This is a genomic window from Candidatus Poriferisodalis sp., from assembly GCF_965203655.1.
In the GTDB taxonomy this organism is placed as follows: domain Bacteria; phylum Actinomycetota; class Acidimicrobiia; order Acidimicrobiales; family Poriferisodalaceae; genus Poriferisodalis.
Genome location: NZ_CBDBDD010000009.1, coordinates 516,125 through 572,742 on the forward strand (window position 1 = coordinate 516,125; position 56,618 = coordinate 572,742).

The following is a 56,618-nucleotide window of genomic DNA, read 5'->3' on the forward strand; positions in this document are numbered from 1 at the left end:
TCGGTGCCGCTGGGCCGAATGCAGATGCGCACCGTTGCCTCCGCTCCTGAACCGGGTGCGTCGGCCGCCGCCGGACCAAGCTCGAATTCGACGAGGTCAGCGGGGTGGGACGTGTCACGGTCGAGCCAATCGGTGAAGTTCGTCACTGGGCGGCCGGTGATGGCGGGGACCGAAGCGCCCCGCAACGTTGACATCGCAGCAGAGATCTCTTCGGAGCTGAGGTGCAGTGACGCTGCACCGGTGACATGCAATCCGACCTCTGCGGACAGCTCATCGAGCCGTTCGAGCGGGCTGATCCCACGAGCGGCCAACGAGCTGGCCAACCGTGCGAATTCCACTGCTGCCGAGATGCCGTCTTTGTCCAGCACGGCGTCGGTGACCGAGTAGCCGAGCGCTTCTTCGTAGCCGAACACCCACCGGGCGCCGGGGTGGGTCAACCGGGGCTCCATGATCCACTTGAAGCCGGTCAGGGTGCGGTGGTGGGCCACACCACGGGCAGTGCACAGGGCTTCGACCATCCGGCCTGACACCACCGACGACGCCGAGATGAGCGTCTTCCCAGCTCGACCGCGGTCATGCAGGCCGATCAGCCAATCGCACAGCAGCACACCCAGTTCATCGCCGCTCAGCCGGTGCCACGCGCCGTCCCGGTCACGCACGGCGACCGCCAGGCGATCTGCGTCGGGGTCATTGGCCAGGACGAGATCGACATCGTGATCGTCGGCGAGGGCCATCGCATCGTCGAGGGTGCCCTGCTCCTCGGGATTGGGGAACGGCAGCTCCGGAAATGTGCCGTCGGGATGCCGCTGGTGCTCCACATAGATCGGCGGCGGCAGACCGGCGGTGGCAAACGCATGGGCCAAGGTCTGCGAGCCGACCCCGCACAGGGCGGTGTACACGATCGGCGGCACATCGTTCGGATCGACCGGCTGACCGTTCGCGTCGAAGACGGGGCGGCGGACGGCTGCCCCGACGTAGGAGGCGATCACCGATCGCACCTCGAGGCTTTCGACCTCGTGCCGAGCGGCTAGGTCGCCGTCGTCGGGAAGCGACAACAGATCCATGCGAGCTTCAATGCGCTGGTCCAGCGGTGGCCGGATTTGGGTGCCGTCCTCCCAGTACACCTTGAGGCCGTTGTCGTCGCGGTGGTTGTGACTGGCGGTGATCATCAGTCCCGTCCCGGCGGAGCGGGCGAGCACTTGGTGCGCGAGCAGGGGTGTGGGAGCTGGGCTGTCGATGATGGCGGTGGGAATCCCCATGGCGGCGAGCAGCCGGGCCGCATCAAACGCCATGTCGCCGGAGCCGGGCCGGGCGTCGAACCCGACTACCGCGCCACGGCTGGTGAGGCCGCTGGCGATCAGCTCGGTGCCGACGGCTCGTGCCGCAATGCGGGCCATCACGCGGTTCATCCGCGCCGGCCCCGGTCCTGCAGGTGCCCGCATTCCTGCAGTGCCGAAGCGCAGCACGCTCCCGAAGTGCTTCTCCACCCATTCGGGGCGGAGCCGCTCGGCTTCGATGGCCCGGCGCGTGGCGGGGTCGGGGTCGACGTTCAGCCAGGAATCCAGCAGCTCTGCGGGAATCGTCATGTCGTCACTCGGCGTCGTCCATATCGGTCTGCGGCCTCGCCGGGCAGTGGGAGCGCCAGTATGTTCGGCCCGGCATGCTGTTCCCGACGTTCGTCTTCGGAGCGTTCTTCGTCATCGTCTTCGTCGTGAACTGGCTGACCCGGCCGCATCCGGCGCTGTGGAAGCCGCTGATGCTCACCGCCAGCATCGTGTTCTACGGCTGGTGGAGCTGGCGCTTCGTGTTCCTGCTGCTGGCGACCATCGTCATCAACTGGGTCGTCGGGCACTTCGCCGCAGCTGCGCTGCGGGAATCAAGCCCGGCCGCAGCTGCGCTGCGGGCATCAGAACAGGGGGCTACGAACTCCGACCACCGGAGACGCTGGTGGATCCGGGCTGGTGTGGCAGCCAATCTCGGCATTCTCGGCGTCTTCAAGTACTGGGACTTCTTCGCTGTCGAGATGTCGAACCTGCTCGACAGCCTCGGCATCTCAGGAGCGCTGCCGGTGCTGGAGTACACGTTGCCGGTCGGCATCTCCTTCTACACGTTCCAGGCGATGAGCTACATCATCGACATCGGCCGGGGCCGAGTCCGCGAGATGGCACCGCTGGACTTCGCTGTCTACCTGTCGTTCTTCCCCCAGTTGGTGGCAGGCCCGATCGTGCGGGCCGCGGAGATGGCCCCGCAGCTCGCCGCCCGTCCCGACCCCCGCTACGTGCCGGCGGCCGAGGCATTCGGCCTCATTCTGAATGGCCTGTTCAAGAAGGTCGTCATCTCAAGCTTCCTCGCAAGCGAGATTGTGGACGGCGTCTTCGCCGATCCCTCAGCGCACAGCGGTCTGGAAGTCGTGCTGGCTGTGTACGCCTACGCCGTCCAGATCTACGCCGACTTCTCGGGCTACACCGACATCGCGATCGGCGTGGCGTTGCTGCTGGGCTTTCGCTTCCCGCAGAACTTTGACAACCCGTACCGAGCTGTCTCCCTGCAGGACTTCTGGCGGCGTTGGCACATGACGCTGTCGCGGTGGCTGCGCGACTACCTGTACGTGCCGCTGGGAGGCAACCGGCGCGGCCGCGCCAACACCTACCGCAATCTCATGATTGTCATGTTGCTCGGCGGCCTCTGGCACGGCAGCACATGGAACTTCGTGATCTGGGGCGGCATCCACGGCGTCGTTCTGGCGGTCGAGCGGCTGCTGCGCGAGCACCGCGAGCGCACCGGAATGAGCCCGCTGCTGCCGTCGGGCATCGGCGAGACGGTGCGCTGGCTGGTCACGTTCCACGTGGTGTGCCTGGCGTGGGTGTTCTTCCGCTCCGAGTCGCTGTCGGCGGCAATGGAGATGCTCGGTGCCGTTGCCAACTTCGGCAACTACGCCGGAACTGCGACACCGCTCGTCATCGCGGTGACGTTCGGAGCACTGGCCTTCCAATTCATGCCTTCGGACTGGTTCGAACAGCTCCGCGATGGTTTTGCCAGCCTGGGCTGGGTGAGCCAGGGCGCTGTGGTGGGGCTGTCCCTGGTGGCAATAGACGTGCTTGGCCCGACGGGCGTGGCCCCGTTCATCTACTTCCAGTTCTGAGTCATGCCGGCCTCACACGTTCCTGCTGATCAGCGATCCGGACCCTCTGGGGACCAGCCGCGGCTCGACGCGACGGACCGCCGTCGCGGTGTGGCTGCCGGCAGGGTGCTTGCGGCCGGTGCGTTCGGGCTGGTGCTGGCGATCGCACTCAACGCCCAGCAGCTGTTGCGCGAGGCTTCCCAGAAGCCGTTCGGCTGGGAGCGCGATGGGTCGGTCGCGGTCTGGGAGCCTGTCGAAAGTGCATCGAGTGCCGTGGGGCTTCACCTGCCCCGTCTGTGGGCGGACGAGGCCCTGGGCCGCACCGTGACGGACCCGGGTGGCACGCAGGCCGGGTCAGACAGTGTCACCGCTGAGACTCCGGCACCGGCCGACCCCGGGGCAGCTGGGGGAATCGTGGTCGCCGAGACCGGCGCCGACGGGGACGCAACCGGCGCCCCAGCAACCACTCCAGACACCGTGGCCGTGATCGACGCCACTGGTGAGCCGACACAGGCGGCCGTCCCCACACCGGACAATCCGCTGCGCCTTGCCGTGATCGGCGATTCGATGGTCAGGTTCTTCGGCGACACGATGGTCTCGCTGGCCAACCAGACCGGTGTCATCGATGCCGCGACCGAGCACCAGCTCTCCAGCGGCCTCACCCGCCCCGACTTCTATGACTGGCCGGCGCGGATTGTCGAGGTCATGACAACCGACGATCCCGATGCGGTGGTGTTGATGTACGGCGGCAACGACGCGCAGGCGCTCGTCGTGGACGGCCAGATTGCCCGCCCATTCTCGGACGGCTGGGTGCGCGAGTACTCAGCTCGCGTCGGGCACATGATGGATCTGGTCACGACAGACCCCGATCGCATCCTCATCTGGGTCGGGCAGCCGATCATGCGCGACCCCGACTTTGACCACAAGATGGTTGAGCTGAACAAGATCTATGCGGCCGAGGCGGCCACGCGTGAACGTGTCCGTTACGTCGACACACGGAACCTCTTCCGCGGGCCCGACGGCGGTTTCAGCCGCTACGTGATCGACGAGGCGGGTCAGCGCACCGATGTGCGCCTCACCGACGGGGTCCACCTCAGCACGATCGGCGGGCAGTGGCTGTCGCAGCTCCTGCTCGACGAGCTCGGCGAGATGGTCGACTTGAGCTCGGGCGCCGCATCGTGAACTGACGCTGCGGCTCAGCGGCAGATCGCCTTGAACTCGAGACCGGAATCAGCCAGTCGTTCGAGGGCCATGTCGAGACCGCGGACGGTTGTCGAGCGATGCCCGCCGCCGTCGTGCAGCAGGATCACGGCGCCCGGCTTCGAACGGTTGACGAGGCCGTTTGCGATCGTCCTCGCCGACGGTCCTAGCCAGTCTCGCGGGCTGTACGACCAGCTGATCAGCTTCAGGCCGAAGTCGGCAGCCCACTGCTGGGTATATGTGCCGACGGCCCAATACGGCGGTCGAAGGCAGGGCGTGGCGAGCGGTCCCAAGACATCCTGCGTGCGCCCGATGGAGCGGTCGAAGGCCGCCTGCGACACGCGGGCGAGCGACTCGTGCTGCCAGGAGTGGTTGGCCAGAGTGTGGCCCTCATGTGCGATCCGCTGGATCAGCAGCGGGTACTTCTCCGCCAAGTACCCCACCACGAAGAACGTCGCTTGAACACCGTGACGCGCCAGCACGTCGAGCACCTGCGGCGTATAGGTCGGATGCGGACCGTCATCGAAGGTCAGGTAGACGACTGGGCCGTCGTCGGGCACGGGTGGCGGAGAGATCGGGGTCCCCGACCAGAAGCCGTTGAGGTCACGAGTCGCAATCCGCTCGCTGAGTTCGGCCCCGAAGACCTCGATCGAGAGCCGGTAGCTCGCCCTCTCGATGAGCGAGGAGGCGACAGTGATGCTCCAAGCTCCGCCCGCAGGCATGCGGCTCGCGAACCGTTGGGTCTCTTCGGCGATGGGCACCAGCACGATGTCGTCGAGACGAGCTTCCAGCCAGACGCCAGCTGGCGCGTCGAGCGTCGCCACCACGACATCGCCCTCGGCGGCGTGAACGAGGAAGGGATGCCGTTCGCGCAGCCCGATTCGATCCGACATTGCGGTACCGATGCCGTCGAGCTCAAACCGGGCGGGCGTGGGCAACCGGGCGATCTGCAGCGATGGCACGTTGCGGACCGGTTCGACGCGGACAGCGGTGACTGCGTCACCGGCGTCATCCATGCTGACGGTCAAGGTCGTTCGCCTCGTGATGACCGTCGGCTGCTCATACGGTGAGCGATCAAAGAGCGATATCTCGATGTCGCCGCCCTGGATGTCGACCGTCTCGACGATGATGCGCTGACCGAGCTCGATCAGATCTCCCAGACGGAAGGCTCCGCCTACGTCGACAGCGGGGACCAGCCAGTTAGTTGGCGGCAAGCCTGATGTCTCCTCGATGACATGCAGGACGTAATCATCAATGCCGTCGTCGTCCAGGTCGCCCCTCGCAGTCTCTGGCTGCAGCGAGAATGCGCGATCCGGGAACGACGCGGCGAGCGAGATCTCAACGGCAGTCGCGATCTGTTCCTCTTCATGCATCTTGGCGTCGGTCTGATTGGATTCCGAATCAGGCTCACCGGGCGGTGGATCGTCGGCCTCCTCGTCTGCAGCGTCGGTGCCGTCCAATGCTCCGCTCGAGGGGGACACTGTGGCGGGCTGTGTCGTCGCTGGAGCCGCGGTCGGCGCAGCACCTGCCGAAGTGGACGGCGGATCATCTGAAGTCGTGGCCGGCGGCGCGACAGCGGTCTCGATGACATAGGGCGCTGCGGTAGTCGGTGCTGCGTCGCTCGGGGGTTGGTTGTCGCATGCGCTGCTCAGCAGCGCAAACAGGATCAGGACGATGATCGACGTGCGCCCGCGAAATCGATCCATTGCCACTGATCATGACCGATGCAGCAGCGTGCGATGAGTCGATTGAGTGCCGCCCGGCCAGCAGCGCGCGGCAGGGCCTAGCCGCGGCCGCAGTTGGGGCGCTTGCCGTGGTTGGCCTTGCTGCGGCGCGCCCGGAGCTTCCGCTTCTTGGTGCGCTTCGACATAGGCGTTGCAGGCTACCGAGGCAGTGCCGGCATCCGGTCGTATCGCCTTTGTCTTCCGCTCTTGTTCGCTGCGCTCACGGGCCGCTCGGGCCCTGGGCTCAGCCGACGGCGCCCACCTCATGCAGCTTCTCGATGTCGTCGGCGTCGAATCCCCAGTCGGCGAGCACCTCGTCGGTGTTCTCGCCGGGGGCTGCGGGCGGCCGGGCGACCTCGCCGGGGGTGCGGCTGAAGCGGGGCGCGGGTGCCGGCTGCATGACGCCCTCGACCTCCACGAAACTGCCCCGGGCGACGTTGTGGGGATGATGCGGCGCTTCGGACAGGTCCAGCACCGGTGCGTAGCACACGTCGGAGCCGGCCATGATCTCGTCCCACTCGTCGCGGGTCTTGGTCTTGATGACCTCTGCCAAGCGCGCCCGCTTGTCCGCCCATGCGTCCCGGTCGTTGCGGTCCACGGTGGGAGCGTCGGCTAGGCCGGTCTTTTCGAGCAGCTCGTCGTGGAACTTGCCCTCGATGGACCCCACTGACACGAACTTGCCGTCCGATGTCTCGTACACGCCGTAGTAGTAGGCGCCGCCGTCGAGGAAGTTGGATTCGCGCTCGTCCGTCCAGCCGCCCGAGCCGTAGATGCCGTAGATCGCCGCCATCAGCGACGCCGCACCTTCGGTCATGGCTGCGTCTACCACCTGGCCCTCGCCCGAAGCGCGCGCTTCGAGCAGCGCCGCGCACACGCCGAACGCCAAGTACATGCCGCCGCCGCCGAAGTCGCCCACCAGGTTGAGCGGCGGGCTCGGTGCCTCCGAGGGGCCGATGGCATGCAGCGCACCGGTGAGGGCGATGTAGTTGATGTCGTGGCCGGCCGCGTGCGAGAGCGGGCCTTCCTGGCCCCATCCGGTCATGCGCCCGTACACCAGCTTGGGGTTGCGCGCGAGGCAGTCGTCGGGCCCTAGGCCCAGCCGTTCGGTCACGCCGGGGCGGAAGCCCTCGATCAGCGCGTCGGCTTGGGAGACCAGCTTCAGCACGGTCTCGACGCCGTCGGGCGACTTGAGGTCAACTGCCACCGAGCGGCGGCCGCGGTTGAGCACGTTGAACTTGCGCCCCCGATCGATGCCCAAGTCCTCGGGAGCCATGCGGTCGATGCGAACGACGTCGGCGCCGAGGTCGGCGAGCAGCATCGCGCAGAACGGTCCAGGGCCGATGCCGGCCAACTCGATCACCTTGAGTCCTTGCAACGGTCCCATGGGTTCCTCCCCGTCAATGGATGCCTCGGGCGCGTACCCGAGGGGGCGAAGTCTTGCACGCGGCGCTCGGTACCGCCCGGGAGGGCCGTCAGCACCCGGCGGTGCACTCATTAGCCTCGCCCGGCGATGGAGCGCTTTGGGTTCGTGGGCCTGCCCAACGCGGGGAAATCGTCGCTGTTCAATTCGCTTGCCGGCGGCGGGGCACTGGCGGCACCGTATGCCTTTGCCACCACCGATCCGAATGTCGGCGTGGCTCGGGTGCCCGACGCCCGGCTCGATGCGCTTGCCGAGATGAGTGCCAGCCGCAAGGTGGTGCCCACCACCACGGAGTTCATCGACATCGGCGGACTCGTGGAGGGCGCCAGCAAGGGCGAGGGATTGGGCAACCGGTTCCTGGCGGGCATCCGCGAGGTGGATGCGATCGTGTTTGTGCTGCGCGCCTTCGGCGATCCCGACGTGCCCGGCCCCGCCGACCCGCTCGAACACTTGCGCATCGTCGAGACCGAGCTGACACTGGCTGATCTGGAGTCGGTGGAATCCCGGATCGACCGCCGGCGCAAAGCGGCGCGCAGCCAGCCGTCTGACACAGCACTCGCCGACGAGGTAGCGGCACTCGACGCCGCGCTCGAACACTTGGCGGCGGGAACGCCGCTGTACCGGGCGTGGCCGCTCGGCGCAGTGTCCGATGGGCCTGACGAATATCCGCACCGCGCCGCGCTGCGGAGCCACTTCCTGCTGACCGACAAGCCGGTCATGGCAGTGCTCAACCTCGGCGAGGACCAGCTCGATGCGGCGGCGGAGCTGGCAGAGCCCATCGAGGCCGAGCTGCCGGGTGCAACGGTGCTGCCGCTGTGCGTGCAGCTCGAAGCTGAAGCTGCACAGCTCGCGGGTGCCGAACGAGCCGAACTGCTCGAAGGACTCGGTCTCGGGGAGGGCGCGCTGGAGCGCTTCGTGGCTGCTGCGCACGGCCTGTTGGGCCTGCACACGTTCCTCACCACGGGCGAGAAGGAATCCCGGGCCTGGACGTTCCGGGCCGGATGGCGGGCGCCGCAGTGCGCTGGACGCATCCACACCGACTTCGAACGCGGCTTCATCCGAGCCGAGGTGATCGACTGGGCCGAACTGCTGGATTTAGGCTCATGGTCTGCCGCGCGGGACGCCGGCCGCCTGCGAGTCGAGGGGAAGGACTATCCGATGCGCGATGGCGACGTCGTGGAGTTCCGCTTCAACGTGTAGCCATGCCCTGGCTGGCCTGCGGGGAACGAGTGGTGGCAAGCCTTGAGGTTGCTCGTACCCGCTCTGAACGCCGGCGTGGCCTGCTCGGGCGAGACGACCTGACCGGGGCGCTGCTGATCGAGCGGTGCCGTTGTGTGCACACCATCGGGATGAGATTCGCCATCGACGTGGCGTACCTCGATGCGCATCGTCGCGTGATCGACATCGTGACGATGCCGCCCGGGCGGATCGGCCGTCCCCGCTTGGCCGCCCGTTCGGTCATCGAATCCCGCGCCGGCGCATGCGAACGCTGGGGCTTGGCCGTGGGCGACACTCTCGATGTCCGGCTCGACGCATGAGCGAGACGGAGAATCGGCTGTGGCTGGTTGCCACGCCTATCGGCAACCTTGCTGACATCGCCCCGCGGGCGGTCGAGGTGCTGGCGACGGTGTCGTTCGTGGCCTGCGAGGACACCCGCCGCACCGGCCTGCTGCTGCAGCGGCTGGGTGTCGGACCGCGGCCGCTGGTGGTGATGCACGAGCACAACGAGGCCGCCATCGCCGCAGAGATCGTGCAACGCCTGACGGCGGGGGAGACCGCCGCGTACATCACGGACGCGGGCATGCCAGCCGTTTCCGATCCCGGGCAGCGGCTGGTCGCGGCGGCAGCAGCAGCAGGCATCGGCGTCAGCGCCGTTCCAGGGCCGTCGGCACCGGTGACGGCGTTGGCTGTCTCAGGTCTGCCGACGGATCGCTGGGTCATGGAAGGGTTCCTGCCCCGCAAGGGAAAGGCCCGCAATCGACGACTCGACGAGATCGCCGCCGAACAGCGAACCGTCGTCCTGCTGGAATCACCCAAGCGCCTCGGCGCCACGCTCGAAGACCTGGCCGAAGCCTGCGGCGCCGACCGTCAGGCAGTCGTCGTCCGCGAACTCACCAAGCTCCACGAAGAGGTGGTACGCGGCACGGTCGCCGAGTTGGCGGCTCAGTTCGCCGAACCGCCCAAGGGAGAGATCGTCGTAGTTCTCAGCCCTGCGACCTCCCACCCCCCATCTGACGAGCAGATTCGAGCCGATCTCCACCGAGAACTCGCAGCCGGCGCCAGCCCCCGCGACGCAGCAACCACCGTGGCGAATCGACTCGGTATCGGCCGCAACCGCACCTACCCCATCTCCACGACGCTGGCCCAGTCCCCCGACACGTAAGAGCCTGCACGGCAGAGGCACAGATCACATAGCGGTGAAGTGGGCGCCGGAATTCAACGGGCGGTCGCGCTGCTCCTCACTACCCTGCTGACGTGGCCTCCTACTACGTCACGACGCCGATCTACTACGTCAACGACGCCCCCCACATCGGGCACGCGTACACGACGATCACCGCTGACGCGATCGCTCGCTGGAATCGTCTGTGCGGCGACGACGTCATGTTCCTGACCGGCACCGACGAGCACGGCCTCAAGGTCCAGCGGGCCGCAGAGCAGAACGGCTGCACTCCCATCGAGTGGGCCGACCGCACCGTCGTGCGCTTCCGGGAGGCGTGGCAGCAGCTCGATATCGCCAACGACGACTTCATCCGCACCAGCGAGCCCCGCCATCACCACTCTGTCCAGCAACTGCTGCAGGCCTGCTACGACAACGGCGACATCACCCTGCAGACCTACGAGGGCCTGTACTGCGTGAGCTGCGAGGCCTACTACACCGAGGACGACCTCGACGACGGCATGTGCCCCATCCACCGCCGACCGGTCGAGCACGTCTCAGAGGAGAACTACTTCTTCTCGCTCAGCCGCTACGAGAAGCCCCTGCTGGACTGGTACGAAGCGCATCCAGACTTCGTCGTCCCGGCGACCAAGCGCAACGAGGCGCTGGGGTTCATCCGCAGCGGGCTGCAGGACTTCTCGATCAGCCGTACGTCGCTGGACTGGGGCATCCCCATCCCGTGGGACCCGAGACATGTCACCTATGTCTGGTTCGACGCGCTCACCAACTACATCACCGCTGCTGGTTACGCCAGCGACGACGCCCAGTTCGCGCATCGCTGGCCGGGTGTGCACCTGATCGGCAAGGACATCCTCCGCTTCCATTGCGTGTACTGGCCGGCGATGCTGATGAGCGGTGGCGTGCTGCCGCCCCGCCGGGTCCACGTGCACGGCTTCTTGCTCGTCGGCGGCGAGAAGATGGCGAAGTCGGCGCTCAACCAGATCGCCCCCGGCGACCTGGTGGACGACTTCGGCAGCGACGGCGTGCGGCACCACTTCCTGCACGATCAGCCCTTCGGCCCCGACGGGGACTTCTCTTATGAGGGGATGGTTGCCCGCTACAACGCCGACCTGGCCAACAATCTGGGCAACCTCATGAGCCGGGTCGCCACCGTGGTCAGCCGCAAGTGCGACGGCATCGGGCCCGCGCCCCGTCCCGACAGCCCGCTGACCGGCGCGGTAGCCGAGAGCGTTGCCGAGACCGCCGATGCCTGGAAGCGTCTGGCGCCCTCGGAAGCCCTGGACGCGACGTGGCGGATCATCCGCGAGACCAACGCGATGCTTGAGGCCGCCGAGCCGTGGAAGGCCGATCCGGGCCCCGAGACCGACGCCGTGCTGGGCGATGCACTCGAGGCGCTGCGCATCGTGGCAGTGCTCGCATCGGTGGCCACGCCGAGGGGCTGCGACGAGGTGTGGCGGCGCATCGGCATGGAGGGCTCGGTTGCGGATCAGCGACTGCCTGAAGCTGCGACCTGGGGCGGCTACCCCGGCGGCCTGCCGGTGTCGACCGGCGAGCCCCTGTATCCCCGCCTGAAGTGACCTCGCAGCGATGAACTCAGCACCGCAACCCGAGATCTGGGTGGACAGTCATTGTCATCTTTGGAATGGGGGAGCCGAGCTGGTCGCCGAGGCCCACCAGGACGGCGTGGCGTGGATTGTCGACATCGGCACTGACGTCGAACACAGCATTGCTGCGCTGGAGCGGGCTCGCACCCTGCCCGGTGTGGCGGCAACGATCGGGCTGCATCCTCACGACGCAGACGAAGGCCCGGCTGCCCTTGATGCCCTCGAGCAGCTGATTGCCGCGGGCGAGACCCCGGTCGCGATCGGCGAATGCGGGCTCGACTACTACTACGAGCACTCCGATCGTGGCGCCCAGCGCGCGGCATTCGCCGCCCAGATCGCCATGGCGCACCGCTATGAGCTGGCCCTGGTGATTCACAGCCGGGATGCCTGGGAAGACACCTTCGACGTGCTCGATGCAGAGGGCGTGCCCCCCGGCACGGTGTTCCACTGCTTCACCGGCGGGCCCGATGAGGCGCGTGCAGCGCTTGACCGGGGCGCCTCGGTGTCATTCAGCGGGATCGTGTCATTCCGCAACGCAGCCGAGATACGCGATGCCGCAGCGCTCGTTCCCGCCGACCGCTACCTGGTCGAGACCGACGCGCCCTACCTGGCGCCGGTGCCCAAGCGGGGCAAGCAGAACCGGCCGAGCTGGGTGCGCTTCGTGGGCGAGGCGGTCGCGGCGGCACGCGGCGTCCCGGCGAGCCAGGTTGCGGCGGAGACGACTACCAACGCCGTGCGCATCTTCGGACTGGGTGAGCCCGAAGCTTCATGACCGGCCGGCTGCTGACCCTGCCCGCCACCAAGGAGCTGCTGGAACGAGCAGGCACCGCACCCCGCCGCAGCCTCGGTCAGAACTTTGTGGTCGATCCGAACACGGTCCGCCGCATCGCACGGCTTGCGGACATCGGCCCGGGCGACCGCGTCGTTGAGATCGGCGCAGGGCTGGGTTCGTTGACGCTGGCGTTGGCTGAGACCGGTGCCCAAGTGGTGGCAGTGGAGACCGACGGTCACCTCGTGCCGCTGCTGCGGGAGATGACCGATCCGTGCGGTGAGGCGGTGAAGGTGGTGCACGCGGATGCCCGGAGCTTGGACTGGGACGCGCTGCTGGAGGGCGCTGGCTGGCACCTCGTGGCCAACCTTCCCTACAACCTCGCCACGTCGCTGGTTCTCACCGTGCTCGATGACGTACCGGCCGTAGCCGACCTGCTGGTGATGTGCCAGCGGGAGGCAGCAGAGCGGCTGGCGGCATCTCCCGGGGGCGGTTCCTACGGGGCCGTCTCGGTGCGTGTCGCCACCCACGCGTGCGCCGAGCTCGCTGGTGCAGTGCCCGACACCGTGTTCTATCCCCGCCCCGAGGTGGACTCTGCGCTGGTGCGGATCACACGGCGGGCACCACCGATCGAACCAGTCCTGCGAGACGAGATCGACCGCTTGGTCACGACCGCGTTCGCGCGCCGCCGCCAGATGCTCCGCCGCACGTTGCGAGATGCCGTCGGTGACGCCGACCGCATGCTCGAAGCAGCCGGCGTGGATCCGACCGACCGCCCCGAACGGCTCGGACTCGACCAGTGGGTCAGGCTTGCCGAGGTCTCTCTCGCAGCTCGGGCGAGGGGCTGAGTCCGCTTTGGCGACCGGGGAATCTGCACGCACCGAGCCGGTGCGGTTGCTGGCGCCAGCCAAGCTGACGCTGTCGCTGCGCATCACCGGCACCCGGTCCGACGGCTATCACTCCATCGACGCCGAGATGGTGACGCTCAACCTGTGTGACGAGATCATCGTGCACCCCAGCTCGCAGCCCTCGGTCGCGATCGTGCCGACGCCCGTCGCGCGCGGGGGAGCCGTCACTGCTGCCGACTGGGACATCCCCACTGACGGGTCGAATCTGGTGATGCGGGCGCTGGAGCTTGCCGGCAGGACGGCCCATGTCGAGATCCGCAAGCGAATCCCGCCCGGTGCCGGCCTCGGCGGGGGATCGGCCGACGCAGCCGCAGTGCTCCGTTGGGCGAATCGGATGACTGCCGCGGAGACTGCTGACGGGGCAGCCACCGGCTCGCAGCTTCACGCGCAAGCCCCCACGTATGTCACCCCGCAGCAGGCGGCAACGCTGGGTGCAGACGTCGCGTTCTGCCTCGTTGGCGGGCGCGCTCGCGTCACCGGAATCGGCGAGATCGTCGATTCGCTCCCGTTCCGGGAGCAGTCCTTCGTGCTGTGGACACCGCCGATCGGGGTCGATACCGCGGCGGTGTACCGGACATGGGACGCGCTCAGCGTTCCAGCGGGCGAGCAGTCCAACGACCTCGAGCCAGCAGCATTGGCGCTCTACCCCGAGCTCGCAGCGTGGCGCGACGAGTTAGAGGCAGCCACCGGGCGCATGTCCCAGCTCGCAGGCAGCGGCGGCACCTGGTTCGTCCCCGCCCCCTACCCGATGCAACCCGACGTGGTCCCGCACGAGGGCGTCAGCGCCGCGCTGGCCCGAACGATCGGCCGCCTGTAGACGAGAAATGCTGGAGAATCAGCGGTTTCGTCGCTGATAGCGCGTGCGCCGCAGCATCTTGCGGTGCTTCTTCTTGCGCATCCGCTTGCGGCGCTTTTTGACCAGCGATCCCATCGGACGGTGAACGCTATCGCCTCGGCGGCGGTGCAGCACGAGTGCCGCAGCGGCGAAAGCTGACAGTTCTGGGCAGCATCGGAGTCTGGCGCAATCGGGCGCCCCCAAAACGCTGCGGGTCGCTGGTGGCGAGGTCGCTACCCTCGATCCCGAACCACGCCGGCCGCAGCGGCGTGCGCGATCGGGGATCGTTCAATTGGTAGGACATCGGGTTTTGGTCCCGGCAATGGAGGTTCGAGTCCTCCTCCCCGAACCCTGCTGTCGCTTGCTGGCCGCGGATCTGCGCCGATGAGCGCGCGCTGCGCTGCCATCGTGCTGGCAGCAGGCGCTGGCACCCGGATGTCGTCGGACCTGCCCAAGCCGCTGCACCCAGTGGCTGGCCGCGCCATGGTTCTGCGCCTGCTCGACACGCTTGCTGCAGCCGATGCAGGCCCGGTCATCGTGGTCATCGGGCACGAGGCGGACCGGGTGCGCAAGGAGGTTCGCTCAGGCGCGCCCCAGCCGGAACGGCTGATCTTCGCCACCCAACCGCAACAGCTCGGCACGGGCGACGCTGCCCGCGTGGGGCTCGACGCCCTCGGCGAGGTGCCGGAGGCGAGCGATGTGCTGGTGCTGCCAGGCGACACACCGCTGCTGCGGCCCGAGACCCTCACCCGGATCGTTGCCATCCGGCGCCGCGACGGTGCCGCGGCCAGCCTGCTGACCGCCCGCCTCGACGATCCGACCGGCTACGGGCGCATCGTGCGCAGCGACAGCGGGATCACCATCGTCGAGCAGCGCGATGCCTCACCGGCGGAATCTCAGATCGACGAGATCAACGCCGGCGTGTACTGCTTCGACCTAGCCCAGCTCCGTCACGTGCTCCCGCAGCTTCGCCCGACCAATGCCGCATCGGAGTACTACCTCACCGATGCCATCGACCTGCTGGCGCGCAGCGGCCAGAGCATCGCTGCGATGACCCTGAACGATCCCTCTGAGGCCATGGGCGTGAATGATGCCGCTCAGCTCGCTGCCTGCGAAGCCGTCTTGGCCGCTCGCCCCTCACCGTCCTGAAGCCGGGGCGCCCCATGACGGCCTCGACACAGCCCGGACTCCGGGGGTCGCAGGGTGCCGTCGGGTAGTCTCGAAGTGCCGTCGGATTGCAAAATATGCCGCCTGAACCCACCGCCAAGCCGCCTGCGCGAGGGAAAGGCGCGACAGTGTCGAGCGCGTCGCCACCTGGACTGTCTCGAAAGGAATACGCGATGGAGCTGGTCACCAAGAAGCGCCTGCATCTGTTCAGCGGCCGGGCGAATCCTGAATTGGCCCAGGAGATCGCTGCACAGCTGGGCGTGGAGCTAGGTGACCCAGGCTTGGTCGACTTCGCCAACGGCGAGATCAAGTGCAAGTTCGCCGAGTCCATTCGCGGCGGGGACGTCTTCGTCATCCAGAGTCACGCCGCCAGCGAGACCATGAGCATCAACGACGCAATCATGGAGCAGCTGATCATGGTGGACGCCGCGCGACGTGCATCGGCCAAGCGGATCACCGCAGTTGCGCCGCTGTACGGCTACGCACGCCAAGATCGCAAGGCGGCCGGCCGCGAGCCGATCACTGCCCGCCTGCTGGCCGACCTGTTCACTGTGGCCGGGGCCGAGCGGCTGGTGTCGATCGATCTGCACAGCGGCCAGATCCAAGGGTTCTTTGACGGACCGGTGGATCATCTCACCGCTGCGCCGGTGCTCATCAAGTACCTGTCCAACGTCATGGGACCCGATTCGGTCATCGTCTCGCCTGACACGGGCCGGGTGAAGGTGGCCGAGCGCTACGCAACCCGGCTGGGCTGCGACGTGGCATCCATCTACAAGCGACGCGCCACCGAGGACACCAACTCCTCTGAGGCGCTCGGGATCATGGGCGAGGTGGCGGGACGTACCTGCGTGATCATCGACGACATGATCGACACTGCCGGCACCATCTGCTCGGCCACCGAGACGCTGATCGCTCAAGGCGCTGCCGACGTGATGTGTGCCAGCACACACGCCGTGTTCTCCGGGCCCGCCGTCGATCGGCTGAAGAACTCCTCGCTGAGCCAAGTCATCGTCACCAATACGGTGCCGATTCCCAGCTCGAAGCAGTTCGACAAGCTCATGGTGCTCAGCGTCGCCGAGGTGTTCGCCGACGCGCTCGAATCGGTGTTCGAGGACGCGTCAGTGTCGGAAATCTTCGACGGCCAGAACCTCTTCTGAGACCCGTAGGCTTGCCTGCCGCTCAACGTGCAGGCGCTCGACCGGTGAGGGAATCGCGATGGAACAGCTGAAGCTCGTCGCCCACAGCCGCACGCGCACTGGCTCGGGCCCGTCGCGGCGCCTGCGAGCTGACGACAAGATCCCTGCGGTCATGTACGGCCACGGCACCGAACCGGTGCTGCTCACGTTGGATCGCCTGCGGTTCCGGGCCGCGCTGAACGCAGCCGGGCCGAACGCGATCATCACGCTCGAAGTCGAGGGCAAGAACCATCTCACCATCGTCAAGGACATGCAGCGCGACACCATCGCGAACCGCGTGACACACGTCGACTTCATGCTCGTCTCCCTCGATGAGCGCCTCGTCGTCGATGTGCCGGTGCGGCTCGTTGGCGACCCTGTGGTCGCGGGCCGGCAGGGCGCTGTCACCCAGCAGCAGCTGATGTCCCTGCACGTCGAATCGCCCGCTGGTGCCATTCCTCCCGCCCTGGATGTCGACGTGTCGGAGCTGTCACTCGAGACTCCGGTCCGCGTCAGCGACATGACGCTTCCCGAGGGCATGGTGAGCCTGCTCGACGGCGACACGCTCGTGGTGATCGCTCAGCGAACCCGGGCCGCTGTTGCAGCCGAGCAGCTCGGCGAGGACGGCGAAACCCTCGAAGACGACGAGGAAGTCGACGCCGAAGACGCCCAAGACGAGGACTGACCGCCCCGGTGTCCATCTTCCGCCGGGCGGCCGCGCGGCGGGGCACAGCCGCAGACTGGCTCGTGGTGGGTCTGGGCAATCCCCCCGAGCGCTTCGCCGGCAGCCGCCACAACGCGGGCGCAGCAGTGGTGGAGCGCTGGGCGGCGGCATTGGGCTGCGAGCTGGCCGCGGCTCGGCGGGAATACGCCCGGGTGGGCACCGCACTGGTGAGTGGCCAGCGCATCGCACTCGCCTGCCCGACCACCTTCATGAACGAGAGCGGGCGCAGCGTGGGTGTGCTGGTGAAGCGTCAGGGCATCGTCGAGCCGGCCCAACTCGTCGTGGTGCACGACGAGCTCGACCTCGAACCAGGTCAGGTCCGCCTCAAGGCAGGCGGAGGGATCGCCGGTCACAACGGGCTGGCCTCGATCGCCGCCCAGCTCGGCACGCAGGACTTCGTGCGGATGCGCATCGGCATCGGCAAACCGCCGCATCCCGATGCCGGCAAGAAGTGGGTATTGCAGCGGCCCAGCCGTCACGAGGAACCGCTCGTGGATGCGGCCCTCGACCAAGCGGTGTCAGGGCTGGAGGTGCTGGTGCGTGACGGTATCGAGGCGGCGATGAACGTCACCAATGCCCGTCGGCGCGGTCGGGGCCGCTCATCGCCGTGAGCCCAGCCCCAACGGCGCCCCTGCTTGCGCTGACCGAACGTCTCAACCGTGACCCGGGCTTCATTTCGATGCTCGGAAGATCGTCGGGCTCGATCGCCGTCGCAGAGGGGGCCCGTCCATTCGTCGCAGCCGGCTTGGCGACGCAGGGCGCGCGCGCACCAATTCTCGTCGTGACAGCGACGGCCCACGAGGCCGAGCGCTGGACCGACGACCTCGCGACGTGGCTGGGCGCCGATCGGGTGGCGCTGTTCGCCGCGTGGGAGACCCTGCCATTTGAACGAGTGAGCCCGGCGACCGAGACGATGGGTCGCCGGTTGGCGGTGCTGGCGGCACTGCAATCGCCGTCGTCGCAGGGTCCCGGCCTGCCCGAGGTCATCGTGGCCCCGATCCGGTCGCTGCTCCAGCGGCTCAGCCCTGCGGCCTGCGCCGGCGGGATGACCGCATTGGAGGTGGCCAAGGGCGGCCGATGCGACCTCACCGAGCTGGTGGCCCAACTGGTGGCGTGGGGATACCGGCGGGAGCACCAGGTGGAGCACCGGGGCGAGTTCGCCGTGCGCGGCGGGATCGTGGATGTCTTCTGCCCGACAGCGGACGCACCGGTGCGCATCGACCTGTGGGGCGACGAGGTGGATCGCCTGACGGAGTTCTCGGTGTCCGATCAGCGCTCGGTTGCCGACCTCGACCAGACGCGCCTGCTGCCGGCGCGCGAATTGCGTCCCGATGCTGCAATGCGTCGCCGAGCGCGTGAGCTGGCGATCAGCGAACCATGGTGCCGTGAGCACATGGAACGTCTCGCCCGCGGCGAGCTGTTCGACGGGATGGAGTCCTGGCTTCCGTGGCTCGCGGACGAGGAGATCGTGCTTCCGGACCTGCTCGGTTCGGGCGCGTTGGTGCTGCTGAACGAGCCACGGCGGCTGGCTGACCGCGCGGCCGACATCGCTGCGGAGACCGATGACCTGACTCGCTCGCTTGCCGTGACGTGGGGTCTGCGCAACTTCGACAGCACCGATCTGCGCGATGACGAAGGTCAGCACGATGGCGAGGGGGCTCATCAATCAGATCCCCCTCTCGGCGGGCTCCCCCGGCTCCACGTCCCGTTCGACCGGCTGCTCTCACGCTTTGACGGAGCGGTCTGGTCGATCGACTCGACGGCGGCCCCGACCGCCGCCGGTGACCCCGGTTCCAGCATCGCCACTGAACTGTGGACACCCGCAGCCGGCGACCCCACACGGCTGGTGGCGCAGCTCCGTCGCCTCGTGACTGGCACTGAGCGGCCCAGCCCAGGAGCGGAGCGACCCATAGTCATAGTGGCCGCAGAAGGCGAAGGCTCCGCCGCACGTCTCGCCGATGCGCTCCGTGCCGAGGAGGTACCCCTCCGCCTGCACCGCGACCGCGCGGCGTTCGCTCCCCAGCCCGGCGGGCAGGTCGTGGTCGCCCCGCTTGAGAGCGGCTTCATCGCGCCTGCCGCCGGTGTCGCTGTGCTGCCCGAAGCCGAGTTCACCGGCCGTAGCCGCGTCCACCGGGCCGCTCGCCGGCGAACCGCTCTCACGCCGACGTTCGAGGATCTCGGCATCGGCGACTTTGTCGTCCATCATCATCACGGCATCGCTCGCTACGCGGGGCTGGTTCGCCGGGCATTCGGCGACGACGAGCGCGACTACCTCGAGTTGGAGTTCCGCGGCACCGACCGGCTGTACCTGCCCACCGAGCAGATCGACTTCATCCGTCCCTACATAGGCGGCGAGACCCCGCGCCTCAGCCGCATGGGCGGCAGCGACTTCCAGCGGCAGAAGGCCAAGGTGCGCGCTGCCGTTTCCGAGATCGCCCAGGAGCTGGTGGTGCTGTACCAGCGGCGCATCACCACCGCGGGCAACGCATTCGATCCTTACGCAGGGGGCATGGCAGATCTGGCCGACAGCTTCGCCTACACGCCCACGCCGGATCAGCGTCGCACCATTGACGAAGTTCTGGCCGACATGGCCGAGCCTGTCCCGATGGACCGCCTCGTGTGCGGCGATGTCGGCTTCGGCAAGACGGAGGTGGCCGTGCGCGCGGCCTTCTGCGCGGTCACCGCCGGCAAGCAGGCTGCGGTATTGGTGCCGACAACGCTGCTCGCCCAGCAGCACCACCAGACGTTCGCCGAGCGTTACGCCGACCACGCAGTACGCGTCGAGGTGCTCAGCCGGTTCCTCACGCCCGCAGAGCAGCGCTCCGTGATCGCCGGGCTGGCCGACGGTACCACCGATGTCGTCATTGGCACGCATCGCCTGCTGTCAGGCGACGTTAAGTTCAAGAACCTGGGCCTCTTGGTCGTCGACGAGGAGCAACGCTTCGGCGTCAGCCACAAGGAGTCCATCAAGCACTTGCGCGCCGAGGTGGACGTGCTCACGCTGACCGCCACGCCCATTCCCCGCACGCTCGAGATGGCGCTCACCGGCATCCGGGACCTGTCGCTGCTGCAGACACCCCCCGCCGAGCGCCAGCCGATTCTCACCCACGTCGGTCCGTACGACGAACGCGCAGTCAGCGAGGCGATCCGGCGTGAGCTGCTGCGCGAGGGCCAGGTGTTCTTCGTGCACAACCGGGTCGCGGACATCGACCGTGTGGCAGCGGAGCTGGCTGCGCTGGTGCCGGAAGCACGAATTGCGGTGGCGCACGGACAGATGGACGAGGGCACGCTCGAGCAGGTCGTGATCGACTTCTGGGAGGGCAACTACGACGTGCTGGTGTGCACGACGATCATCGAGTCGGGCATAGACATGCCGAGCGTCAACACCTTGGTGGTGGATCGTGCCGATCTGCTCGGCTTGGGGCAGCTGCACCAGATCCGCGGCCGGGTGGGCCGCTCGGGCCAGCGTGCGTATGCGTACCTGTTCCACCCCGAGGGCCGGTCGCTGAGCGAGGAGGCCTACGAGCGCCTCCGGACAATCGGAGAGTCGACCGAGCTGGGCTCGGGTTACCGCATCGCCATGCGAGACCTGCAGCTGCGCGGCGCCGGAAACCTGCTGAGCGGAGTGCAGTCCGGCCACGTCGCCGCGGTCGGCTACGACCTCTACTGCGAGCTGGTCAGCGAGGCTGTCGCCGAGTTGAGCGGTGAGACGCTAGAACAGCCGGCCGAGATCGTCATCGACCTTCCGCTCGTAGCGCATCTGCCTGATGACTACGTGGCCGACGCGACCGGACGCTTGGAGGCCTACCGCAGGCTCGGCGCGGTGACCGAACTGGTCGAAGTGGCCGACGTCGAAGCCGAGTGGATCGATCGCTACGGTCCAGTGCCTGCCGAAGCTCAATCGTTGCTGCACATCGCGCTGTTGCGCGCGGAGTGCCACCGGCTGGGCATGCGAACTTTGGCATTCGCACCCGGCCACGACGGCGGGAGGGTGCGACTGGGACCGCTGGAGCTGACTGCCAGCGAGGAGCTCCGCATGAAGCGCATCTGTGCGGGCACGCCCTTTACGGCGGCCCGCTACAAGGCCGACTCGAACGAGGTGCAGCTGTCGGTGCGGGCGCTCAGGCCGGCCACGGTCGGGCAGCTCTTCGAGTTCTGCCAGCAGCTGCGGCCCCCTTCATGATGAGGGGCGTCAGCACCGCCGACGCGGCAACCACCTAGCCTGCCCCCAGTGCGTGCCGAGCGAAGTTCCATGTCTCGACGAATTCTGCTGTTGGCACTGCTGGTGTTCGGGGCGTTCGCGTGCAGCGACGACGGCAGCGTCGTCACGATCCACACCGAGGTTCTCCAGGAGGACTTCGAAGCGGTCGACGCCGATGATGACGGCGTCGTGACGCGTGATGCTCTCGATGCGGCCGAGCGCGATGCCGAGCTTGCGGCCGCACAAGAGGCCCTCGAAGCGGAACGAGCGGAACGAGCGGCCCAGCTCGCAGAACAAGAGGCTCTCGCCAGGGCGGTGTACGAGGACGGCAGCGCTGTTGCGGCGAGTTTCCCCGGCGGGCAGCTCTCGGTGGCCCAGGTCCGCGCCAGCCTGGCCGCTTCGCCGATGTCGCAGATGGACGATCCACAAGACCCGACCCACGAGGAGTTCATTTCCCGGCTGACTTCGATGCTGCAGCTGCGGCTGGCTGCCGTCGCACTCGACGAGCTCGGATTTCCAGTCGACATCGACGCGTCCGATGAGGACATCAATGCACAGATGCAAGCCCATCTTGAGGGCCCGTTCGAAGAATTCGCTCAGCAGCGCAGCGTCGCCGAGGACCCCAGCATCGAACGCTTGGCGACACCTCACTGCGTGAGTGCCTTGGTGCTGACCAACGAGGCCGACGCCAGCGCGGCCGCCGAGCGTGTGCGCGCGGGAGAGTCGGTGGGAGACGTCGCGGCAGATGTCAACCTGCCTGGGCTCACCGAGGCCGACGGCTCCATCGAATGCGGTCGGCCCTTCGACCTCTTTGGCGCCGGCGAGGTGTCGCTCGCCCTGCTCGAGATCGAGCCTGGCGAAGTGACCGAGCCGATCTTGCTGCCTTCCGCAGCAAGTCCGACCGGCGAGCTCTGGGTGGTGATGCATCTCGACGACCTGCAGCACGACCAGGCCGACCTGTCCGCGATCGGACCGTTCGCCGGCCGTGTGCTGACCGGGATCATGATCGGCTATGAGGTGACCGTGACCCCAGAGCTCGGTACTTGGGATCCCAGCAGTCTCGCGGTGTCCCTGCCGTACGTTCCCTGACCGGTCCCCGAGAGAGTCGTGATGGACGCTGACGCAGACCTCGGCGAACGGATGGTCTCGCTGCATGAGGTGATCGCGAGACTGCGGCGCGAGTGCCCCTGGGACCGGGTCCAGACGCATTCGTCGCTGGCGCCCTATGCCGTGGACGAAGTGTCGGAGCTGGTCGAGGCGCTGCAGGCGGCTGACGATGCACGCGTGGCCGACCCGCGCGAGATGGCGACCGCCATTGAGGACTTGGTCGAAGAGTTGGGCGACGTGCTGCTGCAAGTGCTGATGAACGCTGCAATCGGGGAGGAAGCAGGGACCTTCACGCTGGCCGAAGTGCTGGCGACCGTCGAGGCCAAGATGCTGCGCCGCCATCCTCACGTCTTCGAGCGAGACCCCGAGGCGCCTGAGCCCAGTGATGCCGAACTGTCGGTGCAGTGGGAGGCGATCAAGGCGGCCGAGCGGGAGGCCCGCGCGAATCGCATAGCAGCGCGAGAAGCTCAATCAGGCTGAAGGCCACGTTTCGGCGCGCTGGCACTGCCTGCGTCGACCTTCGGTACTGTGGCATTGCGTGACAGCGCACGCGTCGACGCAGATCGTTCAGGTGGCCGGCCGCGAGGTTCTGGACTCGCGGGGGAATCCCACAGTCGAAGCCGAGGTGCATACCGCTGGCGGCGCCGTCGGCCGGGCGATCGTGCCCTCGGGCGCCTCGACAGGTCAGTTCGAAGCCGTCGAACTGCGCGACGGCACCGACCGCTACGACGGCAAGAGCGTGGCGGTTGCGGTCTCCCATGTGGACGGCGAGATCGCCGGTGCGCTCGTGGGACTCGACGCTGTCGAACAGCGGGCCGTCGACCAAGCGCTCATCGAGCTCGACGCCACCATGAACAAGGCGCGACTCGGGGCAAACGCCATGCTGGCGGCCTCGCTGGCGACCGCCCATGCGGCGGCAGCCACGATCGGCGTTTCCCTGTACCGACACGTGGGCGGCGCCAATGCGCACGTGCTTCCCACGCCGATGATGAACGTGATCAACGGAGGGTCCCACGCTGACAACAACGTGGACCTGCAGGAATTCATGATCGTCCCGGTCGGCGCGGCGTCGTTCTCCGAAGCCCTGCGGTGGGGCACCGAGACCTATCACGCGCTGCAGCGAGTCCTGCGCACGCGCGGTTTGTCGACGGCCGTCGGCGACGAGGGCGGCTTCGCACCCGACTTGGAATCCAACGAGGCCGCGCTGGCGCTGCTGGTCGAGGCAATCGGCGAAGCAGGCTTTGAGGCGGGCGCCGACATGGCACTCGCGCTCGACGTCGCATCCACCGAGTTCTACGACGAGGGCATCTACCGTCTCGCCAGCGAAGGTCGCGAGCTCGATGCCGTCGCCTTCGCGGGATACCTGGCCGATCTGTGCGAGCGCTACCCGATCTGCTCAGTCGAGGACGGCATGGCCGAGGACGACTGGGAGGGATGGTCGCGGCTGTCGGGGGGGCTTGGTGAGCGGGTGCAGCTGGTAGGCGATGACCTCTTCGTGACCAACATCGAACGGCTGGCGCGGGGCATCTCCGCGGGAGTCGCCAACAGCATCCTCGTCAAGGTCAATCAGATCGGCACGCTCAGCGAGACGCTGGATGCCGTCGAGCTCGCGGCCAGCGCCGGCTACACCGCGGTGATGTCGCACCGTTCGGGCGAGACCGAGGACACCACCATCGCTGACTTGGCAGTCGCGACCAACTGCGGCCAGATCAAGACGGGTGCTCCGGCGCGCTCAGATCGGGTCGCCAAGTACAACCAGCTGCTGCGCATCGAAGAAGAGCTCGGCTCCGCGGCGGCCTTCCGGGGCGGCGATTCTCTCGCATCTGGAAGATGAACGCCCCCCCGGACACAGCAGTCGGGCTCCGCCGCCCGCGCTCAGGGCGGCGGGTGATGACCATGCTTGTCGGCCTTGTCATCGTGGTGGGCGCGGTGGGACTCCTGGCGGTGCTGCTCTTTCCCTGGCAGTCGCTCAACTCCCAGCGCAACAACATCACCCACGCGGAAGAAACGCTGGCACGGTTGCGAGCTGAGACATCCCACCTTTCAGAACAAGTTGCCGATGCCAAAGATCCCGTGGTTGTGGAACGGATCGCACGTGAACAGCTCTCGCTCGTGCGTGAAGGGGACACCTTGTACCGGCTGAACGTGGACCCTGCCGACGTGGTCAAACTGCCTCCGGCTTGGCCGCTGCCCGGCGTGGCTCACTTGCTCAGCGACTGAGTCCCTGCAGGCATCAATCCGTCATGATCCGGAGCGCGCGCCCGATAATGGCCTCGCGGTGCGCATCGGGATCCACGCCGCTCTGCTCGAGCGAGAGACGGATCGTGCCCACGGCTGCCGCCGCCCGGACGCGTTCGGTGACGTCTTGCGAGGATCGCGTGAGCCAGGCGAAGAGATCTCTGGCTTGGGCTCGTAGGCGCTGACCGACCGCACTCTTCTGGACGTCGACATCGTCGGCAACGAGACGGAACACGACGATGTCACGCGCCAGCAGGTCGAAGTAGTCGTCAAGAACTTCCCGCAGTGCATCCGGTGTCGGTTCCAGCTCGGCCATGCGGACGATGATTGCTTCGCCATCCCGTTCCATCGGGGCCAGAACGCCGGCAAGCACGTCCTCCTTGCCCGTGAAGTGGTAGTAGAGCGCTGCGGGCGTCAGGTTGAGTCCCGAGGTGAGTTGCCGGACGGACGTGCCCCGGTATCCCTGCCGCGAGAACAGCTCTCGAGCGCGCCGCAGGATGAGATCCCGCGTGTCCGGGGGCGCAGCCTCGCCCTCGCTCTCCGACGGGCCGCTGGGACCCGCGACGGCCTCGGAGGTCGCCACATCGCCAAGCTACTGCTGCCGTTCCGCGCCCTGTGTCCCCGTGTCGGCGCGTTGCCGCCGCATGGTGCATGATGGTGGCCGCTCGGCCCATGGGCCGAGCGGCCGACGAGACGGGAGAGGTCACAGTGGAGATCAGCGTCACGGTGAACGGCGAGACTCGCAGCGGCGATGTCGAGCCGCGCACGCTGCTCGTGTACTGGCTGCGGGATGACCTGCGGCTGACAGGAACCAACGTGGGCTGCGACACGTCCTCGTGCGGCGCCTGCACGGTTCACGTGAACGGCGAATCTGTGAAGTCGTGCACCATGCTGGCGGTGCAGGCCGATGGCGAGGACATCGGTACGATCGAGGGTCTGGCGCCATCGGATGACGAGCTGCACCCCATGCAGGAGGCCTTCCGGCAGAACCACGGCCTGCAGTGCGGCTACTGCACGCCGGGCATGGTCATGGCAGCGGTATCGCTGCTTGAGGAGAACCCCAGTCCGACCGAGCGAGAAGTGCGCCTCGGACTCGAAGGGAACCTGTGCCGTTGCACGGGGTATCACAACATCGTCAAGTCGGTGCTGGCCTGCGCGGCCGGCGAGACCTCGGCCTGAGAGGAGCACTGCAATGATCCCTGCAGCATTCGACTACGTACGGGCTGGCTCCGCCTCCGAGGCCATCGCGCTGCTCGGCGAGCACGGCGACGAAGCCAAGCTGCTGGCGGGCGGCCATTCGCTGCTGCCGATGATGAAGCTGCGACTGGCAGTGCCCAGTGTGGTCGTCGACATCGGCCGCGTGACCGACCTCAGCTACATCAACGATGGCGGCGACCACATCGCCATCGGTGCGCTGACCCGGCATCGTGCGCTCGAGACGAGCGATCTGCTGGCCGCCGAGTGCCCCCTACTCGGGCACGTGGCGGGCGAGGTGGGCGATCCTCAAGTCCGCCACCGCGGCACGATCGGTGGCTCGCTGGCGCACTCGGACCCCGCGTCGGATCTTCCAGCTGCCGTTCTGGCGCTGGGAGGCACGCTCGTGGCACAAGGACCGGGCGGCAGCCGCGAGATCGCGGCCGGTGACTTCTTCACCGGCTACTTCGAATCGGCGCTGGCCGACGACGAGATGCTCACCGAGATCCGGGTCCCGAAGGCCCCTGGCGCCGGCTGGAACTACCAGAAGTTCAACCGGCGGGCGCAGGACTGGGCCATTGTCGGCGCAGCCGCGGTAACGGTGAACGGCGGCACGAACGTGGCGCTGGTGAACATGGGCTCAGTGCCGCTTCGGGCCAGCGCTACCGAGGCGGCGCTGGCAGGCGGGGCGTCGGCCGCCGAGGCCGCCGAGCAGGCCGCTGAAGGCACAGATGCCCCCACTGACCTGAACGCCACGCCTGACTACCGCAACCACCTTGCCCGGGTGCTCACTCGGCGGGCGCTTGAGGCAGCCGGCGTTTCGTAGCGCCGCAGCTCAGTTCTAGAGCAGCTCAGTCCAAGAGACCGGTGGCTTGGCCACCGTCGATCAGCAGGCCCGTGCCGGTGATGAACTTCGCCTGCTCGCTGCACAGGAACGCCACCGCTGCGCCGAAGTCGTCGCAATCGCCGCAGACGTTCATCGGGTTGCTCTTGGCGGCTTGCTCCTGATCCATCATCTTGGCGACGCGGTCGCTCCAGTGGGTGCCGGGCTGAGCTGAATTCACCGTCACGCCTGTCGGGGCCAATTCCCGGGCGCTGAGCTTGAGGAAGCTGGTGAGTCCGGCCCGTGCCACCGAGCTGGCGAACAGGAACGGGATCGGCTGCTTCACGCCCACGCTGGTGATGGCGCATACCCGGCCCCAGCCCCGCTCACGCATCGGCGGGATGGCCACCCGGCACATCTCGATCATCGCCTTGCAGTTCATGTCGAAGGCCATCTGGTAGGCGTCGATCTCGGTGTTGTCGAACATGCCCGGCGGGGGACCTCCGGCGTTGGTGACCAGGATGTCCACCGAACCCAGGCCTTCGATGGCTTGCTCCACGAAGCTGCGTCCGTCGGCCGGGTCGCTCAAGTCGGCGGTGATGGTCAGCACTTCGCCGTCGATCTGTGCCGCTGCGGCCGCCAGGCGATCCGGATCCCGGCCGCAGATGGCCACACGCACGCCGTCGGCGGCCAGCGCCTTTGCCGAGCCGAGTCCCAGCCCTGCCGAACCGGCAGCTACCGCGGCCGTCCGTCCTGCAATTCCCAAGTCCATGGCCCGTCCCCTGTCTCGCCGGGCTGGATTGGCCAGCCCATCTGTGATCGCCCGGAACCGTAGCCAACGGTTGACCGCCCCTGCGCACCCCTCGTGAGCCGTAGCATCCAAGCGTGAGCGTTACCGCTGTGGCGCCGACGCATGACGAGCTCGTGGCCCAGATGACAGGCGGCATGGCACGGCCCGATCTGCCTGTCTTCGAAGGCTCAGAGCGCCTGCGTCCCGACGGCCGGCCCATGCCGGCATTTCGTGCGCAGTTGCGGCGCATCCCCAACTTCATCAACGCGATCGAGGTTCTTGCGACGCTGGCGGCGCCGGTGGCCGTCATCGCAGCCGTTGTGGCCATCGGCCATCCGCTCGCTGTGGTCGCCGCCGTGCCCGTCATCGGCACGCTGCAGCTCCGGTGGTTCATCCTCCATCACGAGGCGGCGCACCGGCTGCTGTTCTCGAACCGCTGGCTCAACGACCGCATCGGCATCAATCTGCTGGGCTGGCTGCCGCTGGGCACCGGCTCGCACTTCTACCGCCGGGGCCACGCAAACCATCACCGCGACGAGTTCGGTCCCAAAGAGCCCGATTTCCTGCTCTATTCCTTCTACCCGATCCCAGCAAGATCGCTGGGCCGGAAGCTGATGCGCGACCTCGTGGGCGTCTCGGCGTGGCGCATCACCAAACCTCGCTTTACCGGGCTCGTGAAGCTGAAACATGTGCCGCTCAGCCTGCGTTTCTTCGCCGGGCAGGCAATTGTGTTCGGCCTGTTCTGGTTGGCCGGACAGCCGTGGCTGTACCTGCTGCTGTGGGTGCTGCCGTGGTTCACCTGGTACCAGCTCATCAACCGATTGCGGGCGATTGCCGAGCACGGCGGCATGACCCGCACCGACGACCGGCGCAATACGACGCACCACATCCGCCAGAGCTGGCTGGCGCGCGTGCTGTTCGTGCCGTACCACGTCGGATATCACCTGGCTCACCACGTCGATTCAGGCGTTCCCGCCCGCAATCTCAAGCGACTGCAGCGGGCGCTGGAAGAGGATGGCTACCTGCCGCCCGAGGCCGCATGGCCCACCTACCGATCGCTGTGGCGTGCCCTCGCCGCAGGTTCGGCGACAGCCGCTTAGCGCCGACGCTGCTTTACCCGCGTCGTCAACCCGACGGACGGGCGCCGCTGTCGAATACGTTTCGGGGCCATGTCGCGACTGAAGTCAGTTCAACTCGGTTCGAACTGTGGCCTGCAGGTGTCCGAGCTCTGCCTGGGAACCATGAACTACGGCATTCCCGGTCGTGGCCACCAGGGCGACTGGACGCTCGGCGTCTCCGAAGCTCGACCCATCTTCGAGGCGGCCATCGAGCGCGGGTTGTACTACGTCGACTGCGCCGACATCTACGGCGTCGGCGCGGCAGAGGAAGTGGTGGGCCAGCTGCTGCGTGAACTCCTGCCTCGCGAGCAGTACGTGCTGACCACCAAGATCTCCATCCCGATGGGCCGCAACCCCAACGAAGGCGGCCTGAGCCGCAAGCACGTAATGGAAGGCATCGACGCCTCGCTGCGCCGCCTCGGCCTCGACTATGTGGACCAGCTGATCATTCACCGGCACCCCCACGGAGTGCCGCGAGGAGCGCCGACGCCGATCACCGAGACGCTCGAGGCGCTGCACGATGTCGTGCAGGCAGGCAAGGCGCTGTACCTCGGCGCCTCGTCCATGTTCGCCTGGCAGTTCGCCGAGCTGCAGCTCACCGCCGAGATGCGGGGCTGGACCAAGTTCGTCTCGATGCAGAACCACTACAACCTCATCTACCGAGAGGAAGAGCGCGAGATGAACCCCTACTGCATCAGCACCGGGGTGGCGCTGACCCCGTGGTCGCCCCTGGCGCGGGGGATCCTCGCAGGCTCGTATCAGGGCGGCATCGGCGCCGGCACGACGGATCGCTCCCAGGGCCAGGACCGCGACCGCACCGAGAGCCTGTACCGGGGCGAGCGCGACTTCGACATCGCCGCCCGGGTATCAGAGGTGGCCGATCGTCTCGATGTGCGCCCGGCTCAGGTGGCGCTGGCGTGGCTCGTCAACAAGGCCGAGATCACCGCACCCGTCGTGGGGGTGTCCAAGATCAGCCAGCTTGACCAGCTCGTCGAGGCCACCACCATCGAGCTCAGCGCGGACGATACTGCCTACCTCGAAGAGCTCTACCAGCCCGTCGAGAATCTGTTGTCGATCGGTACCAGTTGAGAGCCTCACACCCGTCGGGCCTCCGGATGCACCCGCATCCGCGACTTGAGCAATCCTCATGCCTTTTTCTCGTTTCGTGAGAGATACTGGGCAACAGTGCAGAGGCACCTCTGGCAGGGGAGGTTCGGAAAACAGCGATGGCGTACTTCGATCTGGGCTCGTATCGATGGCCGGTCACGACCCGAGACGCCGAAGCCCAGCTCTGGTTCGACCGAGGCATGGCGTGGTGCTACGGCTTCAACCACGAAGAGGCAATCGCCTGTTTCGAGCGCGCACTGCTGCACGACATCCACTTCGCTATGGCTCACTGGGGCATCGCGTATGCGATCGGGCCGAATTACAACAAGGCGTGGACAGAGTTCGATGACGCTGATCTGCGCGTCTCGCTGGCGCGTGCGCGCTCGGAGGTCGCAGCTGCTCTCGATGCCGCGGGGGGCACTAGCGACCTTGAACAAGCGCTGATCGGTGCACTCGCGCACCGCTACCCGACCGATCCCGAAGCACCCGACACCGATGACTTCGGGCAATGGAACGACGCCTACGCGGACGCCATGCGCGAGGTCTATCGGTCCTGCCGCGACGACCTCGATGTCTGCGCGCTGTTCGCCGAGGCGATCATGAACCGGACTCCGTGGGAGCTGTGGGACCTCGATACCGGCCAGCCGGCTGCGGGTGCGGGGACGCTCGAGGCCGTCGATGTGCTCGAGACCGCCTTTGAGCGGCTTGACCAGATGGGCGCCAACAGCCATCTGGGCCTGCTGCACATGTACGTGCACCTCATGGAGATGTCGCCGCATCCCGAACGGGCGCTGGCTGCCGGTGATCGGCTGGTCGATCTGGCGCCCGACGCTGGGCACCTCGTCCACATGCCCACCCACATCGACGTGCTGTGCGGTCACTACCACAACGTCGTGACGCGCAATTCGGCCGCGATCGTCGCCGATCGGAAGTACCTGGACTTCAAGGGCCCGATGAACTTCTATTCGGCGTACCGCTGCCACGACTACCACTTCAAGGTGTACGGGGCGATGCTGGCGGGCCAGTACGCCCCCGCTCTGGAAGCGGCAGAAGAGATGAACCGCACGCTGCCCGAGGAGCTGCTGCGTACCGGTTCGCCGCCGATGGCCGATTGGCTGGAAGGATTCGTGGCCATCAAGCAGCACGTGTATGTGCGCTTCGGCAAGTGGGATGAGATCCTCGCCCAGCACTTGCCCTTCGACCAGCAGTTCTATTGCGTCACCACGGCGATGATGCGCTATGCGCGGACGGTCGCATATGCCTCGACCAACCGGATCGACGACGCACTGGCAGAACGCGAGGCGTTCGTAGCTGCCAAGGCTCATGTCCTGCCCAGCCGGACGCTGTTCAACAACACCGGCCTCGACATCCTCGCCGTCGCCGAAGCGATGCTGAACGGCGAGGTCGAGTACCGGCGCGGCAACTACAACGTGGCCTTCGACCATCTCCGCCGAGCGGTCGAGCTGGACGACAACCTGCCCTACGACGAGCCCTGGGGCTGGATGCAGCCGACCCGCCACGCATTGGCTGCGCTGCTGTCAGAACAGGGTCAGTTCGAAGAGGCGGAGACGCTCTATCGATCCGATTTGGGCCTGGACAACCAGCTGCGCCGTCCCTGCCAGCACCCCGACAACGTCTGGAGCCTGCACGGATTGCACGAATGTCTCACGCGGCGAGGGGAAACAGTGGAGGCACCGCTCATCCGCCAACGGCTGGATCTGGCGGTCGCCCGCGCTGACGTGCCCATCACCGCGGCGTGCTTCTGCCGGCTGGAGGTCACCGCGCCCGCGTGAGCCTTACGCCGTAGCCTTGGCCTTCGTGTTCACGGCGCCTACCTGCACAGCAGACGTCTCGGCGGCGTTGACCGAGCACGGCTACCTGCCCGACGAGGGTCTCTCCACGGTGGTGTACCTCTCGGTCACGATGGGCCGGCCGCTGTTTCTCGAAGGAGACGCGGGCGTCGGCAAGACCGAGCTGGCCAAGGTGCTCGCAGCGTGGACCGGCGGTGACTTCATCCGCCTGCAGTGCTACGAGGGCATCGATGCCGCCCAGGCGCTCTACGAATGGGACTACACCCGCCAACTCCTGCACCTGCGCACCGCAGAAGCTGCAGGGCGCGCAGCCGTCGACGCCGAGGCCATCGAGGACGAGCTGTACTCGGAGCGCTTCCTGATCCGTCGGCCGCTGCTGCGAGCCATCGATCATGACGACGCCACCCCGGCGGTGCTGCTCGTGGACGAGGTGGACCGGGCCGACGACGAGTTCGAGGCGTTCTTGCTCGAGGTGCTGTCGGATTTCACCGTCACGGTGCCCGAATTGGGCACGATCACCGCCACCCGGCCGCCGTTCGTGGTCGTCACCTCCAACCGGACCCGCGATGTGCACGACGCCTTGAAGCGGCGCTGCCTGTATCACTGGGTGTCGCATCCCTCGGTCGACCGCGAGGTCGAGATCGTGAAGCTCAAGCTGCCTGACGTGGATGGCTCGCTTGCCCGCCAAGTCGCAGTCGCCGTGTCGGCGATGCGCGAGATGCGCCTCTACAAGCCGCCGGGCGTAGCCGAGACCATCGACTGGGCAACTGCCCTCGGTCGCCTCGGTGCTGCCGAGCTCGACTCCCCGATGCTCGAAGCCACGCTGGGCACGGTGCTCAAGTACCGCGAGGACCAGCAGCGGGTCACCTCGGTGGGCATGGAGATGATCATGGCTGCTGTGGCCGAGGCCTGAGCGGCCCCGATCTCCACGCCGCCATGGCAGCCAACGGCACCGAACTCAGCAATCGGGAATCCGGCGTCGAGCGGCCCGCAACCGAAGAACATGTGAACGAGCCGGAGCGCCTGGCGTCGGCCTTCTCGTCGGTCCTCCGTGGGGCGGGCTTGGTGGTCACCATCCGCCGGGTGATGGCCTTCACCGAAGCGTTGCGATTGCTCGGGGTTGGTGGCCGTGACGACGTGTACTGGGCGGGCCGGGCGACCCTGGTGGGCAGTCCGGCCGACATCAGCACCTACGACCGTGCGTTCGCCGTGTTCTGGGAAGGGCGTGAGCCCAGCGGGATGGTCGTCGAGCTGCCGCCGATCTCGGTGACGCTGGCCACCGACAGCGACGACGACAGCGGGGCAGCGCCTCCGGCTGACGAAGGGGAGCCCGACACCGGCCCAACGCTGCGAGTCCGCTACAGCGATGTGGAGACGCTGCGCCACAAGGACTTCGCCGACTGCAGCGACACCGAGCTGAGCGAGCTGCACACGCTGATGGGGGAGCTGCGCTTCCAGGCCGTGACGCGCCGCTCCCGCCGCGGCGTGCGGGCCAAGCGGATTTCCCGTCGCCCCGACCTGCGCCGCACCATCCGGCGGGCCTTGCGCACCGGCGGGGAGGCCATCCGGCGGGAGTTCCTCACAAGCGACCGCAAGCCTCGCCGCCTCGTGCTGTTGCTCGACGTGTCGGGCTCCATGGAGCCCTACGCCCGCGCGCTCGTGCGTTTCGCCCATGCTGCGGTCGTGGGGCGAACGAGGGTGGAGGCATTCACCATCGGCACTCGGCTCACCCGGGTGACGCGTGAGCTGTCGTCGCGGGATCCCGATGCCGGGCTGCGGGCCGCCGCTGATTCCGTGCAGGACTGGTCGGGCGGCACCCGTCTGGGCGCGACCTTGCACGAGTTCAACGATCGGTGGGGTGTGCGAGGCCACGCCCGCGGCGCAATCGTGGTGATCTGCTCGGACGGCTGGGACCGCGGCACCCCCGACGAGCTGGCCGAGCAGATGGCGCGCCTGCACCTGGTTACCCACCGGCTGGTGTGGGTCAACCCGCTCAAGCACACGCCGGGCTATGCGCCCCTGGCCCGCGGCATGGCGGCAGCATTGCCGCACGTCGACGAGTTCATCGAAGGCCATTCCTTCGATTCGCTCGAACACCTGGCTGCTGCCATCGCGGCGTGAGCTGGGCCGAACCCAGCGATCACCCGACGCACGACCTTCCAATACCGCAACAATGTCAACAGGGAGACTGGGCTCATGGACGAGATCTTGGATGACATTGACCGGTGGCGGGCAGTGGGCCAGCGAGTGGCCGTCGCCCGGGTGGTGGACATCGAAGGCTCGGGGCCACGCGACCCCGGCGCTGCGATGGCCGTGAACGAAGAGGGCGAAGTGGCCGGCTCGGTCTCGGGCGGCTGTGTCGAGGGCGCCGTGGTCGGCGAGGCCCTTGAGCTGCTGGGCGGACGACGGGGCCCGGGCATCACCACCTTCGGCTACAGCGACGACGAGGCATTCGCCGTCGGGCTGACCTGCGGCGGCACGATCCACCTGTTCGTGGAGGAACTCGACTGGTGAGCGAGGCTGCGGGCATCTACGAGGCGTTCCGGGACGCCATCCGGGCCGAGGAGCCCGTCGCGCTCGCCACGATCATCGACGGCCCAGATGCGGGCGCGAAATTGCTGCTACAGCCGGATGCACCGACGCTGGGCACGCTGGGCGATCCCGACTTGGATCGGGTGGTGGAGCGTGATGCCCTTGGGATGCTGGATGCGGGCATCAGCGAGGTGCGTCACTACGGCCAGCACGGCGAGGCCCGCCAGATGGACCTCAGCGTGTTCGTGGAGTGTCACGCTCGGCGTCCCCACATGGTGATCTTCGGCGCCGTCGACTTCACCCGGGCGCTGGCCTCCCAAGCCAAGCTGCTCGGCTACCGGGTGACCGTCTGTGACGCCCGAGAGGTGTTCGCCACGAAGCGCCGTTTCCCGATGGCCGACGACGTGGTGGTGGACTGGCCCAATCGCCTGCTGGATCGCATCGGCGACGAGCTGGGTCCGCGCGACGCCGTCTGCGTGCTCACCCACGACCACAAGTTCGACGTGCCCGCCATCGTGGGCGCCCTGCCCACCCGTGTCGGCTACCTCGGCGCGATGGGTTCCCGCACCACCCACGAGAAACGAACCGAGCGTCTGCGCGAGGCAGGCGTGAGCGACGAGGAACTCGAGCGAGTCATGGCCCCCATCGGCCTCGACATCGGAGGCCGCACCCCCGAAGAAACCGCAGTGTCGATCATGGCCGAGATCATCGCCGCCCACACCGGCCGCCAAGCCCCCCGCCTCAAAGACGGCAAGGGCCGCATCCACTAGCCCCGAGGCCCAGCGGCGCGAGGGATGGGCAGGGGCGGGGGTGCCCACGCGCAGTTTGCAGCGCCACAGCACGACCACCGTGCAGCGGGCGGCGCTGCACTGTTTGAGCATGGGTGCCCCCGCCCCTGCCCATCCCGGGCCCAGAATCAAGCACCAGCGGCCCGGTAGCGTCAGCACAATGGACTTCACGCAAAACGAGGACCACGAGGCGATCCGCGAGGGCGTGCGGCGCGTCTGCGCCGACTTCCCCGACGAGTACTGGCGCGAGCGCGACGAGCAGCACGAGTTTCCGTGGGATTTCTACAACGCCATGGCCGAGGGCGGCTGGGTCGGCATCGCCATCCCGGAGGAGTACGGCGGCGGCGGCCAAGGCATCACCGAGGCGTCGATCGTGCTCGAGGAGGTGGCGGCCAGCGGTGCCGCCATGAACGGCTGCTCGGCCCTGCACCTGTCGATCTTCGGCATGGAGCCGGTGCGCAAGTACGGCTCGGAGGCGCTGGCCAAGGAGATCCTGCCGGGCGTCGCCGATGGCTCCATCCACGCCGCGTTCGGCGTCACCGAGCCCGACGCCGGCACAGACACCACGTCGATCCGCACCCGGGCAGAGCGTGACGGCGACGAGTACGTGATCACGGGGGCCAAGGTGTGGACCACCAAGGCGCCGTTCTGCGACGTCTGCCTGCTGCTCGTGCGCACGACGCCCAAGGAGCTGTGTGACGGCCCGACACAGGGCATGACCCTGCTGCTCGTCGATCTGCAGGATCCCGCAGTCGACATCACCCCGATCCCCAAGGTAGGCCGCAACGCGGTGGTCTCGTGCGAGGTGCGCTACGACGGCCTGCGCGTGCCAGTGGACCGCCGTGTCGGCGAGGAGGGTGAGGGGTTCCGCTACATCCTCGACGGCCTCAATCCCGAACGGATCCTGATCTCTGCTGAAGCACTGGGGATCGGCCGGGTCGCACTGCGCCGCGCCGCCGAGTACGCCAAGAGCCGGGTCATCTTCGGGCGTCCGATCGGCCAGAACCAGGGCATCGCCTTCCCCTTGGCCGACAGCCACGCCCGCCTGCATGCCGCTGAACTGGTGGTGCGCGACGCCTCGTGGCGCTACGACAACGGCCTGAGCTGCGGTGAGCAAGCCAACCTGGCCAAGTACTTGGCATCGGAGGCGGCGTTCGAGTGCGCCGACCGGGCCATGCAGACACATGGCGGCTTCGGCTATGCCAAGGAGTACGACGTGGAGCGCTACTGGCGCGAGGCGAGGCTGATGAAGATCGCCCCGGTTAGTCAGGAGATGGTCCTGAACTTCGTGTCGTCCAAGGTGCTCGGCCTGCCACGTTCGTACTAGCCAGGCTCAGCGCCGGGGCCCGAGCGGCCCGTGAGCGCAGCGAACTGGAGCGGGAAACAACTGGTGACGTAACGGGAAGGTTCCTCGATGAGCGCATTCGTGGAGGATCGGCGGCCAGTGTCCACGGCGGGAGTGCTGTTGGCAGCGGGGGCCGGAACCCGTTTTGCAGGTCCGCAGCACAAGCTGCTGGCAGTCATCGACGGCCGGAGCGTGGTCAGCCGGGCTCTGGAGTCGCTGGTCGGGGCGTCGCTCGACGCTGTGGCCGTGGTCACCGGGGCGGTGGATGTCTCCGAGGCGCTCGCGGCGGTGAGCGGCGAGATCGCCCTGATCCCCAATGCTCGCTGGGAATCGGGGATTGCGTCGTCTGTCCGGTGTGCCGCCTCGTGGGCGGCGCAGCAAGGCCATGGCGCGATCGTGGTGGGCCTTGCCGACCAGCCGTTCGTGACGTCGGCGGCGTGGCAGAGCGTCGCTGCCGCCGCGGCCCCCATCGCCGTCGGCACCTACGGAGACCGGCGGGGAAACCCGGTCAGGCTGGCACGCGAGGTGTGGCCGCTGTTGCCGTGCGGCGGCGACGAAGGCGGCCGGACGCTGATGCGGCGATTTCCGGAAATCGTGGTACCGGTAGCCTGCGAAGGGCGACCTGACGACATCGACACCGTGGAGGATCTGCGCCGATGGAGCTGAAGAACGAATTCCGCGTCGACATCCCTACGGAGCAGGCGTGGAACACGCTGACCGATGTCGAGTTCATCGCGCCCTGCATGCCGGGAGCCCAGCTGACCGAGATCGACGGTGACGAATTCAAGGGCGGTGTGAAGGTCAAGGTGGGCCCGATCACGGCCCAGTACAAGGGCACGGCAAAGTTCGTCGAGCTTGACGAGGCCAATCGCCGCATCGTGCTCGAGGCCACCGGCCGCGACTCCCGGGGTGCCGGCAACGCCGCCGCCGAGGTGATCGCGGAGATGACCCCCGACGGCGACGGCACCGTCGTGGCGATCACGACCGACCTGAAGGTGACCGGCAAGGTCGCGCAGTTCGGGCGCGGTGTGATGGCGGACGTGACCGAGAAGCTCATCGGCCAATTCGTGGACTCGCTCTCGGAGAAGCTGTCAGAGGTCGGTGCACCCGGCGACGACGAAGCCGACGCCTCCCCGACGGAATCTTCTGAAGACTCGGCAGAGGCTGCTGCCGAGGACGGCCCGCGCCAAGTCGACATGGACGAGCCCGAGCCAGTGGATCTGCTCGAGACGGCAGGCCGCCCGATGCTCAAGCGCCTCCTGGCGCCCTTGGCGGTCGTGGTGCTCTTCTTCCTCAATCGCCGCAGGCGTCGGCGCCGCCGTCAAGGCTGAGGAACCACCTGGGCGTTCCCATCCGGGTGGTGCTTGTCCGCTGCGCTCCCAGCGCACCCCCCACGCTCCCTCAGGCGGAGGCTGTCGCTGAGTTGCTCGGGCGCGCGCCGCAGTGCGCGTACCACGTGGCGGTCGCGCACGACGATGGGCGTCCCGTCGTGATCGCCAATGCACCGCTGCTCGACGACGGTCGTCCGATGCCCACCCGCTACTGGCTGGTGGACGCGGACCTGCGCCGGCGGGTGTCCCAGCTCGAAGGTCGCGGCGGCGTCCGCGCGGCCGAGGAGGCTGTCGACGCTGAGTGCCTCGCGGCGACACACCGTCGCTATGCCGCCGAGCGTGACGCGCTCGTGCCTCCGCACCACCGCGGACCGCGCCCCTCTGGGGGCGTCGGCGGCACGGCGCAGGGCGTGAAGTGCTTGCATGCGCACGTGGCGTACCGGCTGGCTGGCGGCGAGGACCCCGTCGGCGACTGGGTCTTGGACGAGCTGGGCATGCAGGGATGCGGCTCGTGACCGCCGCAGCGCCGACCGGACCGGTTGCGGTGGTGGACTGCGGCACCAACTCAACCCGGCTGCTCATCGACGACGGGGAGGGACTCGGCCTGCGCATGCTGCGGATCACCCGGCTGGGGCGCGGTGTCGACGCAGGCGGTTCGCTGGCTGACGACGCGATCGGCCGCGTTGTCGGAGTGCTGGGGGAATACCGCGAGGTCATCGAGGATCGCCAGGTGAGCGCCGTCCGGGCAGTCGCCACGAGCGCGGCGCGCGACGCCGCCAATGGCGCCGAGTTCCTTCAGCGAGCAAGCGACGCGCTCGGCACCGATGTCGAGCTGCTCGACGGGGACAGCGAGGCGAACTACGCCTTCGCCGGTGCGACCACGGGCTTGGGCGGTGAGTCCGGAACTGCCGCGCTCGTGCTCGACATCGGCGGCGGCTCGACCGAGTTCGCCTACGGAATGCCCGGACCGGGCGCCCGCCCGGCGGATGCCCTGTCTGTCGACATGGGATCGGTGCGCTGGACTGAGCGTTTCCTTGCGATGGATCCGCCACGCCCCGAAGAGCTGAGTTCGGCCATCTCGGTCGCCCGCTTGCACCTCGACGACATCGACCGTGAGCACCCCGTCATCGCTCGGGGCGCACCGGCAGCGCAGCTTGTGGGCGTTGCGGGCACCATCACCACGGTCGCAGCGGTGGAGATCGGCCTCGACCCCTACGATCCCGAGGTCATCGACGGGTTCGTGCTGACGCGGGCCGCAGCAGAGGATGTCTTCCGCACGCTGGCCACCGAACGGCTCGCCGACCGCGTCCACAATCCGGGCCTGCATGTCGACCGTGCGCCCGTGATCGTGGGCGGCTGCTGCATCCTCGTTGCGGTCATGCGCCACTGGGGGATCGATGAATGCCTGGTACGCGAGCGCGACCTGCTCGATGGCATCGCGGCCGAGCTTCGTGAGGCGCAGGCCAGTCCAGCGGCCGAGCTTCGCGGAGGTGCCGATGCCGCTCGGTGAGCGTCGGCGGCGCGCCAGTACTGTGCGGGGCGTGAGTCGCCTGCGCACCGAGCGGCTTGAGCTGCGCCCGCTCGTGCCTTCGGACTTCGCCCAATGGAACGAGGTTCGCGAGCGGTGCCGTGTCTGGCTGGCGAAGTGGGAGCCCCGCCCGCCGGCGAGCGCGCCCGATCCCTCGCGTGACCCGCAGGCGTTCTCGAATCGCTGCCGGATGCGCGAGCGCGAGCGATCGCTGGGCACTGCCTTCGATTTCGGCCTCTGGCACGAGGGCTGGTTCTGCGGCGAGATCAACATCTCCCACGTGGCGCGCGGCGCGTTCCAGAGCGCCCATGTGGGCTACTGGATCGACGAACGACTTGCGGGCCGGGGCTTGGTCGCCGAAGGGCTGATGGCTGTGTTCGAGTTCGCGTTCTCTCAGGTCGGCCTGCACCGTGTCCAGATCTCGATCATGCCCCGCAACTCCGCCAGCCTGCGGGTGGTCGACAAGCTCGGGCTGCGCTCGGAAGGCACTGCGCAGGGCTACATCCAGATTGCCGGCGTCTGGGAGGACCATGTTCGCTTCGGCATCACGCTGGAGGAATGGAACGCCCGCCGCGACGAGATGGCTGCGCGACTGCATGACGCCCGCAACCACGGTGTGACTCAGTCCTCCGCGTCCGACAGCCACTCCTGACCGGGACTGCAGTCGGCAGCAATCGGGCACCAGCGGCATGGGGGTCCGGGCACCCGGCGGGGTTCGTGCCCGCCTGCTCGCAACGTGATGAGCCGGCCGATGCCGTCCACGGTCCGGCGCAACGCGCTGTCGAGCACCTCAGCGGTGATTGTCTCGTGCTCGATGCGCCCTTCAGCCACGTAGAACGAACCCACGCCGAGCGGCGGCACGCCGATCGACAGCGTCTCGACCAGCGCGTAGAAGCGCAGGTCTTCAGGATCGGTCGGCATCCTGGAACCGGTCTTGAGATCGATGATGACCTTGCCGGCTCGCTGGTTCCCCTCCGTGTCGCCGACGGGGGCAGGTGAACCCAGCGTGAGGTCGTACTTGCCGTTGAGCACGAATGCGCCGCCGCAGAGTTGCACCCGAGCCCGGACTTCCGCCGCAGGTCGCCACGAGCGCTGCATGGACGGGAACGTCTCCTCGAATCGGGTCAGCAGTCCCACGCAGTTGGCAATGAGATCGGCTCGCTCGCCTTGAGTCGCCCCAGCCAGGAAGCCTCCGAGGTTGGCGTCGTCGTCGATCAGACGCTGGACGGCCTCGTCGACCGCATCAGTCGGCGGGACGTCTCGGTGCGTCGTCAGCTCCACCGCCTTGTGCAGCACCGTGCCGCGGGCGATGGGAACCGACCATTCGAATGGAGCGTCGGTCTCGGCCAGGTAACGCGCCTCACAGCCGAACACCCCAGCCAGGTCGCGCTTGGACACCCGCATGCCGCGGCTGTCCAGCGCGCGTGCGGCGTCCACCATCGGCGTGAGCGCGTCTTCTGCCCGGTCGCGCAGATCGGCTGCGAAGCGCTGGGGATAGGACGGTCGTTGCTCGGCGGGGACGCGAATCACATCGAGCGTCGCCTGCTGCGCAGGCAGCAACCCCGGATTGTGCTCGGACACTGGGGACCATTGTGGTTCGGGCGGCGGCAGCCCCGGTGATCAGGGTCGCCGGCAGTCGCATTCGTGTCACACCCCCCTGTGATGCTCGGCACATGCCAGCAACACCCCGTACCCAACCTCCCGCAGCGCTGCGGCTGGTCGACGCGTCTCCCGCACGCAGCCGGCCGCACCGGCCTGCCGGCGCCTCGTCCCGTCCGACGGGCGGCCGCGTCCGCTCCGGGCCCGATGCCTCCGGCCAGTTCGTGCTCACCGTGCGGACGCTCGCTGCGGCGGCACGAGAGCTGGGCTTGCACGTGCCGAGCTTTCAGAGCCCGCCGCGCTCAGATCAGCTCGATCGCACCATCCAGCGCAGACCGCCTGATGACTGGGTCGTGGCCGTGCGCGTGAAGGGGCGGCCCTTCGGGGCGGTAGTCGCCGACGCCGTCGAGGGCATCGTGGTCTGCAATGAGCTGAGCGCGGGCGCAGCCGGTCCGGTTCGAGACGAGCTGTGGCGGGCTACCGAGCAGATCGCCGAGGCGATGGGTAGCGTCGCCGGCCGCAGCATCCCGCCTGCGGCAGCACCTCCAGGCCCGACAACCCGGGTTGCATCGCCAGCGCAGGCCGAGGTCCAACACGCCGCCCCGGTTGAGCCGGTCCAGCCGTTCGAGGAGGCCGCCTAGACCTCCGTTGCGTCGCCGTTCGCCGGTGGAGCGAGCATCATGGACTCCGCAAACGCACGCCGTGCTGGCTGGCCCGGGTGGCGGAACTGGCAGACGCAGAGGGCTTAAACCCCTCGGCTCCTGCGGGAGCGTGCGGGTTCGAATCCCGCCCCGGGCACGCAATATCTCCTCCCGCGCGCAGCGCCGCGAAAACGCTTTGCGCCAGCGATTTGCGTCAGCTAGGCATGGGGCGGGACGAGCGCTCAGCATCGTGTGGCTACATTTGTGGGCACAATAGGTGCGGAACGCCTGCGACGAAAGAACGTGCGATGAAATCAGTAGGAGTCCGGGAATTCCGGAATCGCGCTACCCAGTTGATCGCGTCCGGTGAGACGCTTGTCGTCGAGCGGCACGGCGAGCCCGTCGGATTCTTCGTGCCGATTGTCGCCAAAGATCGCCGTGCTGGTGCGGCGGCGCTCGACCGCTTGGGCGAGACCGTGAGAGATGTTCTCGCGAAGACGGGCCTCACCGAGGACGAATTCGTGGCGGAGTTCACCGGGGCGGAACTGGCCGGCGAGGCTGATGATGATGCGGGCGAGGCGGCGTAGTCGGTTCCCGGACCATCTCAACCAGCGAGAGTTCACCTCCGCAGCATGCGTCTCGTCATTGACACGAGCGTCTTGGTCGGCGAGTTACTACGCGAGCGGGGCCGGCAGCGCCTGGCTGATCCGCGAATCGACCTCTACCTGCCAGAACAGATGTGGCATGAGACGCTTCGTGAGATTCCCCGTCGTGCGGAGGCATTCGGTCGTCATCGAGGATTGAGTTCGAATGAAATTGACGGACTCTCGGACCGATGCCTGCATGTCATCGCCCGGAACTGCACCGTCGTCGCCGAAGCCGTTTACTCGGCATGGGAGGACCAGGCCCGCGAGCGCTCGATTCGCGATCCCAGCGATTGGCCCGTAGTTGCGTGCGCCCTGGCTCTCGACGTAGGGGTGTGGACGACGGACAAGGACTTTCTGGGCACCGGCGTGCCCACATGGACGACAGAAACACTCGATCTCTGGCTCCGGCGAACAAGTGAGGACTCATAGCACCCAGTTAGCCTGAGCCTCGGCAGACGTAACGCGGTGGCGGTCACTCGGGGGGTTGGCTCTCTCGCGAACGAAGACTCAGGCGGGCCATCTCGGTGGCGAGCTGTGGTGCATGGTCCGTCGTTGAGGCCACGGCTGCCGCGGCGAACCTCGAATCTGGATGGCTGAAGCGGCGAGTACCCCCAGATCGCGGAGGTGTGCCACTACGGGCAACTCGACTAATGTTGTTTCCTCGGTCTGGGTGACCGATACCGGCGGGACTCCTTGAGGTTCAGGAGGTCAAGCCAGTGGGCAAGATATAGAGTGCACGCGTTGGAACTACCTCAACACGTCAGCCTCACCTAGTGCTCCTGCAATCTCACCACAATCAACATAACTGACTATGGCTACTATTGAAGATACAGTCGACATTACACCATCGCCACGAGTCCTCCGAATGCTGGGGCAGATTGAATTTGCACCTTGGCAATGTCTAGCCGAGCTTATTGACAATTCGATCGACGCACTGCTTGATACACCGACGTCTGAAGATGATGATTGGCAGCCCGAGATTGACATCACTCTTCCAGCTCCGACCTCCCTAGACCTCGACAGCGAACTGCGCGTTCGCGACAACGGCCGAGGAATGACTTTTGAGGAACTCACCAACGCCGTTCGTGCCGGTTACTCGGGCAACGGACCGGTTGACAAGCTTGGTCTATTTGGTATGGGCTTCAACATAGCGACTGCGCGACTAGGGGAGTCTACCGAGATCTGGACTACGACTAGCGCAGAAGATTCTTGGACCGGGATACGAGTCAAATTTGACGAAATGGAGGAGAGCGGCACCTACGGTGTCCCTCATTTGACTCGTCCAAAAACTGACTCAGAATTGGCTACAGGTGTTCAAGGTACAGAAATCAAGATTTCGCACCTGGACGTTGACCGCGTCCGAAAGCTCACTTGGGGCAAAGGGAAGTCGAGTACCCGTGAGCGGCTTGGCAAACTGTATGGGCGCGTAATCTCTCTTCATGGCATACGACTGCACTATGACGGCGAACTTGTCGTTCCGACCCGTCATTGTGTATGGAACAAGACTCGCTCAGTCGAGACCGCGTCGTTCGGTCGCGTGTATGCACAGATTCCTATCAAGCACGATCTAACTCCCAGACGCTATTGCACGACGTGCTGGGTTTGGCTCCTTGATGGTGACCGATCTTGCCCAGCGTGCGAGCAAACATCAAGTCTCATTGAACGGCAACGCCGGATCGAAGGATGGTTGGGCATTCAGCGCTATTTTCACAAGGAGCATTATGGAATAGACCTAATCCGCAACGGACGTGTCATCGAGGAACTAGACAAGAGTTTCTTCAACTGGGTGGATCCTGACACCAACGAGGAAGAAAGAGAATATCCTCTCGATGCGGTGTTTCTGGGCGGCCGCATCGTTGGTGAGCTCGAGATTGACTTTGTTAGAGTCTCCCACCAGAAGAACGCGTTCGATAAGCTCGATCCGCAATGGTCTGAAGTCGTTAAGTTCATTCGAGGTGAATCACCGTTGCGTCCGAACATCGCTCGGGCACGAGAATTTGAGGCAAACACATCTATTCTGGCCCAGCTGTATACCGGCTACCGGTACGGTTATGCCGGTCTGAAGTATCTTGTTTCGGGTCACCGCGACGGGCGCGCTCGAAATGATCGAGAGTTTCACGAGTGGACAGTGCGCTTCAGGCGTGGCGAACCAGAGTATCAGGATGATCACAAATGGTACGAGCTTGCCCAACTGGCTGATCAGCCGGAAGAGGAGTCTGACAGCTTCGGCGACGAGGACGATGCCTTCCCGATTGCCGATACAGACTCCGACAGTCCCTCGGGTGGACAATCGACGGAATCAGAAGAACATGCAGATGACGCCAACGGTGAAAGTCGATCCGCAGAAGCAATTATTTACCATACGGACGAGAACCTGTCGGGTGTTTACAACATGCCGGATATGCCAGGCGGCCCGTCTATCTCCGTTGCGGCCCGCTCGTTTACGGGCAGCGAGAGCTCTCCACCATTGCGAGCGAAAGAATCAGGAACAACTCTGTCGTTTGACCACGATCCGAAGCATTCATTCTTTAGGGATGACCTGGAGTCACCAACGGACTGTCTGATTGGCGTTCTGGCACACCAGTTCTTGTACTTGGCTGCTGCGAGTCAAGAGCGACACCCGATTCCCATTATCGAGCGTGAGCTGCGTGAACGCTATTTTCCTGAGACGCGTACGACGCTTGCAGCGACAGCCGATGCTGCGACGGACACTCTTAGTGGCCTACGGCTGCATCTCGCAGAGCGCCTCACCGACTGCGACCCGACCGATCCTGACTCTATTGGTTCCCTTGAGCTGGCCCTAGTCCGCAGCGGTATCTTGAGCGCGTCGCTCGGCGATGAACAGGGCACCTTGAATGCGTTTCGTACCGGAGAGTTCATTCAGTACGTATCACTTGCGTTCTTGGAGTCAGCAGTCGAGCGATGGCCATCGCTGCTGTTGGACGGTGCGTTCTTTGCCGTCCCTTATGCAAATGTCTCTGACGAGCATCGATCAGAAGGTATCAGTATGGTGACTGAAGCTCTACGCGATGCTGTTTGGTTTGTTTCAGACGCGGGTATAGGGGCGCTCAATCGGGACTATCAATGGCGATTACGGATTAAGCGGGCTGATTCCTCGGTTCGGCTGCTGGAGTTCTGGCGCAGGTAATCTGCAATGCAGGATTTTCTTGGTCATGAGAGATTAGTTCACGGTCCGTGGCCAGCATTTGAGAGGGCGCTTGCTCGTTTGATTGAGCATGCCGGTTTTCGCGACATCGCGATTGTTGGCGGACCTGGAGACCTCGGTGCAGACATAGTTGGTACTCTGGATGCACAGCGATGGGTTATTCAGGCAAAGTTCAAGCGTTCTGGCGGCGTCGACTCCGATGGAATTGAAGAGGCGGTACGCGCTTCTAACTCTTATGACGCGCAGGTCTGCGTTGCGGCGACAAATCAGCGATTCACGGAGAACGCACATCGCCGAACAAGAGCATTTCGGTCGAGTGGCATCGATGCCCGGCTATGGGACAGGAAGTACCTGCTGAAGTACGCCCAGCGGCTTCCTGTGGATTCGATCGCCAGGCCAACTCTCCGGCCATATCAAAGCCGCGCTGTGGATTCGATATATGCCGCCCGAAGTAGTGAAGTCCCGTCGGCGCTATATGTCATGGCGACCGGATTGGGTAAGACGCTCGTGGCGGCAGAGATCATTCGCTTGCATCTGGACAGAGATCGGGACTCAGAGGTTCTAGTACTCGCTCATACCGTCGATCTAGTACGGCAGCTAGAACAGGCCATGTGGCGTTTCTTGGACAAGGGAACGCCGACCCACCTCTGGACCGATGGAGAGTCTCCCTCGTTCGCAGGAGGCGTGACCTTTGCAACCTGGCAGTCCATTGCAGCTCGATTGCGCATCGAAGGACTACACGGTCGATACCCATTGATTGTAGTAGACGAAGCGCATCATGCGCCGTCCCGAAAATATCGACGTCTTCTGGAAGCGCTTGAGCCCGAGTTTATGCTCGGCGCCACCGCTACACCTTGGAGGATGGATAGGCGGCTAATGAGCGATTTAGGGGGGAGTGAGGGTTTTGAGCATCAACACCTCCGACCTCTCAAACGCGAAGAGCCGCTAATGAGCGACCTCTTTGGCGATCCGATCTTTTCGATGGACATCGTTGAAGGTATGCAGGATGGTTATCTTGCGGACGTCGACTATCGTATGATGGTGGACGACATCGACTGGGACGAAGTCTATCGGCTTTCGCAGCAGGGCTATAGTATTCGCGACCTCAATGCACGTCTCATCATGCCTGAGCGTGATGAAGCCGTCGTGTCGCGATTGATATCGGCGATGCGGAGCATCGAAGAACCTAGAGTTCTCTGCTTCTGTAGGACGATTTCGCATGCTGAACATTTCACGCGCATGTTACTTGCATTTGGCATCGGCGCCCGCGTGCTGCATAGTGGCTTGTCCAGAACCGAACGCTTTCGTACGCTCTCAGGATTCCGTGTCGGAGACTTCCCAGTACTCATGGCAGTCGATGTATTGAATGAGGGCATCGATCTACCTGCGGTGAATCTGGTGGCGTTCATGAGAGTAACGCACAGCCGGCGGATCTTTGTGCAACAGCTCGGGCGAGGGTTGAGGCTTGCTCCAGGCAAGCAGAGCGTAACGATATTGGATTTTGTTGCTGACATCCGAAGAATAGCTGCTGGTCTTGTCTTGAATAGGCAGGCAGCCTTGCGTGGGAGGGAAACGGAGGTGCTTCGCTTCGGCAATGGACGTATAGTTCAGTTTGAAGGTGAGATACCCTCAGAGTTTGCTTCGGAGTTCCTTAGCGATGTGTTAGCGATCGACGACGCTGACGATAGCGCCCGGCTTGTGTTTCCAGAACTTTAGGCCGATGCGGAACGATGCGGAGTGCAGGTCCACTGCGGCTCGGGTTGGTCCGACACCAACGGCGATAGATCTCTTTGCGGGATGCGGCGGCTTGAGTTTGGGCCTCAAGCGAGCGGGATGGGATTTGCTGACTGCCGTCGAGATATCGCCGTTTGCATCGGAGTCGTATTTCAGAAATCTTTTGTCGGCGACATCTCAGGTACAACACTCGTTTGAAGTACACCGTACATTAGACGCCGCGGACCAGCTCCGACAGGGATTGCTTGTCGGCGACGCTCGAACCGTCGTTGAGCTTGAGGAGGAAACCCGTGCGATGCTGGGTGGCCGAGAACTGGGGCTTCTCGCAGGCGGACCGCCATGTCAAGGCTTTTCGCTTGCGGGCCGACGTGAGATAGACGATCCCCGAAACAGGTTAGTGTGGACCTTTCTGGATGTGGCCAGATTTACCCGGCCAAGACTTGTGCTCTTGGAGAACGTTGGCGCGATTCAGAGTCCGTTTGAGAAGGGGCAACGCTCGGCGGTTCTCGGAGAACTGGAATCGGCTCTGCGCGGAATCGCACCGGAGCTTGGGGGATATAGAATAATCAGGGCTCTCTTGCGCGGTGACCATTTCGGAGTTCCTCAGCGACGTAAGCGCGTATTCCTCATAGGTGTAAGAGGTGACCTTGCTCGATATCTCAAGATCGACGAATGGAGCTGCTGGGATTCGGAGAGCTCGTCCTTGGACTTGAACGAGAATCTATGGATACCCTCACCGTCGGAGGCCAAATCCATCGGCGCTGAGGCCGCACTGTGGGACATTGTTGGTAAGGAGTACCTACCTCTTTCTGAGGCACCAAATTCAGTCGCCCGAGAATTTGCCCGCAGAATGCGCCATGGAGACTGTGTACTAGAACCGCGTCGCAGACGCCTCGCTGGTAAGGAGCCCCCCAATCATGAGTTCAGACGGCATAGCTCCCGCACTGAAACACGCTTTCAGCTGATGAGGATATTCAGAGACGCGGGAATCCCGGCTGATCTCTTTTTTCGCGTAGGAAACGGAGACCTCGCGATTGAAGAGGAGCTACGGCCCCTTGAGGTCATACTGCCGCTGGACCTGCCCGATCGGAAGGTAAGTTCGACACGAGAATTGGCTATCATTGTTCGGTCACTCGGTACACGTAAACACACGCAACGAGCGTTGGATCCGCGGCAACCCGCACCTACGGTGACTACGTTGCCAGACGACATGGGGCACTATGGCGCAAACAGGACACTCTCTGTTCGTGAGATGGCCCGGCTACAGACGTTCCCAGACTCGTTTGTCTTTTGTGGCAAGGTAACTACCGGGGGACATTCCCGACGCGGCGAGGTTCCACAGTACAGTCAAGTAGGCAATGCAGTCCCGCCGCGATTGGCGTATGTGCTTGGAGCATTCCTATTCGGCCTCACTCAACGCTTTGACAATCAAGACGGATGATCCCGTTGCGATAGTTACATGTGGCCACAGGGCAAGACGTGCACAGCGGGTTCGAGCTAGTGCAGATCGTACGTCCAAGATCCAGTATTGCGAAGAAATAGCTACGTGGATCGCTTGCAGGGACGAGGTCCATTGCCAGATTCTGCAGCTCGTGATCGCCGCGTATATCTTGAGATCCCGGCAATGCAAACACACGGCGCAGAACTCGTGCGATGTTGACATCGATTGGTGCAACGCACTCGGTGAATAGTTGTACTGCGAGTGCCCGTGCCATGTATTCGCCTATGCCTGGCAGCTCTTCAAGTTCACCTGATGTTTGAGGCTCGCCGTGCTCAACTATTGCAGCGGCGATTAGCTTGAGCCTGGTCGATCGTTGATTCTGGAAGCCGAGTGAGGCGATTAGGGACCTTAGCTCTGAGAGTGGAATCGCCAGAATATCGGCCCAATCTGCGCAGCGACAAATTAGCTCCGAGAATACGGGCACGACTCTCATCGCCTGAGTTCGCTGCAGCAGAACTTCTGCCACCAAGAGTGTGTAGAGATCTAAGCCCGGCTGTCGCCAGGGAAATGATCCGGTGGTGTCTCTGGCCCAGTCGTCGATGGTGTCTACCAGACTTGACCTGCACATATCGCATGAACGGTCCATCGTCCCATGGCAATAGCCGGGTAGGTTCTCTAGCACCATTTTGAAATGGTATGCGTTCGAGAGTCCTAAGTCCATCGTGCTGGGCTGCGGGTCGCAAGGTTTGGCTTGATGGGTCAAGAGTTGCTGGAACAAGGGTTGTCCTGCAGCATGATCTGCTGGTTCGGCCAGATGTGGAAGCGGCTATTCGGTGGTGGTGGCCCGCAGTGAGGCGGCGGTCTCGGTGCCCGGGCCGAGCTGGCGGGCAGCGGCGTCGCAGCACTTCTCGTTCAGCACCCGGTTGAGCGGTGTCGGGATGCCGTGGCGTTCGCCGAGTTCGCAGATGCGGCCGTTGAAGTGCTCGACCTCGACGGTCGGGCGGCGGAAGTGCAGGTCCTGCCAGGTCGACGGGTAGCTGTAGAGCGACGGGTCGGAGACCTCCTGGGGTTCGCGCTGGCCCGGCCTGCGCAACCGGGCGATCCACCGGTGCAGGTCGCTGCCGTCGTCCATCACGGGTGTGATGCCGGCAGCATCGAGCACGTCGGCCGCTTCCTGCTGGATGTCGGCCATGAGGAAGCGGTTCTCCTCAGCGCAGAACCACTCTTGGACCGGCAGGTCCGCGAGCGCCGAGAAGGCGTTCGTCAGGTTCATGACGAGCTTGCCCCACTTGAGATCCACGACCCGCTCAGCGAGCGAAGCGCGCATCTCAGCGGCAACCAGATCGTCGACCACGCGTGCGCACAGGTGGTCGGATCCGGTGGGCCAGCAGCCGATGTCGGCCCGGCGCGCACCGGTATGGGTGACCACGCCGGGCTCGTCGATGCGGGCTCCGATGCGCACCATGACGCCGTAGGCGCGCATGCCCTGTTCGCTCAGCCATTCCTCGTTGGTGACGCTGTTCTGGAAGCAGAACAGCGGCACCCCGTCGTAGAGCTCCCGGTGCTGTTCGATCGCCTCGAAGGTGTGCTGGGTCTTCATGGTCAGCAGCACCACGGTGTTCTCATCGAGCGCCAAGTCGTGGGCCCCGCGCGCAGCTGGCAGCCTGAAATGGCCCTCCGTGCGCCCCGAGATGCGCAGGCCGTCTTGCTGGAGAGACTCGAGGTGCGCGCCGCGAGCGATGAGCGCCACCCGGCGACCTGCCTGGGTCAGTCGAGCGCCCAGCACGCAGCCGATCGCGCCGGCACCATGCACGATGTAGTTCAGCCGAGCACCGCCCTTGGCCGGATCGCGTTCTGAGGAGCCGTCTGCTTTCACGGCGGTACATCGTGCCAGATGTGTCGGCGACCGGTCAGGTCGTGTCGAGCGATCCCAGAGCAGCGCTACCGTGCTGCCATGCGCGAGTGGAACACCGATGTGCCGAACCTGATGGAGGCCGAGTTCTGGACGCAGCCTGCCGACGTGATCGACTCGGTGATCGCCCGGCACCATGCAGAAGCGCCGCTGGACTGGTTCGAGGAACCCGCGTACGACGGCCTGATCCCCGTGGCGCCCGGCTACTGGTGCGTCACCCGGCACGCCGACGTTGCGGCGATCTCGCGCAACACGGAGGTCTTCAGCTCAGCGGCGGGCATCACCATGCTGGATGCGCCGCCCGAATTCCTCGAGTTCTTCAGCTCCATGATCGCCATGGACGACCCGCGCCACGCCCGGCTGCGACGCCTCGTGGCCAAGGGCTTCACGCCGAGGATGCTGGCCGACCTCGACGGCAGCGTTCAGGCCGCGGCGGCCGACATCGTGGACTCGGTCTGCGAGAAGGGCAGCTGCGACTTCGTGACGGAGGTCGCTGCCGCGCTGCCGCTCAAGATCGTGTGCGACCTGATGGGCATCCCCGGGTCGGAATACGACGGCGTGTTCGAGGCCACCAACATCATCTTGGGCATCGGAGATCCCGAGTATCAGCCCGAAGGCGTCGACTTCGTGACGGCGCTGCTCGGCGCGGGCGCCCAACTCGCCGAGCTGATGAAGGAAGTCGCCGAGGCGAAGCGCGGCGGCGACGGCAAGGACCTCACCAGCGTGCTGGTCAACGCCGAGCTGCCCGACGACCGGTTGAGCGACTCAGACCTCGCCAGCTTCTTCGTGCTGCTGGTGGTGGCCGGCAACGAGACCACCCGCAACGCCATCTCCTGGGGGCTCAAGTACCTCACCGATCATCCCGACCAGCGAGCCATCTGGGCCGCGGACTTCGAGGGCGTGGCGCCCACGGCAATCGAGGAGATCGTGCGGCTGTCCAGCCCGGTCGGCTACATGCGCCGGACGCTCACCCGCGACTTCGACTTCGAAGGCCGTGAGATGAAAGAGGGCGAGAAGATAGCGATGTTCTACGTGGCAGCGAATCGCGACCCGGCAGTATTCGACGACCCGTTCAAGTTCAACGTGCTGCGCGACCCGAACCCGCAATACGGCTTCGGCGGCCCCGGTCCGCACTACTGCCTGGGAGCACACCTGGCACGGCGGGAGATGTCGGTGATGTACCGCGAGCTGTTCAACCGGCTGCCCGACATCGTCGCGGTCAACGAGCCCGACACGCTCCAAGCCGCATTCATCCACGGTGTCAAGCACCTCGACGTCGAGTTCACGCCGACTGCACCGCTCGCCGCCTGATCCTTCCCCGCCCGCTGCTGGGACCTCTTCGCCCGGCCGCCCCGTAGCGTTGGGGTCATGAACCAACCGCAGATCGCGCCTGCGACCGGGAAGCTGGGCGTGCTCACGCCCGGCATGGGAGCTGTGGCCACCACGTTCATCGCCGGGGTGCTGGCAGCGCGTGCCGGACTGGCAGAACCGATCGGGTCGGTCAGCCAGCTGGCCCACATCCGGCTCGGCGGCCGGGCGGAGGGACGCAATCCGCTCATCCGCGACTTCGTGCCGTTGGCCTCGCTCGACGACCTGGTATTCGGCGGCTGGGATCCGATCACGCCCAATGCGCTCGAGGGCGCCCGCACCGCGGGAGTGCTGGAAGACCGTGACCTCGGCGTGATCTCCCGCGAGCTGGAGGGCATCGTCGCGATGGACGCCGTGTTCGACAGCCGCTGGGTGAGCCGGCTCGAAGGCACCCGTACCAAGCCCCCGATGGGCAAGCTCGAAGCTGCCCAGGCGCTGATGGAGGACATCGAGCGCTTCCGGGCCGAGAACGAGTGCGAGCGGCTGGTGATGGTGTGGTGCGGCTCCACCGAGGCGTACCAGGAGCCGTCAGGCGTTCATGCCAGCGTCGCGGCATTCGAAGCCGGATTGGCGGCCGACGACGACAACATCTCGCCCAGCCAGATCTACGCGTACGCAGCGTTGATGAGCGATGTGCCCTTCGCCAACGGCGCGCCGAACCTGTCCGTCGACATACCGGCCATGACCGAGCTGGCTGTGCGCCGCGGCGTGCCGATCGCGGGCAAGGACTTCAAGACCGGCCAGACACTGATGAAGACGCTGGTGGCGCCCGGCCTGAAGGCACGGATGCTGGGCCTGCGCGGCTGGTACTCCACCAACATCCTGGGCAATCGCGACGGCGAGGTGCTGGACGACCCCGAGAACTTCAAGACCAAAGAGACGTCGAAGCTCGGCGTGCTCGGCACGATCCTGCAGCCCGAGACCTATCCCGAGCTCTACAGCGAGATCGACCACGTGGTGCGCATCAACTACTACCCGCCCCGCGGCGACAACAAAGAGGGCTGGGACAACATTGACATCTTCGGCTGGCTCGGCTACCCGATGCAGATCAAGATCGACTTCCTGTGCCGCGATTCCATCCTGGCGGCGCCCATCGTGCTCGACCTGGCGCTGTTCTTGGACCTCGCCCAGCGTGCCGGCCAGGGCGGCGTGCAGGAGTGGTTGTCGTTCTACCTCAAGGCGCCCCAGTCGGCCGATCCCGCCGGTCCCGAGCACGACCTGTTCATCCAGCAGACCAAGCTGAAGAACACCCTGCGGGAGTGGATGGGCGAAGAACCCGTCACCCACTCCGAGGCCGGCTGAACGCATCGCCTCGACGTCCCCAACTGTTCACGCGTTGTTTGCTCTCTCCGCGCCTGCGGTGAAGGGATCGCACCGTAATTTCGGGATTGTCTCAGGGAGTGTTCAGGATCAATCCAAAGGCTGAATTGCCCGAACTTCCCCCTCCTGAAAGGAGTGACGGCATGACTGAGACAGGAACCTCAGCACCGATTGGAGGACCCGCTGCCAACCGGCATTTCAGACGGTTGGGGGTGGCGCTGGCGGCGGCCATCACGGCGACCGTCATCGCTCTCTCACTGGGTGTCGGCAGCGCTGCGGCCCATCACGAGGAAGGTCCCAGGGATCACCACGACGAGGTCATCAGCGTTCACCACGAGGACTGAGGCCTCCAGCAGCACCCGAAGCGGGCCGGTTCCCCCGACGGCCCGCTTCGGCGCGTCCGGAACCTGCGCCGGGTACGCATTCTCATTTCGCTCTCACGCTGCATTCAGGGACCCTTCAGGTTCATTCGCCATCGTCTGGGTCGTTGCACACAGCCCGGAGAAAGGACTGGCGATATGACCGAATCCGGCGAGACCGACGAGCCCACCGAGGCACCGAGGCGCAAGCCAGGGCGCAGCCGACTGTTGGCGCTGCTGGCTGCACTGCTGCTGGCAGCGACTGCGGTTCTTGCGTTCAGTGCCGGCAGCGCGAGCGCGCAGACCCAGAACGACAACGGCAACGCCGACCAGCAGCAAGCTGACGACGATGCAGACGACTCCGGGGGCACTTGCGACAGGCACGGCGCACACCGGGGCGGCGGCCACTGGCGGGCCGGAGCGAGTGACACGCTGACCGGGGTGCTTGGCATCGACGCCGAGGCCCTGCGCGCCAAGCTCAAGGACGGCTCGACGCTCGCCGACATCGCTACTGAGCAAGGCGTCGCGGTGTCCGACGTAATCGAGGCACTCGTGACAGCGGTCACCGACAGGGCGGCCGAGCACGACCGTGAGATCGATGTCGACGCCGTGACCGAGCGAATCACCGCATGGGTCAACGGCGAGAAGCCCGAGCAGGCCGAAGGCTGGTCCGGCGAGGGTCGTCGGCACGGCGGCAAGCGCTTCGGCGGCAAAGGCCTCGGCGGCCATAGCCACGGCAGTAATGCAGGAGCATGGCCAACCTCGACTTAGAACCAGTCTGCGCTTGGCGTCGCAGACTCACGAAGCGGGCCGGTTCCCTCTCCGCCGGCCCGCTTCGGCGCGCGGTGGCAGTTTGTACGTCTGCGGAACGGCTATGCGACGGTGAAGGTGGCGATGCGTGTCCAGCGATCGGGGTCGTCGGGGTCGGCGCCGCCGTAGATGGGGCGCAACTCGAAATCCAGCCCGCTGATCTGCCCGGCCGACTGGCGTTGGCCCAGCCAGTCGCCGAAGCCGACCTCGTCGAAGTGCGCCGAGTTGATGCCCAGGCTGCAGCGGGCACCGGGTCTCGCCACCCGCAACAACTCGGTGACGGACTCGGGGCCGAGATGGCCGTGGGTGAACGCTCCCGCGCTCACGATGCCGGCATAGGTGTCGCTGTCAAGATCGAGCCGGCTGGTGAGATCAGCCTCGAAGAGCTGCCGGTAGGTCGAGCGCCCTTCGTGGGTCTTGGCGGCGGCCTTGGCCAGCATCTCCGGCGAGATATCGATGCCGTCGATCACCGGCACACCCAGCCGTGCCAGCTCGGCACCGACGACGCCCGTCCCGCAACCGACGTCGAGCACTGGCTTATCGAGTCGGTCGAGGGTGTCCTCACCGCGGACGAACGCAGCCGCCACGTGCTGGTGATACTCGTACTTGTTCTCGGCCAGAAAGACCGACTCGTAGGTCTCCGCCCACGAGGCATACAGCTTGCGGTTGTCCTCGGGACCGTCGACGGCGTACGCGTCGTCGAGCCCGATGCCTGTCGTTTCCGATTCCGCCGCGGTGTGCTCGGTCATCGCTGCGCGACCCTAGTGAGCCCAGCGCATCGCTCTCAGATGAGCAGCGGGTCGGTCATCACCTCCACCAAGGCAGGACCCGGGTGCGCCAAAGCATCGCGGAGCGAGGTGTCGAGCGCGTTGGACGCAGTCACTTGGCGGCCCATCGCTCCGCACAGCTCTGCGAACTCGGCGAAGCCCGGGTTGTGCAGCGAGGTCTGCCAGACGTCGAACTCGGCTGCACGCTGCTCTTTGGAGATCTTGCCCAGCTCGCCGTTGTTGAGCAGCACGTGGGTGATGTCCATCCCGTACTTGACGGCCGTGGTCAGCTCCATGGCGTACTGGCCGAAGCCGCCGTCACCCGACACCGAGACCACCGGACGGCCGGCCCATTGAGGGCCCGGTGCGTGCTGGGTCGCCGCCCAGCAGCCCATCGCCGCGGGGAACGCGAAGCCGATCGACCCCAGGTACCCCGACATCAGCACGGTCTGCCCGCACGGCTCGAAGTAGCGGCCGAAGGAATAGGCGTGGTTGCCGACATCCACCGGCATGACGGCATCAGCCGGCACGAGGCGGCTCAGCGCCTCGAACACCTCCGCCGCGTTCATGCCGCTGCCACGGTCATCTGCCCGCCGGCGCTGCTTCTCAGCGCGCCAGATGTCCCAACGCGCTGCGACCTCCGCTGCAGACGTCCCTGCGTTACCCCTGCTTGGGAGCGCCCCGGCCAGCGCACGGGCCGCCACACCTACATCGGCCAGCATCGGAACGGTCACCGCATGGAAACGGCCCAGCGCCATCGGATCGAAGTCCACCTGCACGATCGGCTTGTACGACGCTATGCCCGTGTGGTTGGCGAACGACACGCCGAACGTCAGCAGCGCGTCGGACTCGTTCATGAACCAGCTGGCGATCGGGGTGCCCGAGCGGCCGAGCACGCCGCATGCCAACCGGTGCTGGTCGGCGATGAGCCCCTTGCCCTTGAACGTGGTGGCCACCGGCGCATCGATGGCTTCGGCCAGCGCCACGATGTCGGAGATGCCGCTGCGGGCACCGTGGCCCACGATGATCATCGGCCGCGTCGAGCCCGACAGCACCTCTGCCGCCGCCTCGAGCGCGCCGACGGCAGGCGACACGCCACGATCGCCCGTGCGTCCCTGCGGCGAACCGGCCGGTCGCTCGGCAGCAGGCGCCGGTACGACCTGCACCTCGTCAGGCAGCACGAGGTGCGCCACGTCGCGCTCCACCAAGGCGGTCTTGCAGGCCAGGTTCATCAGCTCGGCTGCGTTCGATCCCGCTTGGACCGTCGCCGAGTAGCGCGACACGTCGGCGAACGCCGCCGAGAGGTCCGTGTCCTGGAAGGCACCCCGTCCCCGCACACTCGAGGGCACCTGGCCCGACAGGGCCAGCACCGGCGCCCGATCCATCTTGGCGTCGTACAGCCCGGTGAGCAGGTTGGTGCTGCCCGGTCCGGCGATGGCGAAGCACGCCGCCAGGTCGCCGGTGAGCTTGCCGTAGGCGGTGGCGGCGAACGCGGCGGCGCCTTCGTGGCGCACCCCGATGAACTGCAGATCACCCCGAACCTCGGCCGCACGCAGCGCATCGGCGAACCCCAGGTTGGAATGGCCCACCATGCCGAACACCCACGCCACCCCCCAAGCCGTCATCGTCTCGACGAGCTGGTCCGACACCGTGCGGGGCCGTTCGGCCGTCGCTGGCAGCGCCACATAGACGCCGTCCGGCCGGATCTCGGTACGGAAGGCGGGCGGTGCATCGTCAAAGGGCGGGGGCGGCGTGCCGTCGAGCGGCGAATAGTCGTAGCCGTGCCACGGACAGCGCAGCCAACCCCCTTCGATGCTGCCCTCACCGAGGGGACCGCCCTGGTGCGGGCAGGCATTGGCCAGACAGCCGAACCCCGCCTCGGTCCGGGTGACGCAC

53 protein-coding genes, 2 tRNA genes and 1 pseudogene (2 of these 56 running past the window's edge) are annotated in these 56,618 nt (G+C 66.2%); 44 read left to right on the plus strand and 12 right to left on the minus strand.

Annotated elements, in window-relative coordinates:
• Positions 1-1,586, minus strand: partial view of a phospho-sugar mutase gene (locus ACOGW9_RS13735; protein ID WP_419912179.1) — the 5' portion only. 130 nt of this gene lie to the left of the window's left edge; only the first 1,586 of its 1,716 coding nucleotides appear in the window; the start codon lies at positions 1,584-1,586; its stop codon lies off the left edge, out of view.
• 74 nt (positions 1,587-1,660) lie between these two features.
• Here ACOGW9_RS13735 and ACOGW9_RS13740 point away from each other — a divergent pair, with 74 nt between their 5' ends.
• Positions 1,661-3,142, plus strand: coding sequence for an MBOAT family O-acyltransferase (locus ACOGW9_RS13740; RefSeq protein WP_419912181.1), 1,482 nt, complete (start codon positions 1,661-1,663; stop codon positions 3,140-3,142).
• Between the two features lie 90 nt (positions 3,143-3,232).
• A complete protein-coding gene (locus ACOGW9_RS13745) occupies positions 3,233-4,303 on the plus strand; it encodes a DUF459 domain-containing protein (RefSeq protein ID WP_419912183.1) in 1,071 nt (356 codons plus the stop codon).
• Positions 4,304-4,317: 14 nt separating this feature from the next.
• Here the strand turns inward: ACOGW9_RS13745 and ACOGW9_RS13750 are convergent, their stop codons facing one another.
• The 3 genes from ACOGW9_RS13750 to ACOGW9_RS13760 form a co-directional block, all read right to left on the minus strand.
• Positions 4,318-6,027: a polysaccharide deacetylase family protein gene (locus ACOGW9_RS13750; protein WP_419912185.1), complete on the minus strand. Its 1,710-nt coding sequence runs from the start codon at positions 6,025-6,027 to the stop codon at positions 4,318-4,320.
• Positions 6,028-6,104: 77 nt separating this feature from the next.
• Entirely contained in the window at positions 6,105-6,191 is an 87-nt protein-coding gene (locus tag ACOGW9_RS13755) for a 50S ribosomal protein bL37 (protein ID WP_419554825.1), read from the minus strand.
• A 98-nt stretch (positions 6,192-6,289) separates the two neighbouring features.
• Positions 6,290-7,429 (minus strand): CaiB/BaiF CoA transferase family protein, encoded by a 1,140-nt coding sequence (locus ACOGW9_RS13760; protein ID WP_419912187.1) that lies wholly within the window; start codon positions 7,427-7,429, stop codon positions 6,290-6,292.
• 126 nt (positions 7,430-7,555) lie between these two features.
• Here ACOGW9_RS13760 and ychF point away from each other — a divergent pair, with 126 nt between their 5' ends.
• The 7 genes from ychF to ACOGW9_RS13795 all read left to right on the plus strand — a co-directional run bounded on the left by ychF (position 7,556) and on the right by ACOGW9_RS13795 (position 13,961).
• Positions 7,556-8,665, plus strand: a complete 1,110-nt coding sequence (gene ychF, locus ACOGW9_RS13765; RefSeq protein WP_419912189.1) for a redox-regulated ATPase YchF — start codon at positions 7,556-7,558, stop codon at positions 8,663-8,665.
• Positions 8,666-8,697: 32 nt separating this feature from the next.
• Positions 8,698-9,003, plus strand: coding sequence for a DUF192 domain-containing protein (locus ACOGW9_RS13770; RefSeq protein ID WP_419912191.1), 306 nt, complete (start codon positions 8,698-8,700; stop codon positions 9,001-9,003).
• The gene (gene rsmI, locus ACOGW9_RS13775; RefSeq protein WP_419912193.1) at positions 9,000-9,848 is read left to right on the plus strand and encodes a 16S rRNA (cytidine(1402)-2'-O)-methyltransferase; all 849 of its coding nucleotides are present in this window, start codon (positions 9,000-9,002) and stop codon (positions 9,846-9,848) included. Before ACOGW9_RS13770 ends, rsmI begins: the two co-directional genes overlap by 4 nt.
• 92 nt (positions 9,849-9,940) lie before the next feature.
• Positions 9,941-11,440 carry a class I tRNA ligase family protein gene (locus tag ACOGW9_RS13780; RefSeq protein WP_419912195.1) on the plus strand — a complete coding sequence of 500 codons (1,500 nt, stop codon included), beginning with the start codon at positions 9,941-9,943 and terminating at the stop codon, positions 11,438-11,440.
• Positions 11,441-11,450: 10 nt separating this feature from the next.
• Positions 11,451-12,239 carry a TatD family hydrolase gene (locus tag ACOGW9_RS13785; RefSeq protein ID WP_419912197.1) on the plus strand — a complete coding sequence of 263 codons (789 nt, stop codon included), beginning with the start codon at positions 11,451-11,453 and terminating at the stop codon, positions 12,237-12,239.
• Positions 12,236-13,084, plus strand: coding sequence for a 16S rRNA (adenine(1518)-N(6)/adenine(1519)-N(6))-dimethyltransferase RsmA (rsmA, locus tag ACOGW9_RS13790; RefSeq protein ID WP_419912199.1), 849 nt, complete (start codon positions 12,236-12,238; stop codon positions 13,082-13,084). The genes ACOGW9_RS13785 and rsmA overlap by 4 nt, the downstream gene beginning before the upstream one ends.
• Positions 13,085-13,091: 7 nt before the next feature.
• Positions 13,092-13,961 carry a 4-(cytidine 5'-diphospho)-2-C-methyl-D-erythritol kinase gene (locus ACOGW9_RS13795; RefSeq protein WP_419912201.1) on the plus strand — a complete coding sequence of 290 codons (870 nt, stop codon included), beginning with the start codon at positions 13,092-13,094 and terminating at the stop codon, positions 13,959-13,961.
• A gap of 18 nt (positions 13,962-13,979) precedes the next feature.
• Here ACOGW9_RS13795 and ACOGW9_RS13800 read toward each other — a convergent pair whose 3' ends face one another.
• Positions 13,980-14,075, minus strand: a complete 96-nt coding sequence (locus tag ACOGW9_RS13800; RefSeq protein WP_323671112.1) for a 30S ribosomal protein bS22 — start codon at positions 14,073-14,075, stop codon at positions 13,980-13,982.
• Positions 14,076-14,256: 181 nt separating this feature from the next.
• Between ACOGW9_RS13800 and ACOGW9_RS13805 the strand changes: the two genes are divergently transcribed.
• The 10 genes from ACOGW9_RS13805 (at position 14,257) to ACOGW9_RS13850 (ending at position 24,573) form a co-directional block, all read left to right on the plus strand.
• A tRNA-Gln gene (locus tag ACOGW9_RS13805) sits at positions 14,257-14,328 on the plus strand.
• Positions 14,329-14,363: 35 nt separating this feature from the next.
• Positions 14,364-15,128: an NTP transferase domain-containing protein gene (locus ACOGW9_RS13810; protein ID WP_419912204.1), complete on the plus strand. Its 765-nt coding sequence runs from the start codon at positions 14,364-14,366 to the stop codon at positions 15,126-15,128.
• Between the two features lie 191 nt (positions 15,129-15,319).
• Positions 15,320-16,303, plus strand: a complete 984-nt coding sequence (locus ACOGW9_RS13815) for a ribose-phosphate diphosphokinase (protein WP_419912206.1) — start codon at positions 15,320-15,322, stop codon at positions 16,301-16,303.
• A gap of 58 nt (positions 16,304-16,361) precedes the next feature.
• Positions 16,362-17,006, plus strand: a complete 645-nt coding sequence (locus tag ACOGW9_RS13820; RefSeq protein ID WP_419912208.1) for a 50S ribosomal protein L25 — start codon at positions 16,362-16,364, stop codon at positions 17,004-17,006.
• Between the two features lie 8 nt (positions 17,007-17,014).
• Positions 17,015-17,656, plus strand: coding sequence for an aminoacyl-tRNA hydrolase (pth, locus tag ACOGW9_RS13825; RefSeq protein WP_419912210.1), 642 nt, complete (start codon positions 17,015-17,017; stop codon positions 17,654-17,656).
• The gene (mfd, locus tag ACOGW9_RS13830) at positions 17,653-21,228 is read left to right on the plus strand and encodes a transcription-repair coupling factor (RefSeq protein WP_419912212.1); all 3,576 of its coding nucleotides are present in this window, start codon (positions 17,653-17,655) and stop codon (positions 21,226-21,228) included. The genes pth and mfd overlap by 4 nt, the downstream gene beginning before the upstream one ends.
• A gap of 69 nt (positions 21,229-21,297) precedes the next feature.
• Positions 21,298-22,335, plus strand: coding sequence for a hypothetical protein (locus tag ACOGW9_RS13835; RefSeq protein ID WP_419912214.1), 1,038 nt, complete (start codon positions 21,298-21,300; stop codon positions 22,333-22,335).
• A 21-nt stretch (positions 22,336-22,356) separates the two neighbouring features.
• Entirely contained in the window at positions 22,357-22,833 is a 477-nt protein-coding gene (locus tag ACOGW9_RS13840) for a MazG nucleotide pyrophosphohydrolase domain-containing protein (protein ID WP_419912216.1), read from the plus strand.
• Between the two features lie 58 nt (positions 22,834-22,891).
• A complete protein-coding gene (gene eno, locus ACOGW9_RS13845; RefSeq protein WP_419912218.1) occupies positions 22,892-24,187 on the plus strand; it encodes a phosphopyruvate hydratase in 1,296 nt (431 codons plus the stop codon).
• Between the two features lie 56 nt (positions 24,188-24,243).
• Positions 24,244-24,573, plus strand: a complete 330-nt coding sequence (locus ACOGW9_RS13850; protein WP_419912220.1) for an FtsB family cell division protein — start codon at positions 24,244-24,246, stop codon at positions 24,571-24,573.
• A gap of 13 nt (positions 24,574-24,586) precedes the next feature.
• On the opposite strand, the gene ACOGW9_RS13855 is transcribed toward ACOGW9_RS13850, so the two are convergent.
• Positions 24,587-25,174, minus strand: coding sequence for a TetR/AcrR family transcriptional regulator (locus ACOGW9_RS13855; RefSeq protein WP_419912222.1), 588 nt, complete (start codon positions 25,172-25,174; stop codon positions 24,587-24,589).
• A gap of 89 nt (positions 25,175-25,263) precedes the next feature.
• On the opposite strand from ACOGW9_RS13855, the gene ACOGW9_RS13860 reads away from it, so the two are divergent.
• A complete protein-coding gene (locus ACOGW9_RS13860) occupies positions 25,264-25,770 on the plus strand; it encodes a (2Fe-2S)-binding protein (protein ID WP_419913087.1) in 507 nt (168 codons plus the stop codon).
• Between the two features lie 13 nt (positions 25,771-25,783).
• A complete protein-coding gene (locus tag ACOGW9_RS13865) occupies positions 25,784-26,611 on the plus strand; it encodes an FAD binding domain-containing protein (protein WP_419912224.1) in 828 nt (275 codons plus the stop codon).
• A 25-nt stretch (positions 26,612-26,636) separates the two neighbouring features.
• On the opposite strand, the gene ACOGW9_RS13870 is transcribed toward ACOGW9_RS13865, so the two are convergent.
• The gene (locus ACOGW9_RS13870) at positions 26,637-27,380 is read right to left on the minus strand and encodes an SDR family oxidoreductase (RefSeq protein ID WP_419912226.1); all 744 of its coding nucleotides are present in this window, start codon (positions 27,378-27,380) and stop codon (positions 26,637-26,639) included.
• Positions 27,381-27,493: 113 nt separating this feature from the next.
• On the opposite strand from ACOGW9_RS13870, the gene ACOGW9_RS13875 reads away from it, so the two are divergent.
• The 12 genes and pseudogenes from ACOGW9_RS13875 to ACOGW9_RS13930 all read left to right on the plus strand — a co-directional run bounded on the left by ACOGW9_RS13875 (position 27,494) and on the right by ACOGW9_RS13930 (position 39,610).
• Positions 27,494-28,498, plus strand: coding sequence for a fatty acid desaturase (locus ACOGW9_RS13875; protein WP_419912228.1), 1,005 nt, complete (start codon positions 27,494-27,496; stop codon positions 28,496-28,498).
• A 69-nt stretch (positions 28,499-28,567) separates the two neighbouring features.
• Positions 28,568-29,605, plus strand: a complete 1,038-nt coding sequence (locus ACOGW9_RS13880; protein WP_419912230.1) for an aldo/keto reductase — start codon at positions 28,568-28,570, stop codon at positions 29,603-29,605.
• 137 nt (positions 29,606-29,742) lie between these two features.
• A complete protein-coding gene (locus ACOGW9_RS13885; protein ID WP_419912232.1) occupies positions 29,743-31,416 on the plus strand; it encodes a hypothetical protein in 1,674 nt (557 codons plus the stop codon).
• Between the two features lie 25 nt (positions 31,417-31,441).
• Entirely contained in the window at positions 31,442-32,347 is a 906-nt protein-coding gene (locus tag ACOGW9_RS13890; RefSeq protein ID WP_419912234.1) for an AAA family ATPase, read from the plus strand.
• A 23-nt stretch (positions 32,348-32,370) separates the two neighbouring features.
• The gene (locus ACOGW9_RS13895) at positions 32,371-33,555 is read left to right on the plus strand and encodes a vWA domain-containing protein (RefSeq protein ID WP_419912236.1); all 1,185 of its coding nucleotides are present in this window, start codon (positions 32,371-32,373) and stop codon (positions 33,553-33,555) included.
• A 75-nt stretch (positions 33,556-33,630) separates the two neighbouring features.
• Positions 33,631-34,736: pseudogene (locus ACOGW9_RS13900) on the plus strand (XdhC family protein).
• A gap of 178 nt (positions 34,737-34,914) precedes the next feature.
• Positions 34,915-36,081 carry an acyl-CoA dehydrogenase family protein gene (locus ACOGW9_RS13905; protein ID WP_419912238.1) on the plus strand — a complete coding sequence of 389 codons (1,167 nt, stop codon included), beginning with the start codon at positions 34,915-34,917 and terminating at the stop codon, positions 36,079-36,081.
• A gap of 87 nt (positions 36,082-36,168) precedes the next feature.
• Positions 36,169-36,765 (plus strand): nucleotidyltransferase family protein, encoded by a 597-nt coding sequence (locus tag ACOGW9_RS13910; protein ID WP_419912240.1) that lies wholly within the window; start codon positions 36,169-36,171, stop codon positions 36,763-36,765.
• Complete coding sequence (locus ACOGW9_RS13915; RefSeq protein WP_419912242.1) at positions 36,756-37,430, plus strand: SRPBCC family protein; 675 nt, start codon at positions 36,756-36,758, stop codon at positions 37,428-37,430. Before ACOGW9_RS13910 ends, ACOGW9_RS13915 begins: the two co-directional genes overlap by 10 nt.
• 125 nt (positions 37,431-37,555) lie before the next feature.
• On the plus strand, positions 37,556-37,945 hold the full coding sequence (locus tag ACOGW9_RS13920) for a DUF501 domain-containing protein (RefSeq protein ID WP_419912244.1): 390 nt from the start codon (positions 37,556-37,558) through the stop codon (positions 37,943-37,945).
• Entirely contained in the window at positions 37,942-38,940 is a 999-nt protein-coding gene (locus ACOGW9_RS13925) for an exopolyphosphatase (protein WP_419912246.1), read from the plus strand. Before ACOGW9_RS13920 ends, ACOGW9_RS13925 begins: the two co-directional genes overlap by 4 nt.
• A gap of 31 nt (positions 38,941-38,971) precedes the next feature.
• Positions 38,972-39,610, plus strand: coding sequence for a GNAT family N-acetyltransferase (locus tag ACOGW9_RS13930; RefSeq protein ID WP_419912248.1), 639 nt, complete (start codon positions 38,972-38,974; stop codon positions 39,608-39,610).
• Here the strand turns inward: ACOGW9_RS13930 and ACOGW9_RS13935 are convergent.
• Positions 39,580-40,539, minus strand: a complete 960-nt coding sequence (locus ACOGW9_RS13935) for a PD-(D/E)XK nuclease family protein (RefSeq protein ID WP_419912250.1) — start codon at positions 40,537-40,539, stop codon at positions 39,580-39,582. The genes ACOGW9_RS13930 and ACOGW9_RS13935 overlap by 31 nt on opposite strands.
• Before the next feature lie 92 nt (positions 40,540-40,631).
• Between ACOGW9_RS13935 and ACOGW9_RS13940 the strand changes: the two genes are divergently transcribed.
• From ACOGW9_RS13940 to ACOGW9_RS13970, 7 genes are all read left to right on the plus strand, one after another.
• The gene (locus ACOGW9_RS13940; RefSeq protein ID WP_419912252.1) at positions 40,632-41,198 is read left to right on the plus strand and encodes a hypothetical protein; all 567 of its coding nucleotides are present in this window, start codon (positions 40,632-40,634) and stop codon (positions 41,196-41,198) included.
• A 71-nt stretch (positions 41,199-41,269) separates the two neighbouring features.
• Positions 41,270-41,355 (plus strand) — tRNA-Leu (locus ACOGW9_RS13945).
• Positions 41,356-41,506: 151 nt separating this feature from the next.
• Positions 41,507-41,785 (plus strand): type II toxin-antitoxin system Phd/YefM family antitoxin, encoded by a 279-nt coding sequence (locus ACOGW9_RS13950; protein ID WP_419912254.1) that lies wholly within the window; start codon positions 41,507-41,509, stop codon positions 41,783-41,785.
• Between the two features lie 45 nt (positions 41,786-41,830).
• A complete protein-coding gene (locus ACOGW9_RS13955; protein ID WP_419912256.1) occupies positions 41,831-42,274 on the plus strand; it encodes a PIN domain-containing protein in 444 nt (147 codons plus the stop codon).
• Positions 42,275-42,710: 436 nt separating this feature from the next.
• Positions 42,711-44,993, plus strand: coding sequence for an ATP-binding protein (locus ACOGW9_RS13960; RefSeq protein WP_419912258.1), 2,283 nt, complete (start codon positions 42,711-42,713; stop codon positions 44,991-44,993).
• A 6-nt stretch (positions 44,994-44,999) separates the two neighbouring features.
• Positions 45,000-46,727 (plus strand): DEAD/DEAH box helicase family protein, encoded by a 1,728-nt coding sequence (locus ACOGW9_RS13965; RefSeq protein WP_419912260.1) that lies wholly within the window; start codon positions 45,000-45,002, stop codon positions 46,725-46,727.
• 4 nt (positions 46,728-46,731) lie between these two features.
• On the plus strand, positions 46,732-48,186 hold the full coding sequence (locus tag ACOGW9_RS13970) for a DNA cytosine methyltransferase (protein WP_419912262.1): 1,455 nt from the start codon (positions 46,732-46,734) through the stop codon (positions 48,184-48,186).
• On the opposite strand, the gene ACOGW9_RS13975 is transcribed toward ACOGW9_RS13970, so the two are convergent.
• Together ACOGW9_RS13975 and ACOGW9_RS13980 are read right to left on the minus strand one after the other, a co-directional pair.
• A complete protein-coding gene (locus ACOGW9_RS13975) occupies positions 48,155-48,712 on the minus strand; it encodes an endonuclease III domain-containing protein (RefSeq protein ID WP_419912264.1) in 558 nt (185 codons plus the stop codon). The two genes, ACOGW9_RS13970 and ACOGW9_RS13975, sit on opposite strands and share 32 nt — an antisense overlap.
• A 300-nt stretch (positions 48,713-49,012) precedes the next feature.
• Positions 49,013-50,062, minus strand: a complete 1,050-nt coding sequence (locus ACOGW9_RS13980) for a ketopantoate reductase family protein (protein ID WP_419912267.1) — start codon at positions 50,060-50,062, stop codon at positions 49,013-49,015.
• Positions 50,063-50,140: 78 nt separating this feature from the next.
• Between ACOGW9_RS13980 and ACOGW9_RS13985 the strand changes: the two genes are divergently transcribed.
• The 4 genes from ACOGW9_RS13985 to ACOGW9_RS14000 all read left to right on the plus strand — a co-directional run bounded on the left by ACOGW9_RS13985 (position 50,141) and on the right by ACOGW9_RS14000 (position 53,916).
• Positions 50,141-51,409 carry a cytochrome P450 gene (locus ACOGW9_RS13985; protein ID WP_419912269.1) on the plus strand — a complete coding sequence of 423 codons (1,269 nt, stop codon included), beginning with the start codon at positions 50,141-50,143 and terminating at the stop codon, positions 51,407-51,409.
• Between the two features lie 57 nt (positions 51,410-51,466).
• Positions 51,467-52,768 carry an inositol-3-phosphate synthase gene (locus ACOGW9_RS13990; RefSeq protein ID WP_419912271.1) on the plus strand — a complete coding sequence of 434 codons (1,302 nt, stop codon included), beginning with the start codon at positions 51,467-51,469 and terminating at the stop codon, positions 52,766-52,768.
• Between the two features lie 161 nt (positions 52,769-52,929).
• Positions 52,930-53,130 (plus strand): hypothetical protein, encoded by a 201-nt coding sequence (locus ACOGW9_RS13995; protein ID WP_419912273.1) that lies wholly within the window; start codon positions 52,930-52,932, stop codon positions 53,128-53,130.
• A gap of 174 nt (positions 53,131-53,304) precedes the next feature.
• Positions 53,305-53,916: a hypothetical protein gene (locus tag ACOGW9_RS14000; protein ID WP_419912275.1), complete on the plus strand. Its 612-nt coding sequence runs from the start codon at positions 53,305-53,307 to the stop codon at positions 53,914-53,916.
• A gap of 101 nt (positions 53,917-54,017) precedes the next feature.
• Here the strand turns inward: ACOGW9_RS14000 and ACOGW9_RS14005 are convergent, their stop codons facing one another.
• A complete protein-coding gene (locus ACOGW9_RS14005) occupies positions 54,018-54,704 on the minus strand; it encodes a class I SAM-dependent DNA methyltransferase (protein WP_419912277.1) in 687 nt (228 codons plus the stop codon).
• 35 nt (positions 54,705-54,739) lie between these two features.
• Positions 54,740-56,618, minus strand: partial view of a thiamine pyrophosphate-binding protein gene (locus tag ACOGW9_RS14010; RefSeq protein ID WP_419912279.1) — the 3' portion only. The gene runs 143 nt beyond the window's last position; 1,879 of the gene's 2,022 nt are visible here — the last part of the coding sequence; its start codon lies beyond the right edge, outside the window; it ends in the stop codon at positions 54,740-54,742.

What these genes read in the sequence shown, in the direction of transcription:
- ACOGW9_RS13740 (WP_419912181.1), top strand. Translation starts at nt 1,661, where the DNA reads ATGCTGTTCCCGACGTTCGTCTTCGGAGCGTTCTTCGTCATCGTCTTC.
- ACOGW9_RS13750 (WP_419912185.1), bottom strand. Translation starts at nt 6,027, where the DNA reads ATGGATCGATTTCGCGGGCGCACGTCGATCATCGTCCTGATCCTGTTT.
- ACOGW9_RS13755 (WP_419554825.1), bottom strand. Translation starts at nt 6,191, where the DNA reads ATGTCGAAGCGCACCAAGAAGCGGAAGCTCCGGGCGCGCCGCAGCAAG.
- ACOGW9_RS13760 (WP_419912187.1), bottom strand. Translation starts at nt 7,429, where the DNA reads ATGGGACCGTTGCAAGGACTCAAGGTGATCGAGTTGGCCGGCATCGGC.
- ychF (WP_419912189.1), top strand. Translation starts at nt 7,556, where the DNA reads ATGGAGCGCTTTGGGTTCGTGGGCCTGCCCAACGCGGGGAAATCGTCG.
- rsmI (WP_419912193.1), top strand. Translation starts at nt 9,000, where the DNA reads ATGAGCGAGACGGAGAATCGGCTGTGGCTGGTTGCCACGCCTATCGGC.
- ACOGW9_RS13785 (WP_419912197.1), top strand. Translation starts at nt 11,451, where the DNA reads ATGAACTCAGCACCGCAACCCGAGATCTGGGTGGACAGTCATTGTCAT.
- rsmA (WP_419912199.1), top strand. Translation starts at nt 12,236, where the DNA reads ATGACCGGCCGGCTGCTGACCCTGCCCGCCACCAAGGAGCTGCTGGAA.
- ACOGW9_RS13800 (WP_323671112.1), bottom strand. Translation starts at nt 14,075, where the DNA reads ATGGGATCGCTGGTCAAAAAGCGCCGCAAGCGGATGCGCAAGAAGAAG.
- ACOGW9_RS13810 (WP_419912204.1), top strand. Translation starts at nt 14,364, where the DNA reads ATGAGCGCGCGCTGCGCTGCCATCGTGCTGGCAGCAGGCGCTGGCACC.
- ACOGW9_RS13815 (WP_419912206.1), top strand. Translation starts at nt 15,320, where the DNA reads ATGGAGCTGGTCACCAAGAAGCGCCTGCATCTGTTCAGCGGCCGGGCG.
- ACOGW9_RS13820 (WP_419912208.1), top strand. Translation starts at nt 16,362, where the DNA reads ATGGAACAGCTGAAGCTCGTCGCCCACAGCCGCACGCGCACTGGCTCG.
- ACOGW9_RS13835 (WP_419912214.1), top strand. Translation starts at nt 21,298, where the DNA reads ATGTCTCGACGAATTCTGCTGTTGGCACTGCTGGTGTTCGGGGCGTTC.
- ACOGW9_RS13840 (WP_419912216.1), top strand. Translation starts at nt 22,357, where the DNA reads ATGGACGCTGACGCAGACCTCGGCGAACGGATGGTCTCGCTGCATGAG.
- ACOGW9_RS13850 (WP_419912220.1), top strand. Translation starts at nt 24,244, where the DNA reads ATGACCATGCTTGTCGGCCTTGTCATCGTGGTGGGCGCGGTGGGACTC.
- ACOGW9_RS13860 (WP_419913087.1), top strand. Translation starts at nt 25,264, where the DNA reads ATGGGCCGAGCGGCCGACGAGACGGGAGAGGTCACAGTGGAGATCAGC.
- ACOGW9_RS13865 (WP_419912224.1), top strand. Translation starts at nt 25,784, where the DNA reads ATGATCCCTGCAGCATTCGACTACGTACGGGCTGGCTCCGCCTCCGAG.
- ACOGW9_RS13870 (WP_419912226.1), bottom strand. Translation starts at nt 27,380, where the DNA reads ATGGACTTGGGAATTGCAGGACGGACGGCCGCGGTAGCTGCCGGTTCG.
- ACOGW9_RS13880 (WP_419912230.1), top strand. Translation starts at nt 28,568, where the DNA reads ATGTCGCGACTGAAGTCAGTTCAACTCGGTTCGAACTGTGGCCTGCAG.
- ACOGW9_RS13885 (WP_419912232.1), top strand. Translation starts at nt 29,743, where the DNA reads ATGGCGTACTTCGATCTGGGCTCGTATCGATGGCCGGTCACGACCCGA.
- ACOGW9_RS13895 (WP_419912236.1), top strand. Translation starts at nt 32,371, where the DNA reads ATGGCAGCCAACGGCACCGAACTCAGCAATCGGGAATCCGGCGTCGAG.
- ACOGW9_RS13905 (WP_419912238.1), top strand. Translation starts at nt 34,915, where the DNA reads ATGGACTTCACGCAAAACGAGGACCACGAGGCGATCCGCGAGGGCGTG.
- ACOGW9_RS13910 (WP_419912240.1), top strand. Translation starts at nt 36,169, where the DNA reads ATGAGCGCATTCGTGGAGGATCGGCGGCCAGTGTCCACGGCGGGAGTG.
- ACOGW9_RS13915 (WP_419912242.1), top strand. Translation starts at nt 36,756, where the DNA reads ATGGAGCTGAAGAACGAATTCCGCGTCGACATCCCTACGGAGCAGGCG.
- ACOGW9_RS13940 (WP_419912252.1), top strand. Translation starts at nt 40,632, where the DNA reads ATGCCAGCAACACCCCGTACCCAACCTCCCGCAGCGCTGCGGCTGGTC.
- ACOGW9_RS13950 (WP_419912254.1), top strand. Translation starts at nt 41,507, where the DNA reads ATGAAATCAGTAGGAGTCCGGGAATTCCGGAATCGCGCTACCCAGTTG.
- ACOGW9_RS13955 (WP_419912256.1), top strand. Translation starts at nt 41,831, where the DNA reads ATGCGTCTCGTCATTGACACGAGCGTCTTGGTCGGCGAGTTACTACGC.
- ACOGW9_RS13960 (WP_419912258.1), top strand. Translation starts at nt 42,711, where the DNA reads ATGCTGGGGCAGATTGAATTTGCACCTTGGCAATGTCTAGCCGAGCTT.
- ACOGW9_RS13965 (WP_419912260.1), top strand. Translation starts at nt 45,000, where the DNA reads ATGCAGGATTTTCTTGGTCATGAGAGATTAGTTCACGGTCCGTGGCCA.
- ACOGW9_RS13970 (WP_419912262.1), top strand. Translation starts at nt 46,732, where the DNA reads ATGCGGAACGATGCGGAGTGCAGGTCCACTGCGGCTCGGGTTGGTCCG.
- ACOGW9_RS13985 (WP_419912269.1), top strand. Translation starts at nt 50,141, where the DNA reads ATGCGCGAGTGGAACACCGATGTGCCGAACCTGATGGAGGCCGAGTTC.
- ACOGW9_RS13990 (WP_419912271.1), top strand. Translation starts at nt 51,467, where the DNA reads ATGAACCAACCGCAGATCGCGCCTGCGACCGGGAAGCTGGGCGTGCTC.
- ACOGW9_RS13995 (WP_419912273.1), top strand. Translation starts at nt 52,930, where the DNA reads ATGACTGAGACAGGAACCTCAGCACCGATTGGAGGACCCGCTGCCAAC.
- ACOGW9_RS14000 (WP_419912275.1), top strand. Translation starts at nt 53,305, where the DNA reads ATGACCGAATCCGGCGAGACCGACGAGCCCACCGAGGCACCGAGGCGC.
- ACOGW9_RS14005 (WP_419912277.1), bottom strand. Translation starts at nt 54,704, where the DNA reads ATGACCGAGCACACCGCGGCGGAATCGGAAACGACAGGCATCGGGCTC.